The organism is Aeromonas sp. PrichA-15, assembly GCF_017939245.1.
GTDB lineage: Bacteria > Pseudomonadota > Gammaproteobacteria > Enterobacterales > Aeromonadaceae > Aeromonas > Aeromonas caviae.
The window spans coordinates 1-44,842 of record NZ_JAGKRH010000016.1 but is presented as its reverse complement, the minus strand read 5'-3'; the positions used below and the strand labels follow the sequence as shown (position 1 = coordinate 44,842).

Annotated in this window: 44 protein-coding genes, 3 pseudogenes and 1 riboswitch; of the genes and pseudogenes, 13 read left to right on the top strand and 34 right to left on the bottom strand. The window is 63.1% G+C overall.

The window, feature by feature from the left end; translation table 11 throughout:
• Nucleotides 1-81: 81 nt before the first annotated feature.
• On the bottom strand, nt 82-261 hold the full coding sequence (locus J9889_RS02740) for a hypothetical protein (protein ID WP_349237003.1): 180 nt from the start codon (nt 259-261) through the stop codon (nt 82-84).
• A gap of 195 nt (nt 262-456) precedes the next feature.
• The gene (locus J9889_RS02735) at nt 457-723 is read right to left on the bottom strand and encodes a helix-turn-helix transcriptional regulator (protein ID WP_010673503.1); all 267 of its coding nucleotides are present in this window, start codon (nt 721-723) and stop codon (nt 457-459) included.
• A 258-nt stretch (nt 724-981) separates the two neighbouring features.
• Between J9889_RS02735 and J9889_RS02730 the strand changes: the two genes are divergently transcribed.
• The 4 genes from J9889_RS02730 to J9889_RS02715 all read left to right on the top strand — a co-directional run bounded on the left by J9889_RS02730 (nt 982) and on the right by J9889_RS02715 (nt 5,586).
• Nucleotides 982-1,569, top strand: a complete 588-nt coding sequence (locus J9889_RS02730; RefSeq protein ID WP_210555951.1) for a hypothetical protein — start codon at nt 982-984, stop codon at nt 1,567-1,569.
• 305 nt (nt 1,570-1,874) lie between these two features.
• Nucleotides 1,875-2,894 (top strand): porin OmpA, encoded by a 1,020-nt coding sequence (ompA, locus tag J9889_RS02725; protein ID WP_010673501.1) that lies wholly within the window; start codon nt 1,875-1,877, stop codon nt 2,892-2,894.
• Between the two features lie 412 nt (nt 2,895-3,306).
• Entirely contained in the window at nt 3,307-4,308 is a 1,002-nt protein-coding gene (gene ompA / locus J9889_RS02720) for a porin OmpA (RefSeq protein ID WP_039039303.1), read from the top strand.
• A 219-nt stretch (nt 4,309-4,527) separates the two neighbouring features.
• A complete protein-coding gene (locus J9889_RS02715; protein WP_048208140.1) occupies nt 4,528-5,586 on the top strand; it encodes an OmpA family protein in 1,059 nt (352 codons plus the stop codon).
• Between the two features lie 74 nt (nt 5,587-5,660).
• Here J9889_RS02715 and J9889_RS02710 read toward each other — a convergent pair whose 3' ends face one another.
• Both J9889_RS02710 and J9889_RS02705 read right to left on the bottom strand, forming a co-directional pair.
• A complete protein-coding gene (locus tag J9889_RS02710; protein ID WP_039039301.1) occupies nt 5,661-7,355 on the bottom strand; it encodes an NAD-dependent malic enzyme in 1,695 nt (564 codons plus the stop codon).
• Between the two features lie 55 nt (nt 7,356-7,410).
• Nucleotides 7,411-8,268 carry an AraC family transcriptional regulator gene (locus J9889_RS02705; protein ID WP_041213342.1) on the bottom strand — a complete coding sequence of 286 codons (858 nt, stop codon included), beginning with the start codon at nt 8,266-8,268 and terminating at the stop codon, nt 7,411-7,413.
• A 120-nt stretch (nt 8,269-8,388) separates the two neighbouring features.
• On the opposite strand from J9889_RS02705, the gene J9889_RS02700 reads away from it, so the two are divergent.
• Entirely contained in the window at nt 8,389-9,768 is a 1,380-nt protein-coding gene (locus J9889_RS02700) for an MATE family efflux transporter (protein WP_041213343.1), read from the top strand.
• Nucleotides 9,769-9,918: 150 nt separating this feature from the next.
• Complete coding sequence (locus J9889_RS02695) at nt 9,919-10,167, top strand: YciN family protein (RefSeq protein WP_010673495.1); 249 nt, start codon at nt 9,919-9,921, stop codon at nt 10,165-10,167.
• Nucleotides 10,168-10,197: 30 nt separating this feature from the next.
• On the opposite strand, the gene J9889_RS02690 is transcribed toward J9889_RS02695, so the two are convergent.
• A complete protein-coding gene (locus J9889_RS02690) occupies nt 10,198-11,337 on the bottom strand; it encodes a GGDEF domain-containing protein (protein WP_111896974.1) in 1,140 nt (379 codons plus the stop codon).
• Nucleotides 11,338-11,580: 243 nt separating this feature from the next.
• Between J9889_RS02690 and J9889_RS02685 the strand changes: the two genes are divergently transcribed.
• Both J9889_RS02685 and J9889_RS02680 read left to right on the top strand, forming a co-directional pair.
• Nucleotides 11,581-12,978: a nucleobase:cation symporter-2 family protein gene (locus J9889_RS02685; RefSeq protein WP_041213345.1), complete on the top strand. Its 1,398-nt coding sequence runs from the start codon at nt 11,581-11,583 to the stop codon at nt 12,976-12,978.
• Nucleotides 12,979-13,295: 317 nt separating this feature from the next.
• Nucleotides 13,296-14,009, top strand: a complete 714-nt coding sequence (locus J9889_RS02680; RefSeq protein ID WP_210555950.1) for a protein ligase — start codon at nt 13,296-13,298, stop codon at nt 14,007-14,009.
• Between the two features lie 201 nt (nt 14,010-14,210).
• Here the strand turns inward: J9889_RS02680 and J9889_RS02675 are convergent, their stop codons facing one another.
• The gene (locus J9889_RS02675; protein ID WP_045523510.1) at nt 14,211-15,587 is read right to left on the bottom strand and encodes a sodium:alanine symporter family protein; all 1,377 of its coding nucleotides are present in this window, start codon (nt 15,585-15,587) and stop codon (nt 14,211-14,213) included.
• A 250-nt stretch (nt 15,588-15,837) separates the two neighbouring features.
• A riboswitch (glycine riboswitch) is annotated at nt 15,838-15,948 on the bottom strand.
• A 506-nt stretch (nt 15,949-16,454) separates the two neighbouring features.
• Here J9889_RS02675 and J9889_RS02670 point away from each other — a divergent pair.
• Nucleotides 16,455-17,603 carry a type III PLP-dependent enzyme gene (locus tag J9889_RS02670; RefSeq protein WP_180906984.1) on the top strand — a complete coding sequence of 383 codons (1,149 nt, stop codon included), beginning with the start codon at nt 16,455-16,457 and terminating at the stop codon, nt 17,601-17,603.
• A gap of 65 nt (nt 17,604-17,668) precedes the next feature.
• Here J9889_RS02670 and J9889_RS02665 read toward each other — a convergent pair whose 3' ends face one another.
• The 3 genes from J9889_RS02665 to yfcD all read right to left on the bottom strand — a co-directional run bounded on the left by J9889_RS02665 (nt 17,669) and on the right by yfcD (nt 19,875).
• Nucleotides 17,669-18,637 carry a calcium/sodium antiporter gene (locus J9889_RS02665; protein ID WP_210555949.1) on the bottom strand — a complete coding sequence of 323 codons (969 nt, stop codon included), beginning with the start codon at nt 18,635-18,637 and terminating at the stop codon, nt 17,669-17,671.
• Nucleotides 18,638-18,761: 124 nt separating this feature from the next.
• Complete coding sequence (locus tag J9889_RS02660; RefSeq protein WP_210555948.1) at nt 18,762-19,232, bottom strand: peroxiredoxin; 471 nt, start codon at nt 19,230-19,232, stop codon at nt 18,762-18,764.
• A gap of 112 nt (nt 19,233-19,344) precedes the next feature.
• Nucleotides 19,345-19,875 carry an NUDIX hydrolase YfcD gene (gene yfcD / locus J9889_RS02655; protein WP_210555947.1) on the bottom strand — a complete coding sequence of 177 codons (531 nt, stop codon included), beginning with the start codon at nt 19,873-19,875 and terminating at the stop codon, nt 19,345-19,347.
• A gap of 177 nt (nt 19,876-20,052) precedes the next feature.
• Between yfcD and J9889_RS02650 the strand changes: the two genes are divergently transcribed.
• Nucleotides 20,053-20,268, top strand: a complete 216-nt coding sequence (locus J9889_RS02650) for a DUF1107 family protein (RefSeq protein WP_010673486.1) — start codon at nt 20,053-20,055, stop codon at nt 20,266-20,268.
• A 95-nt stretch (nt 20,269-20,363) separates the two neighbouring features.
• Here the strand turns inward: J9889_RS02650 and J9889_RS02645 are convergent, their stop codons facing one another.
• From J9889_RS02645 to J9889_RS02545, 22 genes and pseudogenes are all read right to left on the bottom strand, one after another.
• Nucleotides 20,364-21,107 (bottom strand): amino acid ABC transporter ATP-binding protein, encoded by a 744-nt coding sequence (locus J9889_RS02645; RefSeq protein ID WP_010673485.1) that lies wholly within the window; start codon nt 21,105-21,107, stop codon nt 20,364-20,366.
• 13 nt (nt 21,108-21,120) lie between these two features.
• Nucleotides 21,121-22,215 (bottom strand): amino acid ABC transporter permease, encoded by a 1,095-nt coding sequence (locus tag J9889_RS02640; RefSeq protein WP_210555946.1) that lies wholly within the window; start codon nt 22,213-22,215, stop codon nt 21,121-21,123.
• 9 nt (nt 22,216-22,224) lie between these two features.
• Nucleotides 22,225-23,412 (bottom strand): amino acid ABC transporter permease, encoded by a 1,188-nt coding sequence (locus tag J9889_RS02635; protein ID WP_232091575.1) that lies wholly within the window; start codon nt 23,410-23,412, stop codon nt 22,225-22,227.
• Nucleotides 23,413-23,474: 62 nt separating this feature from the next.
• On the bottom strand, nt 23,475-24,494 hold the full coding sequence (locus tag J9889_RS02630; RefSeq protein ID WP_010673482.1) for an amino acid ABC transporter substrate-binding protein: 1,020 nt from the start codon (nt 24,492-24,494) through the stop codon (nt 23,475-23,477).
• Between the two features lie 460 nt (nt 24,495-24,954).
• Complete coding sequence (locus tag J9889_RS02625; RefSeq protein ID WP_029313965.1) at nt 24,955-25,266, bottom strand: DUF2845 domain-containing protein; 312 nt, start codon at nt 25,264-25,266, stop codon at nt 24,955-24,957.
• On the bottom strand, nt 25,251-26,264 hold the full coding sequence (locus J9889_RS02620; protein ID WP_210555945.1) for an ABC transporter permease: 1,014 nt from the start codon (nt 26,262-26,264) through the stop codon (nt 25,251-25,253). The genes J9889_RS02625 and J9889_RS02620 overlap by 16 nt, the downstream gene beginning before the upstream one ends.
• Before the next feature lie 79 nt (nt 26,265-26,343).
• Nucleotides 26,344-27,225, bottom strand: coding sequence for an ABC transporter ATP-binding protein (locus J9889_RS02615; RefSeq protein ID WP_045523520.1), 882 nt, complete (start codon nt 27,223-27,225; stop codon nt 26,344-26,346).
• 137 nt (nt 27,226-27,362) lie between these two features.
• Entirely contained in the window at nt 27,363-27,974 is a 612-nt protein-coding gene (locus tag J9889_RS02610) for an FKBP-type peptidyl-prolyl cis-trans isomerase (protein WP_010673478.1), read from the bottom strand.
• 191 nt (nt 27,975-28,165) lie between these two features.
• Nucleotides 28,166-28,255 (bottom strand): annotated as a pseudogene (locus J9889_RS02605) (copper homeostasis protein CutC); the annotation flags it as partial.
• Nucleotides 28,256-28,293: 38 nt separating this feature from the next.
• Nucleotides 28,294-28,383 (bottom strand): annotated as a pseudogene (locus J9889_RS02600) (copper homeostasis protein CutC); the annotation flags it as partial.
• A 38-nt stretch (nt 28,384-28,421) separates the two neighbouring features.
• A pseudogene (locus tag J9889_RS02595) lies at nt 28,422-28,511 on the bottom strand (copper homeostasis protein CutC); the annotation flags it as partial.
• A 38-nt stretch (nt 28,512-28,549) separates the two neighbouring features.
• Entirely contained in the window at nt 28,550-29,275 is a 726-nt protein-coding gene (locus tag J9889_RS02590) for a copper homeostasis protein CutC (RefSeq protein WP_210555944.1), read from the bottom strand.
• A gap of 41 nt (nt 29,276-29,316) precedes the next feature.
• Nucleotides 29,317-30,219 carry an ROK family protein gene (locus tag J9889_RS02585; protein WP_210555943.1) on the bottom strand — a complete coding sequence of 301 codons (903 nt, stop codon included), beginning with the start codon at nt 30,217-30,219 and terminating at the stop codon, nt 29,317-29,319.
• A 109-nt stretch (nt 30,220-30,328) separates the two neighbouring features.
• Complete coding sequence (locus J9889_RS02580) at nt 30,329-30,835, bottom strand: GNAT family N-acetyltransferase (protein WP_039039287.1); 507 nt, start codon at nt 30,833-30,835, stop codon at nt 30,329-30,331.
• The gene (locus tag J9889_RS02575) at nt 30,823-31,638 is read right to left on the bottom strand and encodes a M48 family metallopeptidase (protein WP_210555942.1); all 816 of its coding nucleotides are present in this window, start codon (nt 31,636-31,638) and stop codon (nt 30,823-30,825) included. Before J9889_RS02575 ends, J9889_RS02580 begins: the two co-directional genes overlap by 13 nt.
• A gap of 152 nt (nt 31,639-31,790) precedes the next feature.
• Nucleotides 31,791-32,765 carry a phosphate ABC transporter substrate-binding protein PstS family protein gene (locus J9889_RS02570; protein ID WP_010673473.1) on the bottom strand — a complete coding sequence of 325 codons (975 nt, stop codon included), beginning with the start codon at nt 32,763-32,765 and terminating at the stop codon, nt 31,791-31,793.
• A gap of 273 nt (nt 32,766-33,038) precedes the next feature.
• Nucleotides 33,039-34,334: a phosphate regulon sensor histidine kinase PhoR gene (gene phoR, locus J9889_RS02565; protein ID WP_010673472.1), complete on the bottom strand. Its 1,296-nt coding sequence runs from the start codon at nt 34,332-34,334 to the stop codon at nt 33,039-33,041.
• Nucleotides 34,335-34,406: 72 nt separating this feature from the next.
• Nucleotides 34,407-35,096 carry a phosphate regulon transcriptional regulator PhoB gene (phoB, locus tag J9889_RS02560; RefSeq protein WP_010673471.1) on the bottom strand — a complete coding sequence of 230 codons (690 nt, stop codon included), beginning with the start codon at nt 35,094-35,096 and terminating at the stop codon, nt 34,407-34,409.
• Nucleotides 35,097-35,198: 102 nt separating this feature from the next.
• Nucleotides 35,199-35,609, bottom strand: coding sequence for a VOC family protein (locus J9889_RS02555; protein WP_010673470.1), 411 nt, complete (start codon nt 35,607-35,609; stop codon nt 35,199-35,201).
• Nucleotides 35,610-35,677: 68 nt separating this feature from the next.
• On the bottom strand, nt 35,678-36,379 hold the full coding sequence (locus J9889_RS23980; protein WP_246878025.1) for a GGDEF domain-containing protein: 702 nt from the start codon (nt 36,377-36,379) through the stop codon (nt 35,678-35,680).
• A gap of 27 nt (nt 36,380-36,406) precedes the next feature.
• Nucleotides 36,407-36,964, bottom strand: coding sequence for a hypothetical protein (locus J9889_RS23975; RefSeq protein ID WP_246878024.1), 558 nt, complete (start codon nt 36,962-36,964; stop codon nt 36,407-36,409).
• Between the two features lie 283 nt (nt 36,965-37,247).
• Nucleotides 37,248-38,924 (bottom strand): sigma-54-dependent Fis family transcriptional regulator, encoded by a 1,677-nt coding sequence (locus J9889_RS02545; RefSeq protein WP_210555941.1) that lies wholly within the window; start codon nt 38,922-38,924, stop codon nt 37,248-37,250.
• Between the two features lie 290 nt (nt 38,925-39,214).
• On the opposite strand from J9889_RS02545, the gene J9889_RS02540 reads away from it, so the two are divergent.
• Nucleotides 39,215-40,732, top strand: a complete 1,518-nt coding sequence (locus J9889_RS02540; RefSeq protein WP_210555940.1) for an aldehyde dehydrogenase family protein — start codon at nt 39,215-39,217, stop codon at nt 40,730-40,732.
• A 51-nt stretch (nt 40,733-40,783) separates the two neighbouring features.
• Here J9889_RS02540 and J9889_RS02535 read toward each other — a convergent pair whose 3' ends face one another.
• Nucleotides 40,784-41,578: a helix-turn-helix transcriptional regulator gene (locus J9889_RS02535; protein WP_210555939.1), complete on the bottom strand. Its 795-nt coding sequence runs from the start codon at nt 41,576-41,578 to the stop codon at nt 40,784-40,786.
• A gap of 96 nt (nt 41,579-41,674) precedes the next feature.
• On the opposite strand from J9889_RS02535, the gene J9889_RS02530 reads away from it, so the two are divergent.
• The gene (locus tag J9889_RS02530; protein WP_010673465.1) at nt 41,675-42,562 is read left to right on the top strand and encodes a DMT family transporter; all 888 of its coding nucleotides are present in this window, start codon (nt 41,675-41,677) and stop codon (nt 42,560-42,562) included.
• A gap of 114 nt (nt 42,563-42,676) precedes the next feature.
• Here the strand turns inward: J9889_RS02530 and J9889_RS02525 are convergent, their stop codons facing one another.
• Nucleotides 42,677-43,660, bottom strand: coding sequence for an aldo/keto reductase (locus J9889_RS02525; RefSeq protein WP_210555938.1), 984 nt, complete (start codon nt 43,658-43,660; stop codon nt 42,677-42,679).
• Nucleotides 43,661-43,759: 99 nt separating this feature from the next.
• Here J9889_RS02525 and J9889_RS02520 point away from each other — a divergent pair, with 99 nt between their 5' ends.
• On the top strand, nt 43,760-44,668 hold the full coding sequence (locus tag J9889_RS02520; protein ID WP_069785606.1) for a LysR family transcriptional regulator: 909 nt from the start codon (nt 43,760-43,762) through the stop codon (nt 44,666-44,668).
• A 35-nt stretch (nt 44,669-44,703) separates the two neighbouring features.
• Here the strand turns inward: J9889_RS02520 and J9889_RS02515 are convergent.
• The coding region (locus J9889_RS02515) for a transposase (RefSeq protein ID WP_210537942.1) at nt 44,704-44,842 on the bottom strand (139 nt) is incomplete at its 5' end.

The following is a 44,842-nucleotide window of genomic DNA, read 5'->3' as shown; positions in this document are numbered from 1 at the left end:
AGGGTCTTTGAGTTCAGAGAAGAATTGAGTAAATGCAGCATGGTGGTTCATCGCGAAACTCCCGTAAAAGAGAGTATAAGATCACACCCAGATCGGTCGGTCAAATCCTCTTAACATTGCTTCAAAACGTTCACGATCTCGCCCTGTCAGATAGGGAAACTTCCAGATATTCCCGAGCCCGACGGCAGACCCCAGGGTCGCGGCCAGCACGCCAAAGGTGCTGGTAAACCCATCTCTGGCTTTGGTAATGGATTGGCTCATCGTTGTCTCACTGTGTGGATCACCGCCTGAATTAAAAGGGTCGGAGTGTTCCGTGGATTAATCCAGCCCGACAAGATGATTTAGTGAAAATCGCCGTTGACCGCACACAACGCATTATTTAATTAAATAATCATCCATTTTGACAAATAAAAAATGCCGCCTCGAGGGCGGCATTTTTATCAAGGTTGAACTGAATCAAGCCTTGGCAATATCGTCCGGACCGATCTGGCCGATTTCGGCGACTTTCTTGTCAGCCAGCAGCCAGAGGGTGAACTTGTGCAGATCGGGGTGGTGGGCCAGGGCAACCAGGAAGGCGCCTCCGACTTCACGGTAACCCAGTTCATAGTTCTTCAGGGTGGTTGGGGGGACGCCCAGCAGATCGGCAAACTTGGGACGGCTCAGGCCTACCGCTTCGCGGATCTGACGGATCTTCTTGCCAACAGTTACGATATTTGAATTCATGTGTTTCATACTCCGTTCGGCGGATTGACTCCACCTTTATTTTTCGCGACGACTCGTAGTCAAGTGTATCAGTTTTGAACGGACTCGTTATGGTCGAGCCTCTATCTATAATCAGCGTCTTTCGACGACAACCCTTCACAAACCTCGGGGATGGTAATCGCTGCGTCGCCTCAGGTAAACAGTCTCGAAAAGAAACCTTTCTTGTTGCCCGGCCATCCCTCGTATAATTCGCCGGTTATTTCCAAGAGAGTCATCAACATGGCATTTCCCGGCATCATTTCCCGTCTTCATTCCGACCCGGACTCCCTCCCCCGTCAGCTCGCCCAGGGTCTGCAGACCCGGGCCGAAGCGTTCTGGCTGCCCATGGCCATGCAGGGGGACGCCGCCACCGTGCTGGCGGCCCTCCCGGACAGCTGCAGCCTCTATCTTGAAGGCCAGGCGACGCTTCCCCTGCGCAGCCACGACGGCGTCGTGGCAGAAAACGGCACCCTGGCACTGGGCAATGGTCACACGATGACGCTGGCCAGGGAGAAAGGCGATGGCGGCATCGTGCCGGAAGAAAACCTCGCCGAGATGGCCCAATGGCTGGAAGCAGGTCATCGGCACTTCATCTGCTCCACCGCCGTCCAGCCCGTGGCGCGGGCCATCCTCAACATCTGGCCTCTCGATCCCTACCTCGCCCGTCACTTCTTGCTCAGTTTCACACCCTTGCTGTGCGAAGCAACTGAGGCGGACTATCTTGCTGTCCTCTCGGTCAGGGCGGGTGACGCCACCCCGCGGCACGCTTGGGCTGAGGCTTATATGAAGCTTGAGAAGAAACTGCATCGCGCCTACTTGGATCACTAATAAATCCCAAGAAACAGCCAGTTATCCCTACGACACAATTTGCCCCATCCCTTATCTGTGAGCTTGATCATGTTTTGAAATGGGCATAAAGTGCGCCACGTCATCGGAATGACGTCGGCTGTTCGTGGCGGAGTATGCATTGTCGACAGTGCAACCCGCGCACTTGTGCACCCAGATACGTGCCTCCTGGATGGATCTAGGATCCCTGTTCGCACCAACGTCGTTGGTCGACAGAGCCAGCAGCTTACATAAATTACAAAGTGCGAAGCACGTGAACAACGTGCCATCTCAACGAGGATTATTTTATGATGAAAATGGCTCCTTCCCTGATCGCCATCGCTATGGCCACAATGGGTGCAACTGCAGCTCACGCCGCTGACGACATCTACTTCGGCGCCGGTGTTGGTGCAACTCACTTCAACGGTCTGAACAAGATCGAAGGCGTGAACGTTGGCGAAGAAGATGCGGCTGCTGCCAATGCCTTCGTTGGTTACAACTTCAACGAATACTTCGGTTCCGAGCTGGGCTACCAGTACACCGGCCGTGGCAACACCGACGGCAACCGTTACGAGAGCCAGGGTGCCACCCTGTCCGGTATCGCTCGTCTGCCGCTGGGCAACGATTTCTCCCTGTTCGGTGAAGCTGGCGCCTACTGGGGCCACACCGACGGTCTGGGTACCAGCGATACCAAAGTATCCCCGCTTGCCGGTGCCGGTGTGACCTACAAGGTCAACGACGCGCTGGATCTGCAAGCTCGCTACCGCTACATGTGGGACGTGGCTGACCTGCACGCCGACAACGTACGCTACAAGTCCAACCAGAGCGTTGCGACCCTGGAAGCCGTTTACCACCCGTTCCGTACTTCCTACGTAGCGCCTGCTCCGGCCCCGGTTGTTGAAGAAGCACCGGCCCCGGCTCCGCAAATCGTTGAGAAGAACTTCGCCCTGAACTCCGACGTGCTGTTCGCCTTTGGCAAAGACAGCCTGAAGGCCGAAGGTGTGCAAGCCCTGAACGCTCTGTACCAGCAAATCGTTGAGTTCCAGCCGAAAGACGGCAACGCCGTTGTTGTTGGTTACACCGACCGTATCGGTTCCGACGCTTACAACCAGAAGCTGTCTGAAGCTCGTGCCCGCACCGTTGCCAACTTCCTGGTCAGCAAGGGTATGGCTGCCAGCAAGGTTGCCATCGAAGGTCGCGGCGAAGCCAACCCGGTCACCGGCACCAAGTGTGACGGCGTCAAGGCCAAGGCTCAGCTGATCTCCTGCCTGGCTCCGGACCGTCGCGTAGAAGTTCGCGTATCCGGCGTACAAGAAGTTCAAAAGTAATCTGACTTCGCTCAGGTAACGTAAAAAAGGGGATGCCACGGCATCCCCTTTTGCTGTCTCTCTCCTCCCCCCAGCGACACTCTCTGTCTCACCTTTTCTCCCCTTTACCCCCGTATTGCGGCCCCGCGACACCGGTATCGGCGCTGCATATCTGTGCAGAAACTTGATCACGCTGATTCAAAAGAATACAGTAGCAACGCTTGTAAGACATTGGATGAACTATTAAAAGTGCTCAGTGCCCGGTTAGTTGCCCATGGAGAAACAGCTTCATGAGAATCCAGGTTTCCATCCATTTTTTATTCAAGCCGTCCGTGATCCGCTCACGGTGTCGCACATGAAGTGTCATCTGCGACCGGTATAACAAAGAGTGCGCAGTACGCCCATAGCACGGCAACTCAACGAGGATAAAACGATGAAAATGAAAATGGCACCAACCCTGATTGCTCTGGCCATTGCAGCCATGGGAACCACCACCGCTCAGGCGGCCGACGACTGGTACACGGGTATGGGTGCAGGTTGGGCCTATGGCCACGACCTGGATACCTTCGGCCAGGATGCTGACAAGGACGCCACCGCGCTCTCCCTGTTCGGCGGTTACAACTTCACCGAGAACTTTGCCGCCGAGCTCGGCTATCTCTATGCCGGCAAGGCTGGCGTCGATGGCGTCGACTTCAAGACCCAGGGTGCCACCCTGTCCGGTATCGCACGCCTGCCCATGAATGACATCTTCTCCGTCTTCGCCGAAGGGGGTGCCTACTTCAACCACGTCAACGGCAACGGCCAGAGCGACAACGGGACCTCGCCGCTGGCGGGTCTGGGTCTGACTGCCAAGCTCTCCGACCTTATCGACCTACAGGCCCGCTACCGCTACATGTGGGATCTGGGTGACGATCAGAAAACCTGGAAAACCGACATGAGCGTCGCCACCCTGGAACTGGTGATGCACCCGAACCGCACCACCTATGTGGCACCGGCCCCGGCACCGGCTCCCGAGCCGGTTCCCGAGCCCGTCATGGTCGACAAGAATTTCTCCCTGAGCTCGGACGTGCTGTTTGCCTTCGGCAAATCCACCCTGAAGCCGGAAGGGGCTGCTGCGCTCAACACCCTGTATCAGCAGATCGTCGACGTCCAGCCGAAAGATGGCAGCGCCGTGGTGGTGGGTTACACCGACCGCATCGGCTCCGATGCCTACAACCTGAAGCTGTCTGAAGCCCGTGCCCGCACCGTGGCCGACTTCCTGGTTGGCAAGGGTCTGCCGGCTGGCAAGGTTTCCATCGAAGGTCGTGGTGAAGCCAACCCGGTCACCGGCACCCAGTGTGACGGCATCAAGGCCAAGGCTCAGCTGATCGCCTGCCTGGCACCGGATCGCCGCGTCGAAGTGCGCGTCACCGGCGTACAGGAAGTGCAGCAATAAGGGGACAACCACCTGTTAAAAAAAGGGGCCATTCCGGCCCCTTTTTTAATGCCCGAACGGCACCGCCAGCGCGGGCAGCCCACCTGCCTGTCTCACCGATTTTCCATACAGATGCGTCACTTAAATGGTTAATGCGCTCACATCGCCTATACATAATGTTGGCTATACATAGCAAAGGGCTGGGAGCCCTATAACACCCAACATCGACGAGGATACGCGATGAACATAAGACTGAAACCTGTGTGGATTGCATTGGCATTGGCGACGAGTGCCGCCCAGGCGGCACCTGTTCACGACTGGTATGTGGGGGCTGGGGGTGGCTGGGCCTTTGCCCATGACATCGATGATTTCAGCCAGGACGTCGGCAAGGACGCAACCGCCATCAACGCCTTTGTCGGCTACAACTACAACGAGAATCTGGGGGCAGAGCTCGGCTACCTCTCCACCGGTGACTGGGATATTGCCGGCCAGGACTTCAACAGCAAGGGGGCCACCCTGTCGGTCATTGGCCGTTTGCCCCTGGGGGACATCTTCTCTGTCTTTGCCGAAGGGGGCGGTTATCTCTATCACGTTGACTCCGTCAACGGGGGAGATGACAACCTGGCTCCCCTGGCGGGTCTGGGCCTGACCGCCAGACTGAGCGACTGGGTAGACATCCAGACCCGCTACCGCTACATGGTGCGAGTCGGGGACGATCCTGACAACGACAAGGTGGGCAGCGGCACCAAACGCTGGGTCAGCGACATCAGTACCGCCACCATCGAGCTGGTGCTTCACCCCAATCGCACCGTCGCCGCAGTGCCGGTGGCCGCGCCTCTGGTCGTGGCACCGCCGCCCCCGGCTCCCGAGCCGGTGGATCAGACCTTCAACCTGAGTTCGGATGTGCTGTTTGCCTTTGGCAAGGCGGAGCTCAAACCGGAGGGGATGCAGGCACTCGACGCCCTCTACCAGCAGATCGTCGACGTCAAACCCAAGGATGGCAACGCCATGGTGATGGGCTACACCGACCGCATCGGCTCGGATGCCAACAACCAGGCACTGTCGGAGGCCCGTGCAAGCACGGTCGCCAACTTCCTGATTGGCAAAGGGCTGCCCGCCGACAAGGTGAGCATCCAGGGCAACGGCGAGAGCAACCCGGTCACCGGCACCCAGTGTGATGCCATCAAGGCCAGGGCTGCCCTCATCGACTGCCTGGCCCCGGATCGCCGGGTCGAAATCCGGGTCACCGGTGTCAGCAATCCCGCCGAGCCCGCCCCCGCCGAGCAACCGGCACAATAACCTCCTCTTCCTTCACAGCCGTGCACAAAAAAGGGATGCCGAGGCATCCCTTCTCCGTGTCTGTCCCCTTGGGATCAGAAGGAAGTACGACGATAGCGGCGGTACTCGGGGCGCCAGAAGTTCGCCTCGATGGCCTGATCGATCACATCATCGGGGGTCTGCACCGCCTTGCCCTGCAACATGGCGGTCTTGGCCACCATCTTGGCGATGTAGCGGGAGACCTGATGGATGTCCGCCAGATCCGGCAGCAAGGAGCCCTCTTCCCCCTTCACCAGGGGTGAACAATCCGCGAGGGCACGGCTGGCCGACATCAGCATGGCATCGGTCACCCGGTTGGCACCGGAGGCGATCACCCCAAGGCCGATACCCGGGAAGATGAAAGAGTTGTTGCACTGGGCGATGACGTAGCGCTTGCCCTTGTACTCCACCGGTGCGAACGGGCTGCCGGTGGCGACCAGCACCTGGCCGTCGGTCCAACGAATGAGATCCGCCGGGGTGGCTTCCACCCGGGAAGTGGGGTTGGAGAGCGGGAAGATGATGGGACGGGCACAGTGCTTGTGCATGGTCTTGACCACTTCTTCGGTGAAGAGGCCGGGCTGGCCGGAGACCCCGATCAGGATGTCCGGGCGACCGTGTTCCATCACCTCCAGCAGGGAGATGTTGTCCCCCACCGGCCACTCCTTGATCCGCTCGACCGGCTGGGAGAGCTTGCGCTGGAAGTCGAGCTGGTTGGGGATCTTGTCGGTGATGAGACCGAATCGATCCACCATGAAGACCCGGCCCCGCGCTTCGGCGTCGGTCAGCCCTTCGGCCTTCATCTGCGCCACGATCTGCTCGGCGATGCCGCACCCGGCACTGCCCGCCCCGAGGAAGGCGACCCGCTTCTCGGAGAGCTTGGCACCGGAGGCCTTGCAGGCGGCGATGAGGCTGCCCAGGGTCACCGCGGCGGTCCCCTGAATGTCATCGTTGAAGCAGCACAGCTCATCCTTGTAGCGGTTGAGCAGCGGGGTGGCATTGCCCTGGGCGAAATCCTCGAACTGCAGCAGGATGTCCGGCCAGCGGCGCTTGACCGCCTGAATGAAGGCATCGACGAACTCGTCGTACTCTTCGCCGGAGATGCGCGGATGGCGCCACCCCATGTAGAAGGGGTCGTTCAGCAACTGCTGGTTGTTGGTGCCCACATCCAGCACCACCGGCAGGCAGTAGGCCGGGGAGATGCCGCCACAGGCGGTGTAGAGGGAGAGCTTGCCGATGGGAATGCCCATGCCGCCGATGCCCTGATCCCCGAGGCCCAGGATGCGTTCGCCATCGGTAACCACGATCACCTTGACGTTCTGCTTGGTGGCATTTTGCAGCATGTCATCGATCCTGTCCTTGTCTGGATAGGAGATGAAGAGGCCACGGGCGCGGCGATAGATGTTGGAGAACTCCTCGCACGCCTTGCCGACCGTCGGGGTGTAGATGACCGGCAGCATTTCGGTGAGGTGGTTGTTCAGCAGGCGGTAGAAGAGCGTTTCGTTGGTATCCTGGATGTTGCGCAAATAGATGTGCTTGTCCATGTCGTTGCCAAACGCCATGAACTGGCGATAGGCACGCTCTGCCTGCTCTTCGATGGTTTCGATGTTCTGGGGCAGCAGACCTTCCAGATTGAAGCTGCTGCGTTCTTCGCTGGTGAAGGCGCTGCCCTTGTTGAGCAACGGCGTCTCCAGCAGGGCTGGACCTGCGTAGGGAATGTAGAGGGGACGTTTCTGATTATTATCTTCAAACATGGATCTGTACCTTGACTGTGTGGCCCGTCGATCCTATGGGCTTGAGCCAACAATTTCAAAGGGTTTGCACCTCCCTTGCGAAAGGTTTGCGACCCAGTCGACGAAAGGCCCCCGGAGTCTGACCCGTCAGGCGGCGAAAACGGTTGGCAAAGTTGGCGCCGTCGCTGTATCCGACCCGGGCCGCCAGCTCGGCCAGCGGCCAGTTGGTGTAGAGCAGCAACTGGCGCGCCTTGTTCATGCGAAGCCCGGTGAGCCAGGCCATGGGGCCCATGCCGAACACCTGCTGGCAGAGCCGGTGCAGATGGGGCACCGAGCAGGCCATCTGGTCGGCCAGCAGGGCCACGCTCCAGGGCTCGTCCAGACGTGCCTCCACCCGCCGAAACAGCGCCTGTAGCCTAAGCTCCGGCGTGCCGCGCACCTCCCCCTGCAGGGTTCGCTCCAAGAGCGCCAGCAGCAGGCTCAGCAGCTGGGGCTGGAGTGGCGAACGTATTCCCTCCCCCTGCATCAGGCTGAGCAGGTGGTAGAGCTGCTCCCCCTCCTCCCCCTGCCAGATGCGATGGCCAAGCCGGTGCAGATGCTGCCAGCGAGGCACGTCGTCCAGCAGGATCCAACTGGTATGCCAGGCTTCCCCCACCAGCCTGAGGCCCCCCGGCACGGCGGCCGGGAGAAAGACCAGGGCTCCCGCCGGGATGGGCTGCTCCCCGCCATCGGTGAGCAGGGCGCCCCCCTCGTCATGGCTCACCATCAGGATGTGAAACTCCGGTCGGTTGCGGCGGATAAGGTAGTGCTCCCGTATCGTCGAGAGGCCGGTCAGGAAGACACCCGCCTCCCCAAGCAGAGGCAGCCCTTCGCGCCCCAGCATCCGCTCTTCGCAGGCCGGGGCGATTTCCAGACACTCGCTGATAAATGGCATAGCACCTCAACAGGATAGTTTTGCACAATAAAGCCGAGAGAGGCTCACAGTGAAGCCTCCCGTTATCACCCCTATCATACCCACGACAAACCCTGATTTTTACCAACCCGGTTAACATAAATGAATTATTGGCAAGCGATTTTAAAACAAACCACCGATCGCGAGTTCATGACGCGACTGTGGCGACTGGCCCTGCCGGTTTCGCTGCAATCCATGATGTTCTCCCTGCTCGGCCTCATCGACATCATGATGGTGAGCCAGCTCGGCACCACGGCTGTGGCGGCGGTCGGCTTGGGCAACCGGGTCTTCTTCTTCAATCTGCTGGTGATAGCGGGGCTCTCGGGCGGGGTCTCGGTGTTGGCGGCACAATATTTCGGCCGTGGCGAGATGGCCGGGGTGCGCCGCTCCCTGGCCCTGGCCCTGGTGGGCGCCCTGGCGGTGAGCCTGCCCTTTGCCCTCGTCTATGTGCTCTCACCGGGCAGCGTGCTGGGGTTTGCCAGCCAGGAGCCCGCGCTGCGCGAGCTGGCCGACGAGTTCCTGATGATCACCGGCGCCACCATCCTCTGCACCGCCGTGGTGGTGCCCCTGGAGTCGGCCCTGCGCTCGGTGGGCAATGCCGCGGCGCCGACCCGCATCGGCATCATCGCCATCATCGCCAACGTCATCCTCAACTATGCCCTCATCTTCGGCCATTTCGGCGCCGAGGCCATGGGAGTAGCCGGCTCCGCCTGGGGCACCACCCTTTCGCGTCTGCTGCAGACCGCGCTGCTGCTTGCCTATGTGTGGCGTGCCGAGCCCCGTCTCATCCCGCGCAAGCAAGACTGGCTCGCCGCCTTCAGGCGCAAGGAGGTGGTGCGCTTCACCCTGATCGCCCTGCCGCTGTTGCTGCACGACGGGCTCTGGGCCTTCGGCATGCTGCTCTACGGCTTCCTCTACGCGCACCTCGGCACCGACGCCCTGGCCATCATGACCACCCTCGGCACGCTGGAGAGCATCCTCATCTCCCTCTTCTTCGGGCTGGCGGTGGCCTGCTCCACCCTGCTCGGTCACCGGCTCGGAGCAGAGGAGTATGACGAGGCCTGGCAACACTCCCAGCTCTTCCTGCTGCTCGCCCCCGTCGGCGCCCTGCTGGTGGGGACCGCCGTCTGGCTGATGCAGGGCAGCCTGCTGCAATGGGTCGGCAACCTGCCGGGCGAGCTGATGACTGAGGCCGGCCAGGTGCTCGCCATCATGTGCCTCGGCATGCTGCTCAAGGTGTTCAACATGGTGGGGATCGTCGGGGTGCTGCGCTCGGGGGGGGACGTCAACTACAGCATCTTCATCGACATCGTCGGCATGTGGTGCATCGGCCTGCCGCTGGCCTGGGTGGCGGTCAGCTTGCTGGGCTGGCCCCTCTCCTGGGTGGTGGCCGTGGTCCTGCTGGAGGAGCTCTCCAAGGTGCTGCTGGTGCAGCGCCGCATTCGCCAGCGCCGCTGGCTGCGCAATCTGGTGCTGGGATAAGGGAAGAGCGCAAAGCGGGAAAATGCGGGGTCATATCAATGACAGAAAATCCCGCTTTGCAGTATGCTGGCCCCCTCTTCAATCAGAGGCGGGGTGCGCCGGCCATGCCGACCCTTGTGCCCTGCCCAGTAGTCGTTTAAGGAGACGAGCATGCAACCACAAAAAGAGCGGATCACCGAGACTGCCCTGCTGGAGATGGCCAACAAGATCATTCGTGAACACGAGGACTTCATCCACGGCATGCGCGCCGACTCGGTGGAGCAGAAGGGGGACATTCTGGTGTTCAAGGGGGAGTTCTTCCTGGCAGAGGACGGCACCCCGACCGGCAAGACCATGGCGGTGTTCAACATGTTCAAGCTGCTGGCCCAGCAGCTCTCCGGCAAATACACCCTGGCCTGACGCCAGCCCCGTCATCACCGGATGCCGCCCTCAGGCGGCATCCGTTTTTGTGCGCCCTGCATCGCCCGCGGGTTTGCCGGCCTCGGCCACCACGCAGTTGCGACCCGCCATCTTGGCCATGTAGAGGCACTCGTCCGCCCGGTTGAGCAGCTCCTCTACCCCCTCGCCACGCTGGGCCAGGGTCAGACCGATGCTCACCGTCACCTCCAGCAGCTCGTCGGAGGTGGGGCTTTTCACCAACCGCGCCTCCACCGCGACCCGCAGCCGCTCCGCCACCCGCTTGGCCTGTGCCAGATCCGTGCAACCGGGCAACAGGATGGCAAACTCCTCCCCGCCGTAACGCCCGAGCACCATGCCGGGCTCCAGTTGCTCCGACAGGGTGGCCGCCACCTCCTTGAGCACCGCATCCCCCGCCAAATGGCCGAAGGTGTCATTGATGCGCTTGAAGCGGTCCAGATCCAGCAGCAGCACCGCGAAGGGAGCCTGTTTACGGATCATGGCGGCCCTCGCCTTCTCGAGCTGCTTCATCAGCAGGCGGCGGTTCATCATGCCGGTCAGCTCGTCCGTGGTGGATTCCCGATAGAGTTGCAGCAGCATGTTGAGCTGGCCGCACTGCACCCAGGCGCTGGCGATGGCAAAGAGCCCCAGCAGCCAGACCTGGTTGAGGGTCTGCACGCTCCAGAGAGGCTGGCCCACCAGCAGCCAGTTGCCCGCCAGCATGGTGGCCAGAATGCCCCCCGCCAGTTGCAGGCTGAGGGAGAGGGGAATGGGGAAGATGGCGAACAGGCTGATGAGCAGATAGGGGAAGGCCATGTAGCCCGCCTGCATCTCCTGATCCGCGCCGAAGCTGTGCAGGCAGATGAGGGAGAAGAGCATCATCACCGCCATCAGGTAGCCCAGCGCCAGCTTCATGCGCTCGCGCTTGAAGTGGATGAGATAGGAGAGGGGGATGAGGGGCGAGAGGGCCAGCAGGCAGAAGATCCTGACCTGGAACAGCGCCTCGAACTGGATGGCTGGCAGGGTCAGCCAGTCCACCAGAGCCCAGCTCGGGAGCCCCGCCATCAGCAGACAGGTGAGCAGCCGCAGCCGCACCGTCATGAAGCCCATCCGGGTCAGGGTAAAATCTTCGGAGTGGGCGCGGGCACTCCAGAACTCCGACAGCTTCAGCATCCAGAGTCTCCATCTTCGAACCGAGGGCTCATTCTACACCGTCCCCATCCTGATGCATCAGCCTCCCTCCCCTTTGTGAGGGATCGGTCTCACACAAACCGGCGGATCTTAATCGCCACAGGAAAACGTTTCAACCCATCGAGAAATAAACGAGTTTGCGCTCAATTAGCGCTGGAAAGCGCGATGCCAATCACTAAAATAGCGCCCAATTTTCTCCCCTCCCCCCACACATTCGAGGTATTTATGGAACAGGCTGCCGCCCCAAGCGCCATCCGAGAGGCCCATCCCCCCAGGCGAGCCCACAGCGAACTGGTCTACGGCATCGAGGATGTCCCCCCCCTGCCCCAGACCCTGTTCGCCGCCCTGCAGCATATGCTCGCCATGTTTGTCGCCATCATCACCCCGCCCCTCATCATCGCCAATGCCCTCGGCCTCCCCGCCGACGACACCCGCTACATCGTCTCCATGTCCCTGGTCATGTCCGGCATCGCCTCCTTCATCCAGACCCGCCGTTTCGGCCCCCTCGGTTCCGGCCTGCTCTCGGTACAGGGCACCAGCTTCAACTTCCTCGGTCCCATCATCGCCTCCGGCCTCGCCCTCAAGCAGGCGGCCATGCCCACCGACGATCTGCTGGGCACCCTGTTCGGCACCATGCTGGCAGCGGCCCTCACCATCGTCGTCATGAGCCGCTTCCTGCACCTGGTCAAACGGATCATCACCCCGCTGGTGACCGGCATAGTGGTATTGCTCATCGGCCTGACCCTCATCAAGGTAGGGCTCATCAGCATGGGGGGCGGCTACGGCGCCCTGGCGGACGGCAGCTTCGCCAGCCACACCAACCTCTTTCTCTCCCTGCTGGTGCTCGGCCTCATCGTGCTGATGCAGCGCAGTCGCAACCCCTGGCTGCGCCTCTCCGCCATCATGATCGCCATGCTGGCGGGCTATGCGGTGGCACTGCTGCTGGGCAAGGTGGCTGCCCCCACCTTCGACGGCCCCCTGCTGATGGTGCCTGTTCCGCTGCACTACGGGCTCGGCTTTGACTGGCAGCTGTTCGTGCCGCTCGCCATCATCTTCGTGGTGACGGCGCTGGAAGCCATCGGCGACATGACCGCCACCTCCGACATCTCCGGCGAGCCGCTGGAAGGGCCGGTCTACATGGCGCGGATCAAGGGGGGCGTGCTGGCCGATGGCGCCAACTCCATGCTGGCGGCGGTCTTCTCCACCTTCCCCATGTCCACCTTCGCCCAGAACAACGGCGTCATCCAGCTGACCGGGGTGGCCAGCCGCCATGTCGGCCTCTTCATCGCCGCCATGCTGGCCCTGCTCGGCCTGTTCCCGGCGGTGGCGAGCCTGGTGCAACAAATACCTGAACCCGTGCTCGGCGGCGCCACCATCGTCATGTTCGGCACCATCGCCGCCGCCGGGGTGCGCATCATCTCCCGGGAGGAGCTGGACCGCCGCGCCCTGATGATCCTGGCGGTGTCGCTCGCCATGGGTCTCGGAGTGGCCCAGGTGCCCGAGGTGCTGCAACACCTGCCGGAGCTGGCCAGGAGCGTGCTCTCCTACGGCGTCGCCACCGGCGGCCTCACCGCCATCCTGCTCAATCTGCTGCTGCCCAGGCGCGCCGCCGCACAGGCCTGACACTCCGCCATCCTTGCACCAAAGCCCCGCCACGCGGCAATGCTGTTCACTTAAGAGAATTTGAGTTCCAGTCCACGTAGTATCAGGACAAAAAAGCGAGGGAGGCATGATGCCTCCCTCTTTCTATTGCAAGCCCCGCTGGATAAAGGCTGGAGGAAGATCGACTGGACACAGCCTTGCCCCCTCAACTCAAATCCAATTTATGAATAATCAGTCAAAAAAGTGCTTATCTGAACAGCATTGCCGCCACGCGGGGCTTTACCTTGTTTGCCCCCGCGCGTACTGTGCTTGGCAGCCTCTGCCAAAGGATGCCTTTCATGCCTTATACCCTGCTGCCCCCGCCGCCCGCCCACCAGACACCCGACCAGATCCTGGCCGAGGAGCAGCGCTGGCTGCGGGAGTGCGCCGGTGACGGCGAGCCCAGGGCCCTCCTCTGGCAGGGCCCTCAATGCCTCATCGTCACCCGCAAGGACACCCGTTTGCCCCGCTACCAGGCCGCCTGCGAGCAGCTTGCCGCCGAGGGCTGGCCGGTGTTCGTGCGCGACAGCGGCGGCACCGCCGTGCCCCACGGCGCCGGCATCCTCAACCTCTCCCTCATGCTGCCCCGCACCACCACGGATCTGGCCCACTACTACCGGCTGCTGGGGGCGCCCCTGCTCGCCCTGCTGGAGGAACACGGTCTTGCGGGCAGCTACGACTTCGTGCCCGGCTCGTTTTGCGACGGCCAGTACAACCTGGTGATCGGGGGTCGCAAGGTGACCGGCACCGCCCAGCGCTGGCTGGCGCCGGGGCAGGATCACGGCGGCGCCGTGCTGGCGCAAGCCATGCTGCTGGTGGCGGGGGATGTGGATGAAGGCACCCGGATGGCGAGCCGCTTCTACGAACTGGCCGGGGGCGAGCTGCGCTTTGCTCCGGGCACCTCCACCACCCTGGTCCACGCCATTGGCTGGCAGGGGGATGAGGCGGCCCTGGTGAGCCGGGTGAGCGAAGCGCTGGCGCAGCGGCTCACCGGAGATATTCCCTCCCCCTGACCCCCTGGGGGCAACAAGCGCCGCCATTCATTGCGTAAAATGCAAAAAAGCCAAGATGAGCGTCGTGGCTTTTGCGTATTTCGCACAGATATTGTCAGAGGATCCGGGATCAAGCCCCGGGTTTTGCCATCCCAGCCCGGATCCCGGTTGACGCCATGGACAGGGGCCCGGCGACAGGGCACCCCGCAGGCCCGCTTCTCATCAGGCCGTCTGCGGCTCGGGCTCGGATTCCGTATCCCGGTCCCGACTGAAGTAGGCACGGGTCTCGGCAATCACCACGTGGCGCAGGCCGATGAGACCGATGAGGTTGGGCACCGCCATCAGGCCGTTGACGATGTCGGCCAAGAGCCAGATCAGGTCCAGATGGAGGAAGGCACCGCTCGCCACCAGCACCAGATAGATGAGGCGGTAGGGTTTGATCGCCTTCACCCCGAACAGGTACTCGGTGCAGCGCTCGCCGTAGTAGTTCCAGCCAAGGATGGTGGTAAAGGCGAAGAACAGGAGGCCGATGCTCACCAGATACTGACCCACATGGGCATCCAGCCCCTGGGCAAAGGCCAGACTGGTCATGGCCGCACCGCTTGCATCGCCGCTCCACACCCCGGTCACCACCAGCGTCAGGCCGGTCATGGTGCAGATGATGATGGTGTCGATGAAGGTACCGGTCATGGAGACCAGCCCCTGCTCCACGCAGGAATCGGTCTTGGCCGCCGCCGCCGCGATGGGTGCCGAACCCAGCCCCGACTCGTTGGAGAAGACCCCGCGCGCCACCCCGGACTGGATCGCCAGCATGATGCCGGCGCCGACGAAACCGCCGGTGGCCGCATGGCCGGTGAAGGCGCTCCCGATCACCAGCATGACCGCATCGGGCAGGGCGCCTGCATTGTTCACCAGCACCCCGGCACAGGCGACGATGTAGAAGATGGCCATGAAGGGCACCACCTTGCTCGACACACTGGAGATGGACTGGATACCCCCCAGGGTCACCAGCGCCACGATCAGGGTCAGCACCACGGCGGTCACTTCACGGGGTACCGAGAAGGAGAGGCTCATGGCATCACTGATGGCGTTGACCTGGGGGAAGGTACCGATGCCGAAGAAGGCGACGCCGATGCCGAACAGGGCAAACAGCTTGGCGAGCGGCCTGGAGCCGAGCCCCTTCTCCAGATAGTACATGGGGCCACCTGCCATCTGGCCGTTGGCGTCCTGCTGGCGATATTTCACCGCCAGCAGGCACTCGGCGTACTTGGTGGCCATGCCGAACAGGGCGGCCATCCACATCCAGAACAGGGCGCCCGGGCCGCCGAGCTTGATGGCGGTGGCGACCCCGACGATGTTGCCGGTGCCGATGGTGGCGGAGAGGGCGGTGCACAGGGCACCAAAGCTGGAGACATCCCCTTGCTTGCCCTGCCCCTGATCGCGGCCAAAGACCAGCTTGAGGGCCAGCGGCAAACGCACGATCTGAAGCAGACCCAATCGCCAGGTGAGATAGATACCGGTCCCGACCAGCAGGATCAGCAGGGGGGGACCCCAGATAAAGCTATCGATGGCGGCGAGCGCCGATTGAATTGATGACATGCATCCTCCTTAAAAAACAACGATTAAGGAGGAGAAGGATGATCTTCCCATAGGTGTCGCGATCAACCAGAGGCGATCGGATGCGGGCCAAAAACGTGTTCACACTCTTGCTGCGAGGCCGTGATCAAGGCTCATGCGCTGCTCGAAAGCCTCATGTATTTACATACACTCCGGTTCCTGCGCTGCTCTTTACCTTGCTGACGACCTCTCGTGACAGACCGTGAACAGTTCCAAGCTCAGGTACAACCATCCCATCCCCTCTGTCCTTTTGCCTGAGAGTTTCCGGCGCCAGATTGCGATGCAATCACGGTGCCTTGCTCCTTCGGCGCCCGATTCAACGGGTCTCTCCAGAGTATCGTCCAGTAGCAGTCCACACCGGTTGCCCGGTACCTGAAAGATTCACTTCTTCGGTGGATGGTTGCCCATCGCTCTCCTGCTACCTTCATCCGAACTAGTTTGGATCAGGAAGCGGGCATGGTAATCCAAAAAATGTGAGCTGTCTCGCACTCCCTGGCCCCGGCGCCCCCTTTTTACCTGGCCGCAACCCCCAGGCCTGATGTTATTAGTTCGTTAACTATCAACAGCTTATCAAGCTCCCTTCGGGGGTGCTCCCCATCACGGCCCTGATCGCTCCCCGTATCAAGAGCCTGTTTCGTCTCGACCAGAAAAACTTGCCGACATATCCAATCAAAATGCTTGCACACAAACTCAATAAGCCGATAATCCCGCGCATAACTAAGCACTTTGCAAGGGAGTTATGCAATGTGCCTGGTGGGTCCCTCCGGACCGCTCGCCTGAGCCGGCCGTTGCCGGTTCAATCGCATATGGCTTGGGCATATCACGCCCCCTAAGGACTATCAAAAGAGAATGAACGAGACCCTGGTCGCACAAGATTACCGTCAGTTGGTTGAACAATTCGGCTCCCCCCTGCTGCTGCTCGACAAGGCAGCCGTCCGCAAACAGTATCGGGCCCTGGCGGCCGCCCTGCCCGATGTGCGCTTGCATTATGCACTCAAGCCCCTGCCCCACGAGGCGGTGGTCTCTGTCTTGAAGGAAGAGGGGGCCTGTTTCGATCTGGCCACCAATGGCGAAGTGGATCTGGTGCGCAGCCAAGGGGTTCGCCCGGGACGCTGCATCCATACCCATCCCATCAAGCGTGACAGCGACATCCGTTATGCCCTGGAATTCGGCTGCACCGTGTTTGTCTATGACAACCCGCTGGAGCTGGAAAAGTTCCTGCCCTACAAGGATGAAGTGAAACTGCTGCTGCGGGTCAGCTTCCCGAACCCCGAGACCAAGGTCGATCTCTCCAAGAAGTTCGGCTGCACCCCGGAGCAGGCACTGCCGTTGCTGCAACTGGCCCAGGCCAAGGGGATCAAGGTGATGGGGCTGTCGTTCCACGTCGGCTCCCAGGTGCCCCACGCCCGTCGCCACGTGCAGGCCATCGACGCCTGCCGCGAGATCATGGAGCAGGCCTGGGAGCTCGGGCTCAAGCCCTGGGTGCTGGATATCGGCGGCGGCTTCCCGGTGGACTATGACGGCGGCGAGTTCGACATCGACGGTTTCTGCGCCCCGATCCGCGAGGCCCTGGCCAAGCTGCCCGCCACGGTGCAGAAGATTGCCGAGCCGGGCCGCTTCATCAGCGCGCCGGCCATGACCTCGGTCTCCAGCGTGATGGGCAAGGCCCACCGCGGCGACAAGATCTGGTACTACCTGGATGACGGTCTCTACGGCAGCTACAACGGCCAGCTCTACGACCACGTCACCTACCCGGTGAGCACGCCCTATGCCAACGGCGAACTGCACAATGCGGTGCTCTCCGGCCCCACCTGCGACAGCGTGGACGTCATCCGCGACAGCATCATGCTGCCGGATCTCGAGATCGGCGAGCTGGTGGTGGGTCGGGTGATGGGGGCCTACACCTGGGCCTCCGCGTCCACCTTCAACTTCTTCCCCAAGGCGAGCATCCTGATCCTGGACAGCGCCCAGAAGCAGAAGCTGGTTGCCGTGGCCTGAGACCAGGACCCGCGCACAAAAAAGAGGGGACGCCGCGGCGTCCCCTCTTTCATTTCATCATCAGACTAGATGAACTGGCTCGTCAGCAGCCAGCCGGTGTAGGCGACGAAGCAGGCGAGCAGCACGCCCCCCTCCAGCCGGTTGATGCGCCCCTGCCCCTTGCGGCCCAGACACATCACCAGCAGCAACAGGGTCAGCCCCATCATGATGCTCCAGTCACGGGAAAGCACTTCGGGCGCCACCGCGAGCGGGTGGATGCCGGCGGCGATGCCCACCACGGCCAGGGTGTTGAACAGGTTGGAACCCAGCACGTTGCCAAGGGCCAGATCGTGCTCGTTCTTGCGAATGGCGATGAGGGACGATGCCAGCTCCGGCAGGGAGGTCCCCACCGCGACTATGGTCAGGCCAATCACCAGATCGCTGATGCCAAAACCCTGGGCGATGGTCACCGCCCCCCACACCAGCAGACGGGAAGCCCCGATCAGCAGCACCAGGCCGACGATGAGCCAGAGGATGGCGCTCTTGAGAGACATGCCCTCGGAGACGATGTCCTCCTCGGTATCCGTATCCAGCGCATCCCCCTTGCCGTTCATGCCGGCCCAGATGGACCAGCCCATCAGCACTGCGAACACGGCCCCCAGAATGGCGGCATCCATCCGGCCCAGATTGCCGTCGATGAGCAGGGCGCCGGAGAGCAGGGTGATGCCGAGCAGGATGGGGATCTCCTTGCGCACCACCTGAGAGGCGACGGCGATGGGGCTGATCAGGGCGGTCAGACCCAGGATCAGGGCAATATTGGTGATGTTGGAGCCATAGGCATTGCCGAGCGCGAGCCCGGGATTGCCCTGGGAGGCCGCCAGCGCGGAGACCACCATCTCGGGGGCCGAGGTACCAAAACCGATGATCACCATGCCGATCAGCAGCGGCGGCATACCGGCGTAACGGGCGGTGGCGGCGGCGCCGTCCACGAACTTGTCGGCACTCCAGACCAGCAACGCCAGTCCGGCAATCAGGGCAACAAAAGCCAGGGTCATATTGTTCTATCTCATCCACGGCAAACACGAGAGCCAGGCAAGTTGCCTGGCTCCATCCAAACGCGGCCTCAGTGTAACGGGGCCGCTTGCTATTTCAAGGTGTAATCAAACACCGATTAATCTTTCACAGCGCCGCCAGCAGGCTCTGGGCATCCGACACCTCGAACTTGCCCGGCGCCTCCACGAAGAGCCGCTCCACCACACCGTCGTTGGCGATAAGCGCGAAACGCTGGGCCCGCACGCCGCCGAAGGCCCCGGTCTCCTTGGCCAGACCCAGTGCCCGGGTCCAGCTGCCGTCACCGTCCGCCATCATGGTGATGGCAGAGGCGTTCTGGGCCTCTTGCCACGCCTTCATCACGAAGGCGTCGTTGACCGACAGACAGCACAGTTCCACCCCCTTGGCCTTGAACTGATCGGCCAGGACCACGTAGCCCGGCAGGTGAGCGTTGGAGCAGGTGGGGGTGAAGGCGCCGGGCACCGCAAAGAGCACCACCCGCTTGTCGGCAAACAGGGCCCGGGTATCCTTCACCTGCTTGCCCTCGGCGGTGATAAAGGTAAATTCCCCTGCGGGCAGGGATTGACCGACCGTGATCATGATGACGCATCCTTCTGTGGTTCAAAGAGGCCCAGTCTACCCCATTCCACCAGAAGGCGAAGGGGTCCATCGAGCAGCAACCAAGCGATCGGGGAGCGAACGCCTGTCGCCCCTATTTATGGCCTGATGGCAGGCGCCTTGCCTGCCAGGTGGCGATGGCGAGCAGGGAGTCAGGCGTGAACTCGCCCGCCCGATCGGCTATCTCGCCCAGGCTCATCCAGTGCACCTCGCTCACCTCTTCGGCCTGCAGTTGCAGCGGCCCCTGATAGTGACAACTGAACAGGCCGCCCCAGACCCGGTAGCGGCTGCCGCTCGCCTCCCCTTCGGCATAGAAGGTGCCGTAATCCTGCAGGGGCACGTCGCGGATCCCCAGCTCCTCGGCCAGCTCCCGCCGGGCGGAAAGGGCCATGGCCTCCCCCGTGGTCACCACGCCACCGGCGCAGGCATCCAGCATGCCGGGGCAAAAATCCTTGCTCGGGGTGCGCCGCTGCACCAGGATGCGCTCACCCTCATCCAGCACCAGGATGTAGCTGGCACGATGACGCAGGTTTTCCTGACGCACCCTGGCGCGCTCAGCCACCCCGATCACCCTGTCCTGCTCGTCTACTATGTCCACCCACTCCACGTGCGGCACCTTTGTCATGTCTGCAATGGCCGCAGTATATCGGGCCCCGGACCCGGACTCTCACTACTTTTTCAACGCCGGGGCTGCACGCCAGCCGATCACAAGACAGATTCATACAAATCTTTATCAAGTGTCACATCAGTGTCACGGTCCGTCGGCATAGTGTGCCCTGTCCAAACAACAGGGTCTCTTGCCATGAAGGTGTTCAAGCAGTGGTCTCCCCGTCGAATTGCTCGCTATATCAAGAGCTTCCATCATGGAAGTTTCATGGTTGAAGCACTGGGGCGGTTTGAGTTTCAAGGGGGGATCATCGATGTGAAGCCGTTGAGCTGTCATCAGGCGCTGAGCCTGGCCCGGCAGATCAACCTGGCCGTGCGCGATCTGCGCACCACCACCCTGTTGCCGGGCTGACATACTCCTTTCTGTCTGTCGTCGACTTCCATGTACACATTTGCCCGCCGCTCATTCGAGCGTGCGGGCTGTTTTTCTGAAGGTTGTGCCCTGCCTCAGTGCTGCAGGATCTGGGAGAGGAAGAGCTTGGTCCGATCGGACTGGGGGTTGTCAAAGAACTGATCCGGCACGTTCTCTTCTATGATCTGGCCCCGGTCCATGAAGATCACCCTGTCCGCCACCTGCTTGGCAAACCCCATCTCGTGGGTGACGCAGAGCATGGTCATCCCCTCGTGGGCCAGCTCCACCATCACATCCAGCACCTCCCGCACCATCTCGGGATCCAGCGCAGACGTCGGCTCGTCAAACAGCATCACCTGGGGATTCATGCACAGACTGCGGGCGATGGCGACCCGCTGCTGCTGGCCACCGGAGAGCTGCCCCGGATACTTGAGCGCCTGTTCGGGGATCCGCACCCGGCGCAGGAAGTTCATGGCGATCTCCTCGGCCTCCTTGCGCGGCAACTGCTTGACCCAGATGGGCGCCAGGCAACAGTTCTCCAGCACGGTCAGATGGGGGAAGAGGTTGAAGTGCTGGAACACCATGCCCACCTCCCGGCGCACCGTCTCGATGTTCTTGAGATCCGAGGTCAGGGCCGTGCCCTTGACCAGGATGTCTCCGCTCTGGTGCTCTTCCAGCCGGTTGATGCAGCGGATCATGGTGGACTTGCCCGACCCCGATGGTCCGCAGATGACGATCTTCTCCCCTCTGCCCACCTGCAGGTTGATGTTGCGCAGCACGTGAAACTCACCGTACCACTTGTTGACCTCTTTCAGTTCGACAACTGCGTCCGTTTTCATATCAGAACGACTCCTAATGCTTGTGGCCCGTGTTGAGTTTGCGCTCCAGATAGATGGAGTAGCGGGACATACCAAAACAGAACATCCAGAAGATCATGGCGATAAAGACATAAGCTTCGGTGGAATACCCCAGCCAGGCCGGATCCGCCAGGGCCACCTTGGAGATGGCCAGCAGATCGAACAGCCCGATGATCAGCACCAGGCTGGTGTCCTTGAACAGGGAAATAAAGGTGTTCACCAGGGAAGGAATGGTGATCTTGAGGGCCTGGGGCATGATGATGAGGCCCATCACCTTCCAGTAGGAGAGCCCCAGGGCATCCCCCGCCTCATATTGCCCCTTGGGGATCGCCTGCAGCCCCCCTCTCACCACCTCGGCCACATAGGCCGCCTGGAACAGGATGATGCCGATGAGCGCCCGCAGCAGCTTGTCGAGCTCCACCTCGGTACTCATGAACAGTGGCAGCATGACGGACGCCATGAAGAGCACAGTAATGAGCGGCACCGCCCGCCAGAACTCGATATAGACGGTACAGAGGCTGGAGATGACCGGCATGTGGGAACGACGCCCCAGTGCCAGCAGGATGCCGAACGGCAGTGCGACCACTATGCCCACCACCGCCAGCACCAGGGTGAGCATCAGCCCGCCCCAGCGGTTCGTTTCCACCACCTCCAGCCCCGCTCCCCCATGGATGAGGAAGAAGGCGATGACAGGGAACACCAGCAGGGTGAAGAGCGCCAGCCACCCCTTGCGCGTGGTCTTTGGCCAGATGAGCAAGGCCAGCAGCGCCGCTAGACCGGCGAAGGTCAGGTTGATACGCCAGTACTGATCGGCCGGGTAGAAGCCATAGAGATACTGCCCCAGCCGGCTCTCGATGAAGATCCAGCAGGCACCGCCCTGGACGCAGGACTCGCGACTGCTCCCCTGCCAGGTGGCCGAGAACAGCGCCCAGTCCAGTGCAGACCAGATGAGTGGCAGCAATAGATAGGCCAGCACCAGGGTCAGCAGGCCGTTCCACCAGTTGGGGAAAAGGTTCTGCCTGATCCAGGCGAGCGGCCCCCGACGGTGGTTGGGAGGCGGCAGCGCCTCCTGCAATTCATTCACGAACATGACAGCTCCCTAGCGCTCAACCAGCGTCATTCTGCGGTTGTAGATGTTCATCAGCACCGAGGTGGTGATACTGATGACGAGATAGACCCCCATGGTCATGGCGATGACCTCGATGGCCTGCCCTGTCTGGTTGAGAGTCGTCCCCATGAACACCGAGACCAGATCCGGATAGCCGATGGCGGTCGCCAGGGAGGAGTTCTTGGTGAGGTTCAGATACTGGCTGGTCAAGGGAGGAATGATGACCCGCATGGCCTGGGGAATGATCACCAGCCGCAGCGTCTTGGTGGGCGAGAGCCCGAGGGCGGAAGCCGCCTCAGTCTGACCCTTGCTGATGGCCAGGATGCCGGATCGCACTATCTCGGCGATGAAGGCCGCCGTATAGATGGTGAGCGCCAGCAAGAGGGCCGCGAGCTCCGGCAGCACCGTCAGCCCCCCCCGGAAGTTGAACCCCTGCAGCGCAGGCACGCTCCAGCTAAGCGGGCTGCCCGCCAGCAGGAAGGTGATCCCCGGGAGCAAAATGACCAGGGCGGCCACACAGCGCCAGAACGGGAAGATCCTGCCGGTCAGGGCCTGACGGCGGCGAGCCCAGCGGCCCAGCCCCCAGCTCAGCAGTACCGCCAGCACCAGTGCCCAGAGCACGTAGCCGAATCCCTCTTCGAACAGGGGCTTGGGCAGATAGAAGCCCCGCACGTTGAGGAAGGCGAGCCCGCCTATATCCACGCTCTGACGCGGGGAAGGCAGGGTACGCAGCACCGAGAAGTACCAGAAGAAGATCTGCAGCAGCAGCGGGATGTTGCGAAACGTCTCTATGTAGACGGCCGCTATCTTGGCCACCAGCCAGTTGCGCGACAGGCGCGCGACCCCGAGTGCGAACCCGAGCAGGGTGGCAAACAGGATGCCGAGCACGGAGACCAGCAGGGTGTTGAGCAAGCCCACCACGAAGGTGCGACCGAAGGTATAGGTCTCGTCGTAGGGGATGAGGCTCTGCAAGATGCCGAAACCGGCCGTGTTGCCCAGAAAATCAAAGCCTGTGGTAATACCACGGGTGGCCAGATTGGTCAGGGCATTGTTGACGATGTAGAACAGAAACCCGATAACCGCCGCGATGGCCAGGCACTGGAAGAACAGCGCCCGCACCTTGGCGTCATACCACCAGCGGCCCTGTTCTTTCCTATGGTTTGATGCGTGTAACGCCATGAGGATGACTCCGACAAAGCCAGGGAAAACATGGGGGGCCAGGCCCCCCGGTGACTGTCGACTCAGCGGATGGGTGGCGCGTACATCAGACCGCCCTTGTTCCAGAGGGCATTGATGCCGCGATCAATCTTGAGGGGGGAGCCGGCACCGACGTTGCGATCGAAGGATTCACCGTAGTTGCCGACCTGTTTGACGATGTTGTAAGCCCATTTATCATCCAGCCCCAGCACAGTCCCTTTGGGCTCTTCCAGCCCCAGCAGGCGACGGATGTCAGGGTTGGTGGACTTGAGCATCTCGTCCACGTTGGCAGAGGTGACCCCGGCCTCCTCGGCATTGAGCATGGCGTTGAGGCTCCAGCGCACCACCTTGAACCACTGATCGTCACCCTGACGCACGGCTGGGCCCAGCGGCTCCTTGGAGATGACCTCCGGCAGCACCACGGCTTCCTCTGGCTTGGTGAGCTTGATCTTGAGGGCATAGAGCTGGGACTGATCCGAGGTCAGCACGTCACAGCGGCCAGCTTCGAAGCCCTTGACGGTCTGATCCGAGGTATCGAACACCACTGGGGTGTACTTCATGCCGCCATTGGCGCGGAAATAGTCGGCCAGGTTGAGCTCGGTAGTGGTACCGGACTGGATACAGACGGCGGCACCGTCAAGCTCCTTGGCGCTCTTGACCCCGAGGGACTGCTTGACCAGGAACCCCTGCCCGTCGTAATAATTCACCCCTGCGAACGTGAGGCCCAACGACCCATCCCGGGTCAGGGTCCAGGTGGTGTTGCGCGAGAGCAGGTCCACCTCCCCGGACTGCAGGGCGGTAAAGCGCTCCTTGGCGGTGAGGGAGACATACTTGACCTTGCTGGCGTCCCCCAGTACCGCGGCGGCCACGGCGCGGCACACGTCCACGTCGAGCCCGGTCCAGGTACCCTTGGCATCCGGGTTGGAGAACCCGGGCAGGCCGTCACCGACCCCGCACTGCACGAATCCCTTCTTCTTGACGGCATCCAGCGTACCGTCCGCCCACGCATTGGCTGCCATCAGCGACAGCGCCATCACCATACCTGCCTTGTGTATCTGCTTCATGTCACTCTTCCCTGTGGTTTGATTCGAACAGGCATCAAAATCTAGCGAGATGCCATCGTTTCCCTGCTTTTTGGCAGCTTATCCAGCCGCAGAAAAACCTGTCAATCGGTGCAATCCGGCCCAACCATGGTGCAACAGAACAAAATATCTGAACGGGGGAATATGCACTCTCAGAATCAAAAGTAGACCCTTATTTGCCAAATAGCCTGCTGCTTAAAACCCTTCTTGGCATGAGGATTATTTTTCGAAAATAAATCGGCTGCACCGCATTGGGGCAGCCATTTCTGCTGACAACTGACTCATCAGATTCGGTTTTATGCCAAAAGCACCAGAGTGAGGCAGCATGACCCCATATGGAAAAATGGCGATAACAGGCACGGAAAAGCAACAGAAAAAGAGGTAAAAGGCGGGGAAATGGCGACCTCATCTCCCGCAGGCAGGGCTTCAGAAAACCAGGAGGTCATCCTCCCCGTGGACCATCCGCAATGTCGGTGATCACGCCGTTTTCGACGGTGACAAACTGCATGAATTCCCGCTTGCCGAAGTTGTAGGTCCAGCGCTCGGCATACTTGACCGTCACTCTCGCCCCGAAGCCGTTCTCCTCGAAGCGGGTGAGATCTTCCTTGAGCATCGGCTGGCCGCAGCGAACCAGCAGCTCTGCCGTGGTGTCTCCCTCGGTCAGCAAGGCGTTCTTGCAACGCAGGGTACCTGCCTGCACAGGCAAGGCCGCCACCAGCAACAACCACAGAACAGGTTTCATTTTGCACTCCATTTGAACAGCATGGCGCCCAGCGAAATGCACACCAGGGCGAACACCATGACCTGACCCAGAGGGCCTGCCACCTCCTGCCATCCCGCCCCTTCCAGCATCACGGCGCGGGCTGCTTCGATGATCTGGCTGAGGGGCAGCCTGGCCGCAAGCTGCTGCAGCCAGGCGGGCGCGTCTTCCAGCGAGAACCAGACACCGGATAAAAACATCATGGGCAAGCTGATGAGATTGAGCAAACCGCTCGCCAGCTCCTCGTTCTGCAGGCGAGCGGCGATGAGCAGGCCAAGGGAGGCCATGGCCGTTCCTCCCGCCAGGGCGATCATCAGCAGCAGCCACCCCGACCCGATGAGGGGCACACCCAGCAGCCAGTAGGCCGCGCAGAAGACCAGCAGGCTCACCACCAGGGTGATCAGCACCCGTGACAGCAACTGGGCGAAGAGAAACTCCAGCGCGCCGAGCGGCGTGGCTCGCAGCCGTTTCAGCACCCCGTTCTTGCGATAACGCACGATGACGAACCCGACCCCGAACAGGCCGGAGAACATCAGGTTCATGCCGATCACCCCGGGCAGCAGCCAGTCGCCGTAGCGGATGGCGCGCCCGCTCAGGGTCTCTCTTTGCAAGGGCACCTGCACCGCCTGGCGCAGCAGATACTCGGCCATGGCCCCCTGAGGAGCGTCCGGGTTTATCCAGTAACGCCCCCCGGCGGGTGAGAGCAGCAGGTCCAGCTGATGATGACGGACCTTGAGCTGGCCTCTCGACGCCTCGTCATAGGGGATGATCTTGAGCAGCGGCACGGCGCGCAGCGGGGCATAGGTTGCGGGTAGTTCCCCCACCACCCCGATCTGCACCAGCGGTTTGGGCGGGCCGGAGAAGATGAGGGAGAAGCCGATGACCAGCAGGAGCGGGAAAAGCAGGTTCCACACCAGGGCCGCGCGATCGCGTACGAACTCGAGGGTGCGGGCATAGAAGAGCGCCCCGATGCGCTTGAGGGATCCCTTCATCGTCCACTCTCGGGATTGCATGTCGGCAAGGCGTACCGCAACACGGGGGCAACGGTCAGACAGAACTCGGTCATCCCTCTCATGCGCCGCTCCGCAGGCTGTGGCCGGTCAGGTTCAGGAAGAGATCCTCCAGATTGGGGGAGCGCACCTGCATGCCGGTGAGCGGCACACCAAGATCCAGCAAGGCTGGCAACAGGGTCGCCACGTCGGGGCAACAGAGCTCCACCTGATCGCCGACCGGACGCAGGGGATAGCCGAGCCCAGCCAGGGCCGGGTGCCCCCCAAGGCGCACCAGCACGCCGTCGAAGTGTTGCGCTAGCAAGGCAGCCGGCGTATCCAGACTGAGCAGGTGGCCGTGATCGACGATGGCAATCAGATCGCACAGCTGCTGCGCTTCGTCCATGTAGTGGGTGGTGAGCACCACCGTCTTGCCCTGGGCCTTGATCGCCTCTATTCGCTGCCAGAAGTGGTGGCGCGCCTGGGGATCCAGTCCTGTGGTGGGCTCATCCAGAAACAGCAGTTCGGGATCCCCGAGCAGGGCCAGGGCCAGCAGCAGGCGCTGACGCTGGCCCCCCGAGAGCTTGCGACTGTCCCTGTCGATGAACTCGCCCAAGGCGCACAGATCGATGAGCAGCTCCCGTGGCAAGGGATTGGGGTAGAGGCTGGCGAACAGACGCAGGGTATCGCGCACCGTCAGGAAATCCTGCAGCGCCGTGTGCTGGAACTGGATGCCGATGCGGGAGCGATAATCCGGGCCGCGCGGGGCGCCGTGAAACAGGATCCGGCCGCTGTCCGGGGTGAGGATCCCCTCCAGCAGCTCTATGGTCGTGGTCTTGCCCGCCCCGTTCGGGCCGAGCAGGCCGAAACAGCTGCCGGCGGGAATGGCAAAGCTGAGCCCGTCCACCGCCTTGACGCCGGGGAAGTGCTTGACGAGATCGACGACCTCGATGATGGCTGCCATGGCGTGTCTCCCTCACATGGCCGGAATGGACGACGCTCTGACTATATCCAAATCCCCGCCGAAGGCACATGGCCCGTTTGGGCGGTCCAAAAACAAACGGCGACCTCAAGGTCGCCGTTTGCATCACGCCAGCCGGATCACAGGATGTCCAGCAGCTCCACTTCGAATACCAGAGCGGAGTACGGCGGGATGGAGCCGGCGCCACGGGCACCGTAGGCCAGATCCTGCGGAATGTAGAGCTTCCACTTGGAGCCAACCGGCATCATCTGCAGCGCTTCCACCCAACCGGCGATCACGCCGGTCACCGGGAACTCGGCCGGTTGGCCGCGCGCAACGGAGCTGTCGAACACGCCACCGTGGGTGAAGGTACCGTGGTAGTGCACGCGCACGGACTGACCGGCAACCGGCACGGCGCCATTGCCTTCGACCATGACTTCATATTGCAGACCGGAGTCGGTGGTCTTCACTTCGGCGCGCTTGGCGTTGTCGGCCAGGAAGGCTTCGCCTTCGGCGGCAGCGGCCTTGGCGGCAGCTTCCTGCTCTTCCTGCATGCGGGCGGTGATGACCTGGAAGGCATCGTTGATATCGTCACGGCTGACCGCGAACTCCAGACCGTTCAGGGCATCTGCCAGACCTTGTTGCAGGGCCGGGATATCCAGACCGGCGAAGGCTTGCTGAGCCAGTTGGTCGCCCATGTTACGGCCGATGCCGTAGCTGGCCTTCTGTTCGATAGAGTCGTATTGGGACATTGAGAGGTTGCTCCGGGTCCTGATGGTAAAAGAGACGGGATGATAACAGACTTTTTTGCACCGTGCTGCCAAGACGCCCCTCAATTGCCCGCCGGTGGGAGACGCCTCACATCGGCCCCCTCATCCCCGCCCCTTCTCCCGCAAGAGGAGAAGGGAGCAAAACAGGGCACCATGCCGCCGCACAGTCTGTATCAGGGCCTGTCCAGCAATGCCATCACCGCCGCGACCTTGGCGCCGTCGGTGATGTTGACCCGGCCATCGTCCGAGGTACCCATGTTGACGTCACAGAGAGCGGCACCATGCCGCCGCACGGTCTGTATCAGGCCCTGTCCAACAGAGCCCGCACCGCCGCGACCTTGGCGCCGTCGGTGATGTTGACCCGGCCGTCGTCCGAGGTGCCCATGTTGACGTCACAGAGAGCGGCACCATGGCGCCGCACGGTCTGCATCAGGCCTTGTCCAGAAGTGCCCTCACCGCCGCGACCTTGGCGCCGTCGGTGATGTTGACCCGGCCGTCGTCCGAGGTGCCCATGTTGACGTCACAGAGAGAGGCACCATGGCGCCGCACGGTCTGCATCAGGCCTTGTCCAGCACTGCCCTCACCGCCGCGACCTTGGCGCCGTCGGTGATATTGACCCGGCCATCGTCAGAGGTGCCCATGTTCACACCATGGGGCACCATGCCGCCGCGCCAGCCCATGCCGGACATGTGCACTTCATTGACGCCGGTGAATTCGATGATGGTGCGCACGTTGTCGGCGTTGACCCCGGCCCCCGGCATCAGGCTGGCCCGTCCCGCCAGCGCCTGGTGCATGGCCTGCAGGGTTTCGAGCCCCGCCAGCGCGGTCGGCGCATGGCCGGAGCTCAGAATGCGCTCGCAACCCGCCGCGACGATCGTCTCGAGATCCAGCCGCCAGTCGGAGGAGAGATCGATGGCCCGATGGAAGGTGACGCCGAGCGGCCCCGCCGCCTCGACCAGTTGCCGGAGCTTGCCTTCGGGTACCCGTCCATCTTCATCCAGCAGACCGACCACCACCCCTTGCAGGCCCGCAGCACGAGCGGCCGCGATATCCAAGAGCATCATCTCGAACTCGCCGTCGTTGAAGCAAAAATCTCCGGCGCGTGGACGGATCATGGCGTAGACGGGGATGGTGGCGTGGCGCGCCACCTGCTGCATGAAGCCATAGGAGGGAGTGAGACCGCCCAGCCCCAGCGCAGAGCAGAGCTCGATGCGATCGGCGCCGGCCGCCTGGGCGGTGAACAGGGATTCGAGGTTGTCGATACAGATTTCAAGACGGGTCATGATGACTCCTTGTTCGGGGAGATCAGACCCTCTGTCCGATCTCACAGATTGAGCAGGGCTGCACCGCGCACACCGCCGGCTCCACCGAAGCGGGCCTCGCAGATCGCCGGCAGGGCGACACCGGGCAGCAGGTGGCCGGGCAGACGTTTGGGCAACTCCTCATAGAGGGCTGGCAGGGCGCTCAGGCCGCCCCCCAGCACCACCACATCGGGATCAATCACCGAGATGGCGGTGGCGAGGCCGGCGGCGATGATCTCGAGCCAGCAGTCGATGGTCGAGAGGGCCGCCGCCTCACGGGCATCGGCACGGGCGACGATCTGGTGGCCGCTCACCCGTTCCCCATGAACATGGTGGTATAGCCGCTCCAGGCCCGTGCCCGACGCATAGGTTTCGAAACAGACCAGGCGCCCGCAGCCACAGCGGGGACGGGGCAAATCCGGGTATTTCATCAGGATGGTGGCGGGCAGCGGGTAGTGACCTATCTCCCCCGCCAGCCAGTTGCGCCCCTGGATGAGCTTGCCCGCCAGGTAGACGGCGCCGCCGATGCCGGTGCCTATGGTGACGCCGAGGGCGCTGCCAGTACCGTCTGCGGCCCCCTGATGCACTTCCGACCAGAGGAAACAGTTGGCGTCATTGTCGACCTTGACCGGTCGGCCCAGCAGCTCGGCCAGATCCGCCCCCAGATGGCGGCCATGGATGGCGGGCAGGTTGGCCGCCACTATGCTCCCGTCGAGGCGATTGAGGATCCCCGGAAACCCGATGCCGACGGCCCCTTTCACCCCGAAGCGCGCATCCGCCGCCTCGACCCACTCGCGGATCAGCTGCTGCAACCCTTCGTAATCATTGCCGGGAGTGCTCATGCGCTCCTCGTGACAGAGATTCAAGGCGCCGTCATACACAGCGAACGCTATCTTGGTGCCGCCAATGTCAAATCCGTAGTACATGCCACACTCCCTTGCGGTGGACCCGGCCACCTCAGTCTGTCCAGATGGGGCACATTGTATTAATTCGCAAAAAAAATAAAGTGACCGAGGGCGAAAAACGGGAACCAGCTCAAAGCAAACGGAACATTTGTCGCTGTTGGCAAGGTTGTCCGAGGCTCATCAGGGTGCGCTCCTGACCGTCGAACATGAAGCCGCGGCGCAGGTAGAATCCCTCGCCGATGTGATTGCCATCCAGCAGCCAGAGCCTGACGCACTCGCAACCGGCCCGGCGCATCTGCACCGCCACCGCCTGCCACAGCCGTTTGCCATGACCCTGACGCCAGTGATCGGGATGAAGGTAGAGCGCCCGGATCCGCGCCGTCATCAAGCCTTCCTCCAAAGAGGGCTGCCAGTAGAGCAGGCCGATGACCACGTCGTCCTGACAGACCAGCATGGGAACGGGGCCGGGCTCGGCGAGCCGGTGTCGCCAGATCTGCAGGTGGTCGGTCACCGCCAGCTGGGCCAGCATGTCGGCCCCCAGCACCTCCCCGTAGGCTGCCAGCCAGCTCGCCCGCTGCATCACCGTCATGGCGGCGGCATCGGCGGGACGCGCCAGGCGCAGGCTTACGCCTTGCACTGGGGTACCAGCCCTGATGCTTTCGCCTGCTGGTACAGGGGCTGCACTTCGGCCTGCTGGGCCTGCAGGTTGGCGATCCGGCTCTGGTCGCTGGGGTGGGTGGAGAGAAGCTGGGGCGGTGCCTTGCCACCGGAGGCGGCGCTCATGTTCTGCCACAGGGTGACGGCTTCGGCAGGGTTGAACCCGGCGCGGGCCATCAGCTCGAGACCGAGCCGGTCCGCCTCGCTCTCCTGGGTTCTGCCATAAGGCAGGGCTATCCCCACCTGGACCCCGAGGCCCAGGGCGGCCATGGTGGCAGCGCCCCCGAGGCTGTCGCTGCTGCCGATGGCGGCGTCCGCCACCGCCAACCCGATACCGGTCAGCTGATCCCGGGAGAGGCGCTCGTTGGAGTGCTGGGCCAGCACGTGGGTCAGCTCGTGACCGATGACGGTGGCGAGCTGGTCCTGATTCTTGGCGACTTTCAGCAGGCCGCTGTAAACGCCTATCTTGCCGCCGGGCAGGGCGAAGGCGTTGATCTCCTTGGAGTCGAACACCACCACCTCCCAGCTGGTGATGCCATAGCTGGCAGGCACCTGGGCGGTCACCGCCTTGGCCACGCAGCCCACATAGGCATTCATCCTGGCATCCGTGCTCACCTTCTCCTGCTGCTTCATCTGGGTGAAGGAATCGACACCCAGCTGGTTCATCTGCTGGGGGGAGAAGAGCAGCATCTGGTTGCGACCGGTCGGTGACTGGGCGCAACCGGCCAGCAGGGCGCTGCACAAGGCCGTCAGGGCCAGTCTGGAGAGGGAAGATGCGCGCATGAGAGGGTCCTTTGCCGTGAAGTTGCCCTATTCTCGGAAATGCCGCCGCCCGGCGCAAGCCGGGCGCTGCGCCCTGCGACCAAAAAGATCCTGGGGCGCACCAATGAAAACGAGCCCGCATGGGGCTCGTTTTTCTGCAAGGGCTCGTTCTGTTACATGATGCCCAGCTTCTTCAGGTCGGCCTGAACCACCTTGGCCGGGACCGGCACATAGCCGTCCTTGGCAACGATGGTCTGGCCCGCCTTGGAGAGCATCATCTTCACAAACTCCTGCTCCATCGGGGAGAGCGGCTTGTTCGGATGCTTGTTCACGTAGACGTACAGGAAGCGCGACAGCGGGTACTTGCCGGTGATGGCGTTGTCGGAGTTCGCCTCGATGAAGGTCTTGCCATCCTTGGAGAGCGGAACGGCGCGCACCCCGGAGGTGACGTAGCCGATACCGGAGTAACCGATGCCGTTCAGGGAGGAGGAGACGGACTGTACCACGGAGGCGGAGCCCGGCTGCTCGTTCACGCCGCTCTTGAAGTCACCGTTGCACAGGGCGTGTTCCTTGAAGTAACCGTAGGTACCGGACACGGAGTTGCGACCGAACAGTTGAAGATCCTTGCCGGACCAGCTGCCGTCCAGACCCAGATCAGACCACTTGGTGGCCGCCTTGGCTTCGCCGCACTTGAGGGTGCTGGAGAAGATGGCGTCGATCTGCGACATGGTCAGCCCCTTGATGGGGTTGTCCTTGTTGACGAACACGGCCAGGGCATCGACGGCGACGCGGATGGCGGTCGGCTTGTAGCCGTAGCGCTTCTCGAATGCCTCCTCTTCACCGGCCTTCATGGCGCGGCTCATGGGGCCAAACTGGGCGACGCCCTCGGTCAGGGCAGTCGGTGCGGTGGAAGAACCGGCGGCCTGGATCTGCACGTTGACGTTGGGATACATGCGCTTAAATTCTTCGGCCCACAGGGTCATCATGTTGGCCAGGGTGTCCGAGCCGACAGAGGACAGGTTGCCCGAGATGCCGCTGGTCGGTGTGTATTCCGGCAGGTCTTTATCCACACCGGCAGCCAGAGCGCTGACAGAAAACAGGGTTGCTGCGGTGAATCCGATGACACCAGCCAGTTTGTTGAGTTTCATCCAATCTCTCCAAGTCCAAGGTTGCAGAAGGCAATCGTCAGGTTGACGTCTAAACGTGGTTGACACCCGATCGCAATGATCCGTCGGCCAGCACCACTCCTTCTCCAGTGTTACAGAAGGTCCGTTCTTTAAGACGGCGCCAGTATCTGGCCTGGCAGTGACAAATTTATGGAATTTATATGACACTTTGATGACATGGGCCGAGAGTGGCCCGGATGAAAAAAGGGCTGCGATGCAGCCCTTCTCTCGTTGCTAACACATTGACACAAAAAATTATTTCACCAGCACCATGCGGGCGGGAATAAGAAAGCTGAAGCGGCTGCCCGCACCGACCCGGCTCTCGATATCGAGATGGGCATCGTGATGACTCAGGGCATGCTTGACGATGGCAAGGCCGAGCCCGGACCCTCCGGTGTGGCGCGAGCGGGCCTTGTCGACCCGATAGAACCGCTCGGTGAGCCGCGCCAGATGCTCGGGGGGGATCCCCTCCCCCTCATCCTGCACCGCAAACAGCGCCATGCTCCCCTGCTTGCGCCACTCCACAGTGATCTTGCGCCCCGCCGGGGTGTAGTGGATGGCGTTGTAGACCAGGTTGGAGACGGCGCTGCGCAGCTGATCCTGATCCCCGCGCACCAGCAGATTGGGCTGAACCATGAAGACGATCTCGTGGGCCCGCTCGCCGGAGAGCGCCCGCGCCTCCTGCTCCAGCAGCCCCAACATGGCGGGCATGTCCACCAGATGGGAGAGATCCACGGTGGGCGCCGCCTCGATGCGCGACAGGGTGAGCAGCTGGTTGACCAGATTGTCCATGCGGATCGTCTGCTCCATCATCACCTTGTGCGCCTTGGCCCACATGGCGGGGGGCGGCGGCTCCTCGGTCATCTCCAGATACCCCTTGAGCACGGTGAGGGGGGTACGCAACTCGTGAGAGACGTTGGAGACGAAGTGCTTGCGCGTCTTCTCCAGGCTGCGCAGCCGGGTCACATCCCGCACCACCAGCATGGCCTGATCCTCCGCATAGGGCATGATGCGAAATTCGAGGAACTTCTCCTCGTTGATGGGGGAGTGCATCTCGAACGGCTCGTCATACTGCCCCTTGCCCAGATAGGCGACGAAGGCGGGGTGACGGATCAGGTTGCCGATGTGCTGGCCGGCATCCTCGGGCCAGCGAAAGCCAAGCAGTTGCTCCGCCAGCCGGTTGCACCAGAGGATGCTGCCGTCGGTGCGAAACACCACGGCCGCATCGGGCAGCGCCTCCGCCCCTTCCCGAAAGCGGCGGATGAGGCCCGCCAGCTCCCGGCGCCGGGCCCGGTGACGCTGCTGCAACTTGTAGATACCGTTGAAGATGTGCTCCCAGCTGCCACTGCCGTGGGGCGGCACCAGGCTGCGATCGTGCCACAGCCAGTCCGACAGCCGCTTCTGGAAGCGGTAGTGCCAGACCAGGTGCACCACAGTGGCCACCAGCAGGCAAAGAACGAGATGATCGATTAACCAACCTACCAAGACGAAGGGGCTGTAGAAGAACGCCATTCGCCACAACTGTCGCCGCCAGGCGTAAGGTTGCAACATTAAGATCTCCTAGAGACAGCAAAGAGCCGGGTCCAATGCCCGCCAGCAGGGGCTGGCGGCACTGGCCCTGACCTAGAGACGGGTCGAGAAGCGGTAGCCGGCCCCGCGCACCGTCTGGATCAATCTGTCGTGCCCCGTCTCTTCGATGGCCTTGCGCAGGCGGCGAATGTGTACGTCCACCGTCCTGTCCTCGACATACACATTGGTACCCCAGACGTTGTTGAGCAACTGTTCGCGGCTGTAGACCCGCTCGGGGTGGGTCATGAAGAAGTGCAGCAGCTTGAATTCGGTCGGCCCCATGTCGAGAGCCTTCTCCTCGGCACTGACCCGGTGGGAAACGGGATCCAGCTTGAGCCCCTGCACCTCGATCACCTCGTCCACCGAGGTGGGAGAGACACGGCGCATCACGGCGTGCAGGCGGGCGGTGAGCTCCTTGGGGGAGAAGGGTTTGGTGATGTAGTCGTCGGCACCGGCCTCGAGCCCGCGCACCTTGTCCTCTTCCTCGCCCCGGGCAGTCAGCATCACCACCGGGATCTGGCGAGTCATCTCATCCTGCTTGAGCTGCTTGAGGAACTGGATACCGCTGCCACCTGGCATCATCCAGTCCAGCACGATGAGTTCGGGGTAGGGTTCGCGCACCTTTGCCAGTCCATCGGCGTAATCTTCTGCTTCTACTGTTTCATATCCCTTCTGCTCAAGCACGAAGCAGAGCATTTCGCGGATCGGTGCCTCGTCCTCGACCACCAGAATTCGCTTAGCCATATCCCTTCTCTCTCCTCTGTGAAGATGGGTGCGCCAATTATTAGAACTTTCTGTGACACTTTTATGACTTTATGACGGGCGGGATGATAAACGTTTTCAGATTCAGTTGGCAGCAGCGAGTTGCAGCAGGTCCCAGCGATTGCCACTGATGTCCTCGAACACCACCACGGTACCGTAAGGTTCGAGGCGCGGCTGTTCACAAAAATGAACGCCATAGGCCTGCATCCGCTCGTAATCGCCCCAGAAGTCGTCGGTCTCGAGGAACAGGAAAACCCGACCGCCCCCCTGGCGACCGATGGCGGCGCGCTGCTCCTCGTTGGCCGCGCGGGCCAGCAGCAGGGCGGAGCCGGGAGCCCCCTTGGGTGCGACCCGCACCCAGCGTTTGCCCGGTTTGCCCGGCTCGTCGAGGGGGGTGTCTTCCAATAGCTCGAAGCCCATTCCTCGGGTGAAGAAGGCGATGGCCTCGTCGTAATCCGCCACCAGCAGCGTCAGGGCGCCAATGTGTTGTGCCATGGCATCTCTCCTCGGATGGATGATGGGGCGCATGATAGCCCCGCCCGGCCATGGGCTCCAGCACCGGTTCAGTCGAGCGCCACCTCCACCCGGTTGCGACCATTCTGCTTGGCCTGATAGAGCGCCTCGTCGGCCCGCTTGAGCGCCTGCTCCAGGCTATCCTTGCGCCGCTCGGCCACCCCGAAGGAGGCGGTGATCCCAAGCCCCAGCGGCCAGTGCCTGTACCCCTCCAGCGCCCCTCTCAGCCGCTCCGCCAGGGCGGCAGCCCGTCCCTCGTCGTAATGGAGGCATACCAGCACGAACTCCTCCCCACCCCAGCGCACCAGTCGGCACAGGCTGTCACAATGGCGCAGCAGCTCGCTCACCATGTGCTTGAGCACCTCGTCCCCCACCGGGTGGCCGTGACCGTCGTTGACCCCCTTGAAGTGATCGATGTCGATATAGATGAAGGAGAGCGGCATCTCGCCGAGCTCCCCGAGCAGCTTTTCGCCACCGAGCCGGTTGAGGGCCCCGGTCAGGGGATCGTAGCGGGCCTCCTCCTCGGTGCGCCGGTTCTGCTCGCACAGGCTCGCACTCAGGGCTTCAGCCGCGAGGCGCGCCTCCCTGGCCTTGCGCAGCCGATCCCCGAACATCAGGTTCTGGACCAGGAAGAGCAGCACGCCGTAGACAAGCCACCCCAGCAGCAGATAGCGATAGAAGTCCCCCGGCTTGCACCAGCGGCCATAGAACTCCAGCCGCTCGAGCCGCAACCGGTACTCCCCCGGCAGCATCTTGTCATCGGAGGCGATCTCGATGGCCTAAACATGGTGCAGATCCGGCCCCTGCTGGACCAGCGGAATATCGTACTGCTGCACCCACCAGGAGCTGGGGGCAAAGACATTCAGGGGGACATCCTGCTCACGACCAAAATCCCTGGCGGTGAAGAGCACTTCGTTGAACTTGTGGGAACTCTCGTCTTCCCGCGTCGAGTAGACGGGATCGTAGTTGCGCAGATAAAGGCGCCAGGCCTGTACCCCCTGCCCTTCTACATCCAGCCTCACCCGCACCCCGGTGAAGCCGGAGAGATCCAGTCCCCGCTCGGGGTCGGTCAGGGTCAGAACCAGCTCGCAGAAAGGATAGGCATATTGGCTTCGCAGGGCGCACTGGATGGCGGGTCTGTCGCCCCCCTGACTCAGGGTGGCGACGGAGGAGCCCTTGTGGGCCCTGTCATCCTGGGCACGCACGGACAAACCGGCCTGGCTCAGGATGTCGAGCCGCCGCTCGGGTCCGAATTCGAATATCGCCATGGCCAGCAGGCTCGCCGCCAGCAGGCACCAGAACAACAGCGTCGTCATGCGGGAATAGGAAGGGATCATCGGCATCACACCTGAAAAAGGGCTTTTACCCTACACCTTGAAGCGCCGGACCGCGCTGATCCAGATCCAAGGTTATTACACGCGCCGCACCGGGCGCAGACGAGTGCCGACTAGCCGGCACGGGCCCCATGGGGCGCAAGCGGCATCGGCCAGCAGCCGGGAGAGAGGCGGGGAGCCTCGTCGGTCGTAAGATGGATCATTGAGCACTCCCTGCGATGGAAACACAACGAAAAAACGTCCTTGCCACCGCAGTCTACACAGGCGCTGGACGGCGCGACACCCTTCACCCCTCCTCCCGCAGCGCCCGATAGAGGGTGGTGCGACTGATGCCAAGACGGCGCGCCGCCTCGCTTACGTTGCCGCCGCACTCTGCCAGGGTCTGCTGCACCCGCTGCCGGCTCTGCTCGCGCAGGGTATTCCCTCCCAAAGGTGAGCTCGCTCCCCCCGCCACGGCGGGCAGATGCAGATGGGCAGGTTCAATCCAGCCCTGCCCCTCTGCCAGTACACAGGCCACCTCCAGCGCCTGTTTGAGCTGGCGCACGTTGCCGGGCAGTGGGTGAGCCAGCAACCGCTGCTCCGCCTCCCGGCTCAGTTGTAGCGCCGGGTCCATCTGGGCGAGCAGGTTCAGGATCAGCCCCTGACGCTCGGGCACCGACCAGGCCCGCAGGGGTGCCAGTTGCTGGCGCCAGCCGCAGATGCGGTAGTAGAGATCTTCGCGAAAGGTGCCGGCCGCCACCATGGCCGCCAGATCCCGATGGCTGGCGCTGACCAGCCAGAAATCCACCGCCTCGGGTCTGTGGCTGCCCACCGGGGTGACGACGCGCTCCTGCAACACCCGCAGCAGCCGGGTCTGGGCCTGGAGGGGCAGCTCGCCAATTTCATCCAGCATCAGGATGCCGCCGTGGGCGGCGCGCAGATAGCCCTGGCTGCCCTGGCTGCGGGCACCGCTGAAGGCCCCCCCCACGTAGCCAAACAGCTCGGCCTCCACCAGCTCCGCCGGCAGGGCGCCGCAGTTGACGCACACCAGAGGCCGCGCCCGACGGCTCGAACTGGCGTGCAGGGTGCGCACCAGGTGCTCCTTGCCGCTGCCGGTCTCCCCCTCGATGAGCAATGAGATGCCCCGCTCCAGCATCTTGAGCGGCACCTGCTGCGCCTGCGATCCCCCCTCCTCAACCGCGCTCGGCAGGGGAAGCCTGGCGGCGCGCTCCCCCGCCTCCGGCACCAGCCGCAGGCCGCGGCGCTCGCGCAGCAACTGCTGACCGTCGAAGGGGTGCTGGCCGAGCCAGAGCCGACCGGCCCGGTTGGCCCCGAGCAGCTCGCCCCCCTCCCCCAGCAGCAGGCGGGCAGACCAGAGACTCTGGGGATCGAGATCCACCAGCCAGCCCGGCTGGCGGGCCAGCAGGGCGTTTTCCAGGGTCATGGCCAGGAGGCGCACGGTGCCCAGCATGTCGCCCCCGTGGTGGGCCGCATCGGTGGAGATGTCGAGCACGCCGAGCAGTTGCCCGTCCGGCCCGAGCAGGGGGCAGGCGCTGCAACTGAGAAAGCTGTGCTGGGCGAAGAAGTGCTGCGCCCCCAGCACCTGCACCTCGCTCTGCTCGGCCAGCGCGGTGCCGATGGCGTTGGTGCCCTTGCTCGCCTCCCCCCAGCGGGCGCCGCTGCGCAAAAAAATGCGCTCGGCATGGCGGGCAAACCGGTCGTCTCCGCTCACCGCGAGGATGGCCCCCTCGCCGTCACACAACAGCAGACGACAGGGTCTGCCTGCCAGCAACTGGCCAAAGAGCGGCAGTACGAAGCGCTGGAAGCAGGCGATGAGCGTCCTGTGCTGCTCCTGGCGAGCCGACAGCTCCCCCTGGGGCAGCAAGTCCAGCTCGGCGCTCTGCTGGCGGCTCAGCCCCTGATGCAGGCAGCGCTCCCAGGAGCGCTGGATTGGGCTGGCACCGGATTGAGGCAACTCGCTCATCACACCTCCTTCTACACACTCGCGAATAGGGCCGCCTTGGGGGAGCGCCTTCATCACGTCTCCTGTTCACAAACGGCACAGTGTCACACCCGATGTTCAGAAACGGCACAGTTCGGGGGCCGCCCTAGGGGGCACTGGTTAACCAAGATACCCCTTGGCACCCCGTTTGATAACGTTTTTGCAACCTTTTTGTGTAGAGCGCCGCCCGCTGGCACGCCCCTTGCGATGACAGGAAGCAACCGGACTGCCCGCCAGGCCGGTCAGGACCACACACACATAAGGATGATGAGATGATTTATACCGCTCCCGGTCAGGCAGGTGCCCTGGTCAGCTTCAAATCCCGTTATGACAACTTCATCGGTGGCGACTGGGTGGCGCCGCGCGCTGGCCGCTATTTCGAGAACATCTCGCCGGTGGATGGCCGGGGGTTCTGCGAGGTGGCCCGCTCCGACGCCGCCGACATCGAGCTCGCCCTGGACGCGGCCCACAAGGCGTTCGCCAGCTGGAGCAAGACCAGCGTCACCGAGCGCAGCAACCTGCTGCTGCGCATCGCCGATCGCATCGAACAGAACATTGAAGTACTCGCCGTCGCAGAGACCTGGGAGAACGGCAAGGCGGTGCGCGAGACCCTGGCCGCCGACCTGCCCCTGGTGGTGGATCACTTCCGCTACTTCGCCGGCTGCATCCGCGCCCAGGAGGGCTCCGCCGCCGAGCTGGACCAGAACACCGTCAGCTACCACTTCAAGGAGCCCATCGGCGTGGTCGGCCAGATCATCCCGTGGAACTTCCCCCTGCTGATGGCCGCCTGGAAGCTGGCCCCGGTGCTGGCGGCCGGCTGCTGCTGCGTGCTCAAGCCCGCCGAGCAGACCCCGGTCACCATCATGCTGATGATGGATCTCATCAAGGACATCCTGCCCCCTGGCGTAGTCAACGTGATCAACGGCTTCGGCGCCGAGGCGGGCCAGGCGCTCGCCACCAGCAACCGGATCCAGAAGCTGGCGTTTACCGGATCCACCGAGGTGGGCGCCCATATCCTGCGCTGCGCCGCCGACAAGCTGATCCCCTCCACCGTGGAGCTCGGTGGCAAGTCCCCCAACATCTACTTCGCCGACGTGATGCAGCACGAGAGCAGCTACATCGACAAGGCGGTGGAAGGGATGCTGATGACCTTCTTCAACCAGGGCGAGGTGTGTACCTGCCCCTCCCGCGCCCTGGTGCAGGCCAGCATCTATGACGACTTCATGGACCGGGTGCTGGCCCGCGCCCGCACCATCGTGCAGGGCAACCCCCTCGACACCACGACCCAGGTGGGGGCCCAGGCGTCCCGCGAGCAGTTCGACAAGATCCTGAGCTACATGGAGATCGGCCGCGGCGAAGGGGCCAAGATGCTGCTGGGCGGCGGCCCGGCCAAGGTGAGCGGGCTGGAGGGAGGCTTCTACATCCAGCCCACCATCTTCTCGGGCCAGAACAAGATGCGGGTGTTCCAGGAGGAGATCTTCGGGCCGGCGCTCGGGGTCACCACCTTCAAGGACGAGGCGGATGCCCTGGCCATTGCCAACGACACCCAGTACGGGCTGGGGGCGGGCCTGTGGACCCGGGACAGCAATCTGGCCTGGCGCATGGGGCGCGGCATCCAGGCCGGCCGGGTCTGGGTCAACTGCTACCACGCCTACCCGGCCCACGCGGCCTTCGGCGGCTACAAGAAGTCGGGGATCGGTCGCGAGACCCACAAGATGATGCTGGACCACTACCAGAACACCAAGAACCTGCTGGTGAGCCACGACATCAACCCCCTCGGCTTCTTCTAAGCCCATCCCATGATCCACAAGGGCGCCTGCGGGCGCCCTTTTTCATGCGGTTCAGGCCACGGGTTGGCCCAGTTGCTGGCGATAGCGCTGGGGGGCGCAGCCCTGTTCGCGCTGGAACATGGCGATGAAAGCCGAGGTGGAGGCGTAACCGAGGCGCCAGGCGATCTCCTGCACCGGCATCTCGCCCCGCAGCCAGTCCAGCGCCTTCACCAGCCGGAGCCGGGTGCGCCACTGGCCGAGGCTCATGCCAAGCTCCTTCTGGCAGCGCCGCGCCAGGGTGCGCTCCGTGGTGTGCAGCGCCCTGGTCCACTCCACCAGCGTGCGGTTGTCCTCCGGCGCCGCCTGCAATGCCGCCAGCAAGGGTGCCAGCAGGCGATCCCGGCTCTGGGGCAGGTAGCTCGGCTGGCAACGGGTGCGGGCCAGCTTCTCGATGAAGAGCTCACCCTGACGGGCATCCCACTCATCCTCCATGTGGCCGACCCGGCGCTGGGTGAAGTCCTCCAGCAGGGCCCGCAGCAAGGGGGTGAGGGCCAGCAGCTGGGGTTCCCGTGGCAGGCGCGGTGCCAGGGCGTGGCTCACGTAGATGGAGGTGTAATCCAGGGTCTGCTCGTTGAAGGCGGTGTGGGGCAGGTCCGCCGGCACCCAGATGAGGTAGTCCGGCGGCGCCACCAGCCGCTCTCCCCCCACCTCCACCACCATGACCCCCAGGCTGATGAGGCTGAGCTGACCCCAGGGGTGGGCGTGCTCGGCGCAGGCGTTGCCCCCCTGGATCTGGCTGTAGCGAAAGTAGAGGGGGTTGGGGTCGGCCAGCAGGCGATCCTGCTCGGCCAGGGTGAGGGTGCCCATGCAGATTGTCCCAAAGCGGTTATGACATGTCTTATTTACGCTACTTACCTCGTTCAAGACAAGGCTAGACTCTCCCCATCGTACCAAGGAGTGCCTATGCCTTTTCTCTTCCCCCTGCTCGCCATCCTGATCTGGGCCGCCAATACCGTGGTCTCCAAGGCCGCCGCCGGCGTGCTGGATCCCGCCGCCATCTCCTTCTACCGCTGGGTGATCGCCGCCCTCGCGCTCTCCCCCTTCTGCCTGCCGCAGCTCTGGCGCCGCCGGGCCGACATCCGCCCCTGGCTCGGCAAGCTGCTGGTGCTCTCCCTGCTCGGCATGGTGCTCTACCAGTGCCTCGCCTACTACGCCGCCCACAGCACCTCGGCCACCAACATGGGGGTCATCGGCTCCCTGCTGCCCCTGCTCACCCTGCTCATCGGGGCCTGCTGCTTTGGCCAGAAGCCGGGCAAGCAGGCGCTGCTCGGCATGAGCCTCTCCCTGTTCGGGGTGCTCTGGCTGCTGGGTCAGGGCAATCCCCTGGCACTGCTGCACAGCGGCATCAACCCCGGCGACGGCATGATGCTGCTGGGGGCGGCCAGCTATGCCCTCTATGGCCTGCTGATCCGCCGCTGGCAACTGCCCTTCGGCCCCTGGCTCAACCTCTATCTGCAGATCCTGCTGGCGGTGCTGCTGCTCATCCCGGTGGCCCTCTCTGCCGACTCCCTGGCCATTCCCGCCCAGGGCTGGAGCATGGTGCTGTTCGCCGGCCTCGCCTCCTCCATCTTCGCCGCCTACTGCTGGATGCGCGGCCTCGCCACCCTGGGGGCGGAGCGCACTTCGGTCTTCATGAACCTGATGCCCCTGTGCACGGCCCTCATCGCCGTCATCACCCTGGGGGAGCCCATCCACGGCTATCACCTGCTGGGGGGCGGCCTCATCCTGACCGGGGTCATGCTCTCCCAGCTCAAGCCGAGGGTACGCCGTCCTCTGCCGGAAGGGGCTTGAGCCGGCCAGCACCATGAAAGAAGGGAGCCTCGGCTCCCTTTGTCATTTTCCCGCCCAGGTGGTGCCCTCAACGGAGCGAGCAGGCCAACCCGGGGCGGGCTGAGTGCGAGCCGCTCATGCGTTCACCCCCTTCATCCCCTCGGCGGTATAGCGCTCCCCCGCCACCGGCAGGGTCCGGATGGCCTGTCCCAGGGCCCCGAGCTCTGCAGGGGAGAGGCGCACCGAGAGGGCGCCGAGGTTATCCTCAAGGTGGGTCAGGCGCCGGGTGCCGGGGATGGGCACTATCCCCTCCCACTGCGCCAGCAGCCAGGCCAGGGCTATCTGCGCCGCCGAGCATCCCTTCTGCTGCGCCAGGGCCATGACCGCCTGCACCAGGGTGCGGTTGGTGGCGAGGTTCTCCCCCTGAAACCGCGGCAGACTGGCCCGAAAATCCCCCTCCTCGAACACCGCCTCCTGCTGGTAACGCCCGGTCAGAAACCCGCGCCCCAGGGGGGAGTAGGCCACCAGACCAATCCCCAGCTCCCGGCAGGCGGGCAGCACCGCCGCCTCCACCTCCCGCGTCCAGAGGGAGTATTCGGTCTGCACCGCCGCCACCGGGTGCACGGCATGGGCGCGCCTCAGGGTGGCCTCGCTCACCTCGCACAGACCGATGCGGGCTATCTTGCCCTCCTGCACCAGCTGCGCCAGCCCGGCCATGGTCTCCTCGACGGGATGGGCAGGATCGAGGCGGTGCACATAGTAGAGATCGATCTGCTCGATGCCGAGGCGGCGCAGGGAGCCCTCGCAGCTCTGGCGCGCATAGCGGGCGCTGTTGTCGAGGGTACGCCTGTACTCACCGTGCTGGCGCACGATGCCAAACTTGGTGGCGACCTTCACCTGCCCCCGCCGGGTCGCGAGAAAACGCCCGATCAGCACCTCGTTGTGGTGGGGGCCGTACATGTCGGCGGTGTCGAGCAGGTCGATGCCCCACTCCACCGCCTCCGCCAGCACCCGCAAGGACGTCTCATCGTCCCGCGGCCCGTAGAATTCGCTCATCCCCATGCAGCCCAGCCCCAGGGCAGAGACGTGCAGATTGGCTCCCAGTGTTCGTCGTTGCATCGCATTTTCTCCCTGACAAGTTGCAGGGGAGTATGGTCTTCCGAAAATGAATGAAATATAGAGGTAACTGGCAACCTATCTTCCGATTATGGAAACACTATGCACGATCCCCTGCTCTGGGACGACGCCCGCGTCTTCCTGGCCATCGCCCGCAGCGGCACCCTGAGCGGTGCCGCCCACGCCCTGCGCATGGGGGTGGCCACCGTCTCCCGGCGCCTGGACAGGCTGGAGGCGGCCCTCGGCCTGCCCCTGTTCAGCCGCCACCAGCAGGGCTATCGCCTGACCGACGACGGGGAGGCCCTGCTTGAGCGAGCCGAAGCGCTGGAACATGCGGGGCTGGCCTTTGGCGAGGCGGGGCAGTTGCAGGGACAGGTGGCCGGCACCGTGCGCCTCGCCACTGCCGAGAACCTGGCCAATCCCCTCATCATCCCCTCCCTGCCGACGCTCTTTGCCCAGCACCCCGAGCTGAGGGTGGAGCTGGTCACCGGGGTGCAGACGGTGAACCTGCACCGGCGCGATGCCGATCTCGCGGTGCGCATGGTCAAGCCCGATGCCGGCCACCTCACCCTGCGGCGCCTGGGCACCCTGGGCTTTGGCCTCTACGGGACCGGCGCCTACCTGGATGCCCGCAGCCCCGGGCTGGATGCCGCCAGCTTCGATCAGGATGACTTCATCGGCTGGAACGAAACCCAGAGCCACCTGCCCGCCGCCAGATGGATGACCCGCATGCTGCGCGGCCGCCCCTGCCGGGTGGAGACCAGCACCCTGGCGGCCCAGCTCGCCGCCGCCCAGGCCGGTCTGGGGCTCGCGGTACTGCCCCACTACCTGGCCCGCCAGACGGATCTGGTCTGCCTGCTGCCGGAGCTCGGGGTGGATCAGCCCATCTGGCTGGTGCTCCACAGCGATCTCGCCCACTCCCGGCGGGTGCGGGCCGTGGCGGATCACCTCATCGCCCTGTTCGAGCGCGCCCGCACCGCCCTGCACCCCTTCTCGGGCGACCCCAGATAGAGCGGACCGGGTCGCATCGGGGCAAAACAAAAGGTTCATCGCGGCTTTCCGGGGAAGGCCGCCTTGATTTTCAGAAAAAAGTATTCTGAGTCCCTAAATCCATATGCCATGCGCTTTATCACTTTGATCTTGTTGTTCACCCCTTCCAGCACACTCGTGTGCATCGGGTAGTTT

Excerpts from the sequence above, each read along its gene's own strand:
- J9889_RS02740 (WP_349237003.1), bottom strand. The coding sequence starts at position 261 with ATGAGCCAATCCATTACCAAAGCCAGAGATGGGTTTACCAGCACCTTT.
- J9889_RS02735 (WP_010673503.1), bottom strand. The coding sequence starts at position 723 with ATGAATTCAAATATCGTAACTGTTGGCAAGAAGATCCGTCAGATCCGC.
- J9889_RS02730 (WP_210555951.1), top strand. The coding sequence starts at position 982 with ATGGCATTTCCCGGCATCATTTCCCGTCTTCATTCCGACCCGGACTCC.
- ompA (WP_010673501.1), top strand. The coding sequence starts at position 1,875 with ATGATGAAAATGGCTCCTTCCCTGATCGCCATCGCTATGGCCACAATG.
- ompA (WP_039039303.1), top strand. The coding sequence starts at position 3,307 with ATGAAAATGAAAATGGCACCAACCCTGATTGCTCTGGCCATTGCAGCC.
- J9889_RS02715 (WP_048208140.1), top strand. The coding sequence starts at position 4,528 with ATGAACATAAGACTGAAACCTGTGTGGATTGCATTGGCATTGGCGACG.
- J9889_RS02710 (WP_039039301.1), bottom strand. The coding sequence starts at position 7,355 with ATGTTTGAAGATAATAATCAGAAACGTCCCCTCTACATTCCCTACGCA.
- J9889_RS02705 (WP_041213342.1), bottom strand. The coding sequence starts at position 8,268 with ATGCCATTTATCAGCGAGTGTCTGGAAATCGCCCCGGCCTGCGAAGAG.
- J9889_RS02700 (WP_041213343.1), top strand. The coding sequence starts at position 8,389 with ATGAATTATTGGCAAGCGATTTTAAAACAAACCACCGATCGCGAGTTC.
- J9889_RS02695 (WP_010673495.1), top strand. The coding sequence starts at position 9,919 with ATGCAACCACAAAAAGAGCGGATCACCGAGACTGCCCTGCTGGAGATG.
- J9889_RS02690 (WP_111896974.1), bottom strand. The coding sequence starts at position 11,337 with ATGCTGAAGCTGTCGGAGTTCTGGAGTGCCCGCGCCCACTCCGAAGAT.
- J9889_RS02685 (WP_041213345.1), top strand. The coding sequence starts at position 11,581 with ATGGAACAGGCTGCCGCCCCAAGCGCCATCCGAGAGGCCCATCCCCCC.
- J9889_RS02680 (WP_210555950.1), top strand. The coding sequence starts at position 13,296 with ATGCCTTATACCCTGCTGCCCCCGCCGCCCGCCCACCAGACACCCGAC.
- J9889_RS02675 (WP_045523510.1), bottom strand. The coding sequence starts at position 15,587 with ATGTCATCAATTCAATCGGCGCTCGCCGCCATCGATAGCTTTATCTGG.
- J9889_RS02670 (WP_180906984.1), top strand. The coding sequence starts at position 16,455 with ATGAACGAGACCCTGGTCGCACAAGATTACCGTCAGTTGGTTGAACAA.
- J9889_RS02665 (WP_210555949.1), bottom strand. The coding sequence starts at position 18,637 with ATGACCCTGGCTTTTGTTGCCCTGATTGCCGGACTGGCGTTGCTGGTC.
- J9889_RS02660 (WP_210555948.1), bottom strand. The coding sequence starts at position 19,232 with ATGATCACGGTCGGTCAATCCCTGCCCGCAGGGGAATTTACCTTTATC.
- yfcD (WP_210555947.1), bottom strand. The coding sequence starts at position 19,875 with ATGACAAAGGTGCCGCACGTGGAGTGGGTGGACATAGTAGACGAGCAG.
- J9889_RS02650 (WP_010673486.1), top strand. The coding sequence starts at position 20,053 with ATGAAGGTGTTCAAGCAGTGGTCTCCCCGTCGAATTGCTCGCTATATC.
- J9889_RS02645 (WP_010673485.1), bottom strand. The coding sequence starts at position 21,107 with ATGAAAACGGACGCAGTTGTCGAACTGAAAGAGGTCAACAAGTGGTAC.
- J9889_RS02640 (WP_210555946.1), bottom strand. The coding sequence starts at position 22,215 with ATGTTCGTGAATGAATTGCAGGAGGCGCTGCCGCCTCCCAACCACCGT.
- J9889_RS02635 (WP_232091575.1), bottom strand. The coding sequence starts at position 23,412 with ATGGCGTTACACGCATCAAACCATAGGAAAGAACAGGGCCGCTGGTGG.
- J9889_RS02630 (WP_010673482.1), bottom strand. The coding sequence starts at position 24,494 with ATGAAGCAGATACACAAGGCAGGTATGGTGATGGCGCTGTCGCTGATG.
- J9889_RS02625 (WP_029313965.1), bottom strand. The coding sequence starts at position 25,266 with ATGGAGTGCAAAATGAAACCTGTTCTGTGGTTGTTGCTGGTGGCGGCC.
- J9889_RS02620 (WP_210555945.1), bottom strand. The coding sequence starts at position 26,264 with ATGAAGGGATCCCTCAAGCGCATCGGGGCGCTCTTCTATGCCCGCACC.
- J9889_RS02615 (WP_045523520.1), bottom strand. The coding sequence starts at position 27,225 with ATGGCAGCCATCATCGAGGTCGTCGATCTCGTCAAGCACTTCCCCGGC.
- J9889_RS02610 (WP_010673478.1), bottom strand. The coding sequence starts at position 27,974 with ATGTCCCAATACGACTCTATCGAACAGAAGGCCAGCTACGGCATCGGC.
- J9889_RS02590 (WP_210555944.1), bottom strand. The coding sequence starts at position 29,275 with ATGACCCGTCTTGAAATCTGTATCGACAACCTCGAATCCCTGTTCACC.
- J9889_RS02585 (WP_210555943.1), bottom strand. The coding sequence starts at position 30,219 with ATGTACTACGGATTTGACATTGGCGGCACCAAGATAGCGTTCGCTGTG.
- J9889_RS02575 (WP_210555942.1), bottom strand. The coding sequence starts at position 31,638 with ATGCGCGCATCTTCCCTCTCCAGACTGGCCCTGACGGCCTTGTGCAGC.
- J9889_RS02570 (WP_010673473.1), bottom strand. The coding sequence starts at position 32,765 with ATGAAACTCAACAAACTGGCTGGTGTCATCGGATTCACCGCAGCAACC.
- phoR (WP_010673472.1), bottom strand. The coding sequence starts at position 34,334 with ATGTTGCAACCTTACGCCTGGCGGCGACAGTTGTGGCGAATGGCGTTC.
- phoB (WP_010673471.1), bottom strand. The coding sequence starts at position 35,096 with ATGGCTAAGCGAATTCTGGTGGTCGAGGACGAGGCACCGATCCGCGAA.
- J9889_RS02555 (WP_010673470.1), bottom strand. The coding sequence starts at position 35,609 with ATGGCACAACACATTGGCGCCCTGACGCTGCTGGTGGCGGATTACGAC.
- J9889_RS23980 (WP_246878025.1), bottom strand. The coding sequence starts at position 36,379 with ATGCTGCCGGGGGAGTACCGGTTGCGGCTCGAGCGGCTGGAGTTCTAT.
- J9889_RS23975 (WP_246878024.1), bottom strand. The coding sequence starts at position 36,964 with ATGATCCCTTCCTATTCCCGCATGACGACGCTGTTGTTCTGGTGCCTG.
- J9889_RS02545 (WP_210555941.1), bottom strand. The coding sequence starts at position 38,924 with ATGAGCGAGTTGCCTCAATCCGGTGCCAGCCCAATCCAGCGCTCCTGG.
- J9889_RS02540 (WP_210555940.1), top strand. The coding sequence starts at position 39,215 with ATGATTTATACCGCTCCCGGTCAGGCAGGTGCCCTGGTCAGCTTCAAA.
- J9889_RS02535 (WP_210555939.1), bottom strand. The coding sequence starts at position 41,578 with ATGGGCACCCTCACCCTGGCCGAGCAGGATCGCCTGCTGGCCGACCCC.
- J9889_RS02530 (WP_010673465.1), top strand. The coding sequence starts at position 41,675 with ATGCCTTTTCTCTTCCCCCTGCTCGCCATCCTGATCTGGGCCGCCAAT.
- J9889_RS02525 (WP_210555938.1), bottom strand. The coding sequence starts at position 43,660 with ATGCAACGACGAACACTGGGAGCCAATCTGCACGTCTCTGCCCTGGGG.
- J9889_RS02520 (WP_069785606.1), top strand. The coding sequence starts at position 43,760 with ATGCACGATCCCCTGCTCTGGGACGACGCCCGCGTCTTCCTGGCCATC.